At 47.3% G+C, this 57671-nt stretch carries 47 protein-coding genes and 1 riboswitch (1 of these 48 only partly in view); of the genes, 33 read left to right on the plus strand and 14 right to left on the minus strand.

Annotated features, from left to right (window positions below):
• Positions 1–74: 74 nt before the first annotated feature.
• Positions 75–950 carry a sugar phosphate isomerase/epimerase family protein gene (locus H7T88_RS21090; protein WP_221790150.1) on the plus strand — a complete coding sequence of 292 codons (876 nt, stop codon included), beginning with the start codon at positions 75–77 and terminating at the stop codon, positions 948–950.
• An 11-nt stretch (positions 951–961) separates the two neighbouring features.
• Positions 962–1834, plus strand: coding sequence for a sugar phosphate isomerase/epimerase family protein (locus tag H7T88_RS21095; RefSeq protein WP_221790151.1), 873 nt, complete (start codon positions 962–964; stop codon positions 1832–1834).
• Between the two features lie 307 nt (positions 1835–2141).
• On the opposite strand, the gene H7T88_RS21100 is transcribed toward H7T88_RS21095, so the two are convergent.
• On the minus strand, positions 2142–2975 hold the full coding sequence (locus tag H7T88_RS21100; RefSeq protein ID WP_221790152.1) for a hypothetical protein: 834 nt from the start codon (positions 2973–2975) through the stop codon (positions 2142–2144).
• A 272-nt stretch (positions 2976–3247) separates the two neighbouring features.
• Here H7T88_RS21100 and H7T88_RS21105 point away from each other — a divergent pair, with 272 nt between their 5' ends.
• The 4 genes from H7T88_RS21105 (at position 3248) to H7T88_RS21120 (ending at position 5377) form a co-directional block, all read left to right on the plus strand.
• Complete coding sequence (locus tag H7T88_RS21105; protein WP_090924231.1) at positions 3248–3475, plus strand: helix-turn-helix domain-containing protein; 228 nt, start codon at positions 3248–3250, stop codon at positions 3473–3475.
• A 127-nt stretch (positions 3476–3602) separates the two neighbouring features.
• On the plus strand, positions 3603–4163 hold the full coding sequence (locus tag H7T88_RS21110) for a hypothetical protein (protein ID WP_221790153.1): 561 nt from the start codon (positions 3603–3605) through the stop codon (positions 4161–4163).
• A gap of 177 nt (positions 4164–4340) precedes the next feature.
• Positions 4341–4769, plus strand: coding sequence for a VOC family protein (locus tag H7T88_RS21115; RefSeq protein ID WP_154891512.1), 429 nt, complete (start codon positions 4341–4343; stop codon positions 4767–4769).
• 101 nt (positions 4770–4870) lie between these two features.
• Positions 4871–5377, plus strand: coding sequence for an SMI1/KNR4 family protein (locus H7T88_RS21120; RefSeq protein ID WP_221790154.1), 507 nt, complete (start codon positions 4871–4873; stop codon positions 5375–5377).
• A 101-nt stretch (positions 5378–5478) separates the two neighbouring features.
• Here H7T88_RS21120 and H7T88_RS21125 read toward each other — a convergent pair whose 3' ends face one another.
• Entirely contained in the window at positions 5479–6390 is a 912-nt protein-coding gene (locus H7T88_RS21125; protein ID WP_221790155.1) for a hypothetical protein, read from the minus strand.
• A 242-nt stretch (positions 6391–6632) separates the two neighbouring features.
• Between H7T88_RS21125 and ytxJ the strand changes: the two genes are divergently transcribed.
• The 10 genes from ytxJ (at position 6633) to H7T88_RS21175 (ending at position 19087) form a co-directional block, all read left to right on the plus strand.
• Positions 6633–7172 (plus strand): bacillithiol system redox-active protein YtxJ, encoded by a 540-nt coding sequence (gene ytxJ, locus H7T88_RS21130; RefSeq protein ID WP_312027646.1) that lies wholly within the window; start codon positions 6633–6635, stop codon positions 7170–7172.
• 121 nt (positions 7173–7293) lie between these two features.
• On the plus strand, positions 7294–8058 hold the full coding sequence (locus tag H7T88_RS21135) for a spr1630 family ClpXP-sensitive toxin (protein WP_221790156.1): 765 nt from the start codon (positions 7294–7296) through the stop codon (positions 8056–8058).
• Between the two features lie 29 nt (positions 8059–8087).
• Positions 8088–9284, plus strand: a complete 1197-nt coding sequence (locus H7T88_RS21140; protein ID WP_221790157.1) for a spr1629 family repressor/antitoxin — start codon at positions 8088–8090, stop codon at positions 9282–9284.
• A gap of 332 nt (positions 9285–9616) precedes the next feature.
• A complete protein-coding gene (locus tag H7T88_RS29190) occupies positions 9617–9694 on the plus strand; it encodes a potassium-transporting ATPase subunit F (RefSeq protein ID WP_090924284.1) in 78 nt (25 codons plus the stop codon).
• A gap of 96 nt (positions 9695–9790) precedes the next feature.
• Positions 9791–11464 (plus strand): potassium-transporting ATPase subunit KdpA, encoded by a 1674-nt coding sequence (gene kdpA, locus H7T88_RS21150; protein WP_221790193.1) that lies wholly within the window; start codon positions 9791–9793, stop codon positions 11462–11464.
• Positions 11465–11608: 144 nt separating this feature from the next.
• Entirely contained in the window at positions 11609–13702 is a 2094-nt protein-coding gene (kdpB, locus tag H7T88_RS21155; RefSeq protein WP_221790158.1) for a potassium-transporting ATPase subunit KdpB, read from the plus strand.
• A gap of 106 nt (positions 13703–13808) precedes the next feature.
• Entirely contained in the window at positions 13809–14375 is a 567-nt protein-coding gene (kdpC, locus tag H7T88_RS21160; RefSeq protein ID WP_221790159.1) for a potassium-transporting ATPase subunit KdpC, read from the plus strand.
• 42 nt (positions 14376–14417) lie between these two features.
• Positions 14418–16751, plus strand: coding sequence for a histidine kinase (locus H7T88_RS21165; RefSeq protein WP_221790161.1), 2334 nt, complete (start codon positions 14418–14420; stop codon positions 16749–16751).
• Between the two features lie 17 nt (positions 16752–16768).
• Positions 16769–18385 carry a DUF4118 domain-containing protein gene (locus H7T88_RS21170; RefSeq protein ID WP_260511043.1) on the plus strand — a complete coding sequence of 539 codons (1617 nt, stop codon included), beginning with the start codon at positions 16769–16771 and terminating at the stop codon, positions 18383–18385.
• A complete protein-coding gene (locus tag H7T88_RS21175; protein ID WP_090924223.1) occupies positions 18386–19087 on the plus strand; it encodes a response regulator in 702 nt (233 codons plus the stop codon).
• A 137-nt stretch (positions 19088–19224) separates the two neighbouring features.
• Here the strand turns inward: H7T88_RS21175 and H7T88_RS21180 are convergent, their stop codons facing one another.
• Positions 19225–20523, minus strand: a complete 1299-nt coding sequence (locus H7T88_RS21180) for an alpha-glucosidase/alpha-galactosidase (RefSeq protein WP_221790162.1) — start codon at positions 20521–20523, stop codon at positions 19225–19227.
• A 226-nt stretch (positions 20524–20749) separates the two neighbouring features.
• On the opposite strand from H7T88_RS21180, the gene H7T88_RS21185 reads away from it, so the two are divergent.
• The 6 genes from H7T88_RS21185 to H7T88_RS21210 all read left to right on the plus strand — a co-directional run bounded on the left by H7T88_RS21185 (position 20750) and on the right by H7T88_RS21210 (position 27110).
• Entirely contained in the window at positions 20750–21586 is an 837-nt protein-coding gene (locus H7T88_RS21185; protein ID WP_221790163.1) for an AraC family transcriptional regulator, read from the plus strand.
• 99 nt (positions 21587–21685) lie between these two features.
• Positions 21686–21880: riboswitch (cobalamin riboswitch) on the plus strand.
• Positions 21881–22062: 182 nt separating this feature from the next.
• Positions 22063–23001, plus strand: a complete 939-nt coding sequence (gene nikB, locus H7T88_RS21190; RefSeq protein WP_221790165.1) for a nickel ABC transporter permease — start codon at positions 22063–22065, stop codon at positions 22999–23001.
• 6 nt (positions 23002–23007) lie between these two features.
• Complete coding sequence (gene nikC / locus H7T88_RS21195; RefSeq protein ID WP_260511044.1) at positions 23008–23838, plus strand: nickel transporter permease; 831 nt, start codon at positions 23008–23010, stop codon at positions 23836–23838.
• Positions 23839–23857: 19 nt separating this feature from the next.
• A complete protein-coding gene (locus H7T88_RS21200) occupies positions 23858–25456 on the plus strand; it encodes an ABC transporter substrate-binding protein (protein WP_221790169.1) in 1599 nt (532 codons plus the stop codon).
• Between the two features lie 2 nt (positions 25457–25458).
• Positions 25459–26274, plus strand: coding sequence for an ABC transporter ATP-binding protein (locus tag H7T88_RS21205; RefSeq protein WP_221790171.1), 816 nt, complete (start codon positions 25459–25461; stop codon positions 26272–26274).
• Entirely contained in the window at positions 26271–27110 is an 840-nt protein-coding gene (locus H7T88_RS21210) for an ABC transporter ATP-binding protein (protein WP_221790172.1), read from the plus strand. Before H7T88_RS21205 ends, H7T88_RS21210 begins: the two co-directional genes overlap by 4 nt.
• Positions 27111–27325: 215 nt before the next feature.
• Here H7T88_RS21210 and H7T88_RS21215 read toward each other — a convergent pair whose 3' ends face one another.
• The 7 genes from H7T88_RS21215 to H7T88_RS21245 all read right to left on the minus strand — a co-directional run bounded on the left by H7T88_RS21215 (position 27326) and on the right by H7T88_RS21245 (position 35853).
• Complete coding sequence (locus H7T88_RS21215; protein WP_221790173.1) at positions 27326–30301, minus strand: DUF5704 domain-containing protein; 2976 nt, start codon at positions 30299–30301, stop codon at positions 27326–27328.
• A gap of 452 nt (positions 30302–30753) precedes the next feature.
• Positions 30754–32031 (minus strand): S-layer homology domain-containing protein, encoded by a 1278-nt coding sequence (locus H7T88_RS21220; protein WP_221790174.1) that lies wholly within the window; start codon positions 32029–32031, stop codon positions 30754–30756.
• 257 nt (positions 32032–32288) lie between these two features.
• Complete coding sequence (gene csaA, locus H7T88_RS21225; protein ID WP_154959851.1) at positions 32289–32618, minus strand: chaperone CsaA; 330 nt, start codon at positions 32616–32618, stop codon at positions 32289–32291.
• 139 nt (positions 32619–32757) lie between these two features.
• A complete protein-coding gene (gene udk, locus H7T88_RS21230) occupies positions 32758–33390 on the minus strand; it encodes a uridine kinase (RefSeq protein WP_090924213.1) in 633 nt (210 codons plus the stop codon).
• A gap of 203 nt (positions 33391–33593) precedes the next feature.
• Positions 33594–34172, minus strand: a complete 579-nt coding sequence (locus H7T88_RS21235) for a VanZ family protein (protein WP_154891495.1) — start codon at positions 34170–34172, stop codon at positions 33594–33596.
• 33 nt (positions 34173–34205) lie between these two features.
• Positions 34206–35333, minus strand: coding sequence for a DUF4179 domain-containing protein (locus H7T88_RS21240; protein WP_154891494.1), 1128 nt, complete (start codon positions 35331–35333; stop codon positions 34206–34208).
• The gene (locus H7T88_RS21245; protein ID WP_154891493.1) at positions 35317–35853 is read right to left on the minus strand and encodes an RNA polymerase sigma factor; all 537 of its coding nucleotides are present in this window, start codon (positions 35851–35853) and stop codon (positions 35317–35319) included. The genes H7T88_RS21240 and H7T88_RS21245 overlap by 17 nt, the downstream gene beginning before the upstream one ends.
• Positions 35854–36214: 361 nt before the next feature.
• On the opposite strand from H7T88_RS21245, the gene H7T88_RS21250 reads away from it, so the two are divergent.
• From H7T88_RS21250 to H7T88_RS21260, 3 genes are all read left to right on the plus strand, one after another.
• The gene (locus tag H7T88_RS21250) at positions 36215–37060 is read left to right on the plus strand and encodes a PRD domain-containing protein (RefSeq protein WP_251511027.1); all 846 of its coding nucleotides are present in this window, start codon (positions 36215–36217) and stop codon (positions 37058–37060) included.
• Positions 37061–37262: 202 nt separating this feature from the next.
• Positions 37263–39194 (plus strand): beta-glucoside-specific PTS transporter subunit IIABC, encoded by a 1932-nt coding sequence (locus H7T88_RS21255; RefSeq protein ID WP_221790175.1) that lies wholly within the window; start codon positions 37263–37265, stop codon positions 39192–39194.
• A 24-nt stretch (positions 39195–39218) separates the two neighbouring features.
• Positions 39219–40685 (plus strand): glycoside hydrolase family 1 protein, encoded by a 1467-nt coding sequence (locus H7T88_RS21260; protein ID WP_260511045.1) that lies wholly within the window; start codon positions 39219–39221, stop codon positions 40683–40685.
• A 185-nt stretch (positions 40686–40870) separates the two neighbouring features.
• Here H7T88_RS21260 and H7T88_RS21265 read toward each other — a convergent pair whose 3' ends face one another.
• A complete protein-coding gene (locus H7T88_RS21265; protein ID WP_090924207.1) occupies positions 40871–41554 on the minus strand; it encodes a type 1 glutamine amidotransferase domain-containing protein in 684 nt (227 codons plus the stop codon).
• A gap of 214 nt (positions 41555–41768) precedes the next feature.
• On the opposite strand from H7T88_RS21265, the gene H7T88_RS21270 reads away from it, so the two are divergent.
• Entirely contained in the window at positions 41769–42416 is a 648-nt protein-coding gene (locus H7T88_RS21270) for a TetR/AcrR family transcriptional regulator (protein WP_221790176.1), read from the plus strand.
• 176 nt (positions 42417–42592) lie between these two features.
• The gene (locus H7T88_RS21275; RefSeq protein ID WP_260511046.1) at positions 42593–43060 is read left to right on the plus strand and encodes a hypothetical protein; all 468 of its coding nucleotides are present in this window, start codon (positions 42593–42595) and stop codon (positions 43058–43060) included.
• Between the two features lie 128 nt (positions 43061–43188).
• Here the strand turns inward: H7T88_RS21275 and H7T88_RS21280 are convergent, their stop codons facing one another.
• Together H7T88_RS21280 and H7T88_RS21285 are read right to left on the minus strand one after the other, a co-directional pair.
• A complete protein-coding gene (locus H7T88_RS21280) occupies positions 43189–46218 on the minus strand; it encodes a DEAD/DEAH box helicase (protein ID WP_221790197.1) in 3030 nt (1009 codons plus the stop codon).
• Between the two features lie 5 nt (positions 46219–46223).
• Positions 46224–47975: an SWIM zinc finger family protein gene (locus H7T88_RS21285; protein ID WP_221790177.1), complete on the minus strand. Its 1752-nt coding sequence runs from the start codon at positions 47973–47975 to the stop codon at positions 46224–46226.
• A 241-nt stretch (positions 47976–48216) separates the two neighbouring features.
• On the opposite strand from H7T88_RS21285, the gene H7T88_RS21290 reads away from it, so the two are divergent.
• Positions 48217–49041, plus strand: coding sequence for an endonuclease/exonuclease/phosphatase family protein (locus H7T88_RS21290; protein WP_221790178.1), 825 nt, complete (start codon positions 48217–48219; stop codon positions 49039–49041).
• Between the two features lie 212 nt (positions 49042–49253).
• On the opposite strand, the gene H7T88_RS21295 is transcribed toward H7T88_RS21290, so the two are convergent.
• Positions 49254–50081 carry a methyl-accepting chemotaxis protein gene (locus H7T88_RS21295; RefSeq protein WP_221790179.1) on the minus strand — a complete coding sequence of 276 codons (828 nt, stop codon included), beginning with the start codon at positions 50079–50081 and terminating at the stop codon, positions 49254–49256.
• 358 nt (positions 50082–50439) lie between these two features.
• On the opposite strand from H7T88_RS21295, the gene H7T88_RS21300 reads away from it, so the two are divergent.
• From H7T88_RS21300 to H7T88_RS21320, 5 genes are all read left to right on the plus strand, one after another.
• A complete protein-coding gene (locus H7T88_RS21300; protein WP_260511048.1) occupies positions 50440–52749 on the plus strand; it encodes a glycoside hydrolase family 88/105 protein in 2310 nt (769 codons plus the stop codon).
• Between the two features lie 223 nt (positions 52750–52972).
• Positions 52973–54304, plus strand: coding sequence for an ABC transporter substrate-binding protein (locus H7T88_RS21305; protein WP_154891485.1), 1332 nt, complete (start codon positions 52973–52975; stop codon positions 54302–54304).
• A 134-nt stretch (positions 54305–54438) separates the two neighbouring features.
• A complete protein-coding gene (locus tag H7T88_RS21310) occupies positions 54439–55389 on the plus strand; it encodes a carbohydrate ABC transporter permease (RefSeq protein ID WP_397351819.1) in 951 nt (316 codons plus the stop codon).
• The gene (locus tag H7T88_RS21315; RefSeq protein ID WP_090924199.1) at positions 55386–56234 is read left to right on the plus strand and encodes a carbohydrate ABC transporter permease; all 849 of its coding nucleotides are present in this window, start codon (positions 55386–55388) and stop codon (positions 56232–56234) included. The genes H7T88_RS21310 and H7T88_RS21315 overlap by 4 nt, the downstream gene beginning before the upstream one ends.
• Positions 56235–56300: 66 nt before the next feature.
• Positions 56301–57671 carry the 5' portion of a sensor histidine kinase gene (locus tag H7T88_RS21320; protein ID WP_221790180.1) on the plus strand. Its footprint extends 480 nt past the window's final position, so 1371 of the gene's 1851 nt are visible here — the first part of the coding sequence; it begins with the start codon at positions 56301–56303; the stop codon falls past the right edge of the window.

Raw genomic sequence — 57671 nt, forward strand, 5'->3', positions numbered from 1 at the left:
TGAATTCACGGATGCACGATGGATTGAAACGTCAAAGAGCAGCATAACTCATCTAATCTCATGGGAGGTACGACATGAAATTAACCAATAAGATCGGTGTAATCGTGGACAGTTTTGGCGTAGGTGTGCGGGAAGGGCTGTTGAAAACCAAGGATGCAGGTGCAGAAGGCGTACAGATCTACGCGGTGAAGGGGGAGATGGACCCGGCAAATCTGTCGCTAACGGCTCGTAAAGAGCTTCGTAGTTATATAGATGGTCTCGGTCTTGAGATCTCAGCATTGGTTGGTGATCTGGGCGGTCACGGATTTCAGGTCAAGGAAGACAATGCATGGAAAGTAGAAAAGTCTAAACGAATTGTTGATCTTGCTCTCGATCTGGGCACAAATATTGTGACCACACATATCGGTATTGTTCCACATGATCCTTCTTCCGAAGTATACGAAACACTGCACGCTGCATGTGAAGAACTGGGACAGTACGCCAAAAGTGTCGGAGCCTACTTTGCGATCGAGACGGGGCCGGAAACGGCTGCTGATCTGAAAAGTTTCTTGGATACCCTCTCCACGAACGGGGTGTCGGTCAATTTTGACCCGGCAAACATGGTGATGGTGACAGGAGATGATCCGGTACAGGGTGTTAAGCTACTCAAGGATTATATCGTGCATACGCATGTGAAGGATGGCTTGCGTCTGAAAGAGGTCGATCCACGGGACGTGTACGGTGCTGTGGGTTATGCTCCGATGGATCATGAGAAAATTGCCGAAATGGTAGCTTCCGGCGCCTTTTTCCGCGAAGTGCCACTGGGCGAGGGAGCTGTTGATTTTGATGCTTATTTTGCCGCGCTGCAGGAGATTGGCTATACAGGGTATCTGACCATTGAGCGCGAAGTAGGAGATCAACCGGAAGTGGATATTCGCAAAGCCGTGCAGTTCATCAAACAATATCGATAGGAGTGGAGCAGATGAAGGTAGGTCTGAGCACGTACAGTTTGTTGAATGATCTGAATTCGGGAGCCATGACGGTGCTGGATGTAATCGACTGGATTGCAGCGAACGGCGGGGAGCACATGGAGATGGTTCCCTACGGATACACGGTGGAGGATAATCATGAACTGGCGGATGCGATTCGGGGGCGCGCCGAAGCAGCTGGGATTGAACTGTCGAACTATTCTATGCCAGCCAACTTTGTGCAGGAGACGGAAGAGGCTTTTGAAGAAGAGATGGCTCGGGTCAAAAGACATGTGGATGTCGCACACCGGATGGGTGTCAGGCATCTGCGCCACGACGTTACTTCATTCAGGCTACCCAAGGAGAGCACGACCATTGCCTGGTTTGAACAGCATCTGCCTTTGATGGTTAGGGGAAGCCAGATCATTGCCGATTATGCTGCACAGTACGGGCTGATTACAACGATTGAGAATCATGGATTCAGTGTGCAGGCTAGTGATCGGGTTCAGCGAGTATTGCATGCCGTAGATCGGCCGAATTTTAAAACAACGCTGGATATTGGCAACTTCATGTGTGTAGATGAAAACCCGATTATCGGTGTGATGAAAAATCTGCCGTACGCTTCGCTCATTCATTTCAAAGACTTCTACTTCCGTCCGTATGACGAGCATCCAGGGGAAGGGGAGTGGTTTACCACAACTTATGGTAACTTCCTGCGCGGTGCGATCGTGGGTCAAGGTGATATCCCCATCCGTAAAATCGTCAAGCTGATCAAGGACTCCGGTTACGATGGCAATATCACGGTGGAGTTCGAAGGCATGGAGGAATGCAAAGCCGCTTCCAAAATCGCCATGGACAATCTGCGTCGTTTCTGGGATGAAGCATAGAGGGAATGTTTTTAATACGCCAAAAAGTCGTCCCAAAAAGCTATGGAGGCGTGTGATTAATTATGACCATGATGTTTGTGTCATTCTTAGGTTTTCTCGAAATCAAGCAACTTGGTTACTTAGGGGTGAACGTGTTTTTATATGTACGTCTACTTGCATTTTAGAGAATGAACTGTTGAAGGCAAGATGAGATTACCAGTCGTTGAACAAGTCCATTACGCATAAACTAAATGGATTAAATAAAAGAAGGCATTTATCTGAGGGATAAATGCCTTCTTTTTTGAAACTATAAAATTATATAGATAGATTAATATACCTTGGCAGCAATATAAGCGGTAGTGCTATTGTAAAAATTTTTATAAGTGCCTAGATCCCAAGAAAATGTACTTGGATTTGATATATTTGTGTTAATAGATGGTTGCTGTCCGTGTTTCTCTGACCAATTGCCTGTGCTGTTTTGTAGCATAAAATGAAAGTCTACCACGTCAATTCCTACATCCACTTTCCCATTATTATTAGCATCAATCCAGCCAACTCTATAAGCAATACGGTGTTCATCAGCTGTGACAGCTGCTGTTCTACTGGAAAGAATTTTCCAACCGGGTTTGAAATAAAGTCCGTTCGTGTTTCCATCTTTTACTACAAGAGCAGCTCCTACACTAGAATCCGTAAAAAAGTTCTTATCATAAACATTTGAGACTCCATCACCATCTCCAGGATTCCAAAAAAAAGGGGCTTTTACTGAATACCCGTAGCAATTGACCTTGGTTGAAGTGACAGCAGAATAAGGCCATGCGTTACCGTAAGCTGATGCAAATGGTTTTACAATATCGTTATGTGGAGCTAACTGAATTTTAATATTTGGTGGTGTTACATTAGAATTTGGATTTTCAGGTAACACCAGATTGGTTTGGGCTTTAAGTTCTCCTACCGTAAACTGGTTTCCTTCTTCGTCCATAACAATGGTGTTATCTCCTTGAAATTTGCCGACTTTTACTTTGTTTGTTCCAGAGGTTTGTACTTCAATGAATTTCTCGGTCGTATGCTGATCTGTTGTTTCGGGTGAAGCCATAGCTACTGCTGCAATGCTCAAATTAAGTATCAGAGTAAAGGTAAATGCTGCCCTCAGAATCTTTTTCAAGCTTGATCGTCTCCTTTAGATGGAATAAACAAATGCTAACATATAATTCCATTTAATTCCATAGCCAAATAGTCGCAGAATAATCCGAATAGTGAATACATTCTAGATGAGAATGGGTGTAATTCAACTTTGCCCCTCCTATACAGCATACGAACTAGGAGATCATTTCGTAGTGCCATAAAGAGGAATAAGTGACGATAATCACAAGTATGCTATACTGAATGTACGCAGCCTGAAAATAACTGGCTATGGATAGGAGAGATCGTGAATCTATGCAGGTATTTGAGGACTGGAACCAAAAGGTAAAGAAGACGTTCAACGCAACGAATCCCGAAGTGGTATTGACGGTAACTGAGGCGGGCAGCCTGCTAGGGCTGAGTAAAGACCAGATGAAGTTATACGTGGATAAAAACAAACTCACCAAAGTACCTATTATGAGAAGTGTGCATCGATATCTTTTGTTAAAAAGTGAAATCGATCGCATTGTGCAGGCACAATAAATGAGTAGGAAAAAGGCAAGCAGTCTTAGTTGACCGGGGTAATAACTGAATAGAACATTTATAGCCATTTTACCGGGCATTACTCGGGAGAGTGGCTTTTTTCTTGAATAGAGAGGGGGAGTCAGGCATGCTCGGCAGGTTATCATCAGGTTTATATCGGTATGTAAACTGGAAATGGATTGTCGTTGCGACCATTGTCTTTGGGTGTTTTATCGCATTCGTTCTACCTTGGCAGGCGGAAAAGTCAAAGGAGGCAACAGGCGGCGGAGAGTCACCGGATTCGTCGTTTCTATACAGCGCCGATGATTTGTATCGGGTGGCTGAGCACTATGGAGAGAGCGGGCGAAGCGCTTATATTCAGGCGAGGTTTACGTTTGATATGATCTGGCCGCTGGTCTATTTGTTCCTGCTCGTCGTTTTGATATCCATGCTGTATCGAGTACTTCCAGTCACAAGCCGCTGGAGGTGGATAAATCTGCTGCCCTTTATGGGCTGGGGGATGGATATGCTGGAAAACTTGGGGGCATCTCTGGTCATGTTCCGGTATCCCGAGCGAACATCTGTGATTGCTGAACTGACTCCTGTATTCACGTTGTTAAAATGGTGCATCATCTACGCCAGTTTTGCCGTTCTTGTACCGGGGATTGTGATCATGGTTGTGCATTACCTTCGCAAGCGTAAGGTTTAAATGGTGAACTTGAATGAAGTAGAGAATGGGAGAAGAAGATGTTGGGAAATATAGCTCAGTAACGGTCACCGTATAGAGTGGAAATTTGTGCTTGTCAAAGGACAATTCATTCCTATATACTCATGTCGCAAGTGACCTGACCCATAAACTAAACGAATCCAGGGAGATGAATAATCCATGGCAATTAACTTGAATGTATACCTTGTTACCAATGGTAACGGGCGTGAAGCTGTTGAGTTCTACAAAGAGGCATTTGGTGCGGAAGTGCTCGCGATGCAGACATTTGGGGAAGGCCCTTCCAGCCCGGATCATCCGATTCCACCAGAAGCCAAAGACTGGATTATGCATGCGTCTCTGCAAATCGGCAGTTCGGTGTTGATGTTGTCGGATACGCTGCCTGGTATGCCTCACACCATTGGAGATAATATCACGGTGACGGTCAATACGGACACGGCGGAGCAAGCGAAGGACATTTTCAGTAAACTTGAAGTGGGCGGTAAAGTGAATATGCCGATTCAGGAGACGTTCTGGAGCCCGGCTTACGGTAATGTAACCGATAAGTTTGGTGTGCAGTTCCAAATCAGTGCAACTCCTGGACAAGCGTAGTTATATTCGATAAATATATTGTGAATGCAGGGTGTCTATCTGGTAAACTGACTTTACAGACTTTTTGTGAAGTCAGTTTTTTGATGTGAGGAGTGGTGTAGATGAAGGTGTTCAAGGACTTTAAAGCATGGTCTGAGCAAAACGAAGGTCGTACAGAGATACTTACTCCTGCTGGAAGAATGGCAGCTATACATAAATTTAAACCAGGTGCTTCGGAGGAGAAGATCAGAGACCTCTCCGATTTCTTCTCTATCCCACTGCCTCCAGACTACATCAAATTTCTACGAATCTGCAATGGAGCATCCCTGTTTGAACATCCTGAGTATGGAGGAGAAAACTTCTTATACTCGGCACAGGATGTTATTTATTATAACGAGGCGTCTGACCGTAAGATTGTCGTTGCTAATATCCTTGATGATCAAATTATCATTGATTTGGATCGATGGGAATCTGGTAATATGGAGTATCTGCTTCTTGGTGAGAGTTTTGATCCTGCCGAAGCTGCAGGTCGCTTCTACAGTAACTTTGAAATTTGGCTGGAACGGTTTGTGATTTCTCAAGGAACGAAGTTCTGGTATTGGAAAACGGATCGCCGTTCTTCTGAATAAGGGCAGGTTTGCTGCCCATATAACAAGCTTTCTCGCCAAAAACCTCCAGCTGCTGCTTATTGCAGCGTGGAGGTTTTTTAGGGTTCTTTTTTTAAAATAGACTAATCTTCCTTCTGAATCTTGGATGGGTTGTTGATTTTGTATGGTACCGGATTGCGGGTCAGCTTTTTCTTGATGATCTTGGCTTCAAAAGTAAGCACATCACCGACCTCCAGTTCATGCTTTTTCATCGTTGCACTGTGACTTGACCAGGCTTCACCAACTTCAATCACTTCGGGCTCGGTGATCGTTAACGCTTCATAGATGATGACCTCATCGTCATTGTCTGAGAAATGATTCGGTACAGTCGTAAACTCCTTCACCACTGCGCTCATCTTCACTTTGCCATCCGGCAAGTCGATTTTAACGGCTTTCGCTTTTGGGGCAGCTTTGGTTTTCGGTTTGGCTCCCGAAGACGTTTCGGTACTGGCACCTGTCTGAGGGCCGGTGTATTCCTCCACCAATCCGTCAGGATCACCTTTGAGACCAGAGAATGAATCTGATTCATCCATGTCATCCTCTGAATCATACAGCTTGACAGGAGAGTCGTCCTTAACTGGTGGATCAGCAAGATCAGGAGCTTGTGCATCCGTAGATCTAGTGCTTGCAGAGGCTAACGATTCATCAACAGCAGCTGTCTCAGTACTTTGCCCTGCGGCATCCTGTTCCGTGCTTGCTTCTGCTCCAGCTCCGCTTAATCCTCTAGTACTGTAACCAGAAGCCTGCATCTCTTTCAAATAGGAAGGATGAATGCAGTGTTTTTTTCCATTATCCAATTCAATTACAGCCGTCATGTGATCCACAAAACCTAGAATGGTGCAGGGCAGATTCAGCCCATTCCCTTTATAATAAAATGTTTTGAGTTTAGTTGCTTTCGCCGAAATCAGACCCCATTCCTGACACTTGGCAATTAACTCGTCTTCGTTGTCCAGTGCATAATATTCCGGTGGTTCAATCGTAAAAGCGTATGTCATATTGAATTTCCGCCTTTCAGTTGCTCTTATGTTCATCGTTTCCAAATTACCATCAGTGTAACACAATTATGTACCCGAAAGATGCAGATTCTGAAAGCTTGTGTGCAGGGGCTGTGCTATAATTTGAACAAAATATGAGATGAAAATATGATCATTGAAGTATTCAGGAAAAGCCTGTTTAGTCGTTCGACTTATATAGCTTCGAATCGCTTGATTCATACGTAGAGAAAGGATGACTTGATGTGGAGAAAAAGGTGAATCATCAGGCACTTTGGCTCGGAGTCGGTGTGGCCCTTGGTGCAAGCTTTGGTACAGCTACGGGGCAGATTGGACTGGGCATCGCTTTTGGTGCTGCTCTCGGCGTGGTGATCGGTTCCGTGGTCAGTAAACGTACAGGCGCCGATTCACATGAGATGTTAAGTGAGCATGTGCTGGAGTTGCATAAACTGGAGGATTGGCAAGAGGTGCTCCAACGTTCGCAAGAGAATCCGGTGCTTTTGCTGAAACACAGCACAACTTGTCCCGTTAGTGCACGAGCATATAGAGAGTTCATGGCTTTTGTCGGCACCAATGCATCCGATCCGAAACAGACGATGGAATATCGTATGGTGAAAGTTATCGAGAACCGTCCGTTATCCCGTCACATCGCCGAAGAGACCGAGGTTCGCCATGAATCGCCGCAGGTACTCCTACTCGATCAGGGGAAGGTTATTGAACACACTTCACATGGACACATCACCAAAAAACGGCTGACACAGTGGGCGCAGAATCCGTTTGGATAAGTTATGTGTTTATACAGTAAGTTTGTTCACTTTAAAAATAAAAGAAAAAATCATATCTTATCTGGGGTATATCATTTAAAATAAAAGAAGCCTTTATACCTTCTGAATCGGAGTGATATATATGGAACAATATAAATTCAAGCCTCAGCATAGTCAGATGATTGTTAAAGCTATTATCGAAGGGTACCGAGAATATATTGAGCACCGTATAGATCGACGAGATAACATGGAGATTAGTTCGGCATTTGCTTGGACAAAAGGTAATTTTATAGAGAGCAAAATTGCTGAATACTGTAAGGAAGATGATGGAAAGGTATTCACACATAAAAAGTCCAAAGCAGGTCTGACTTGGGATTATCTTCAGTTCACACATAAAGACTCCAAAGTTCTGTTTTTGATAAAAAATGCAGCTTACTTTAATGAAAAATGTTTTTCTCGGGCCAAACTGCCTACGGGTGATGACCGTAAGGGGGTAATGCGCACATATTTACATGACCTGTCCAAAATTAATGTGGATTTGAACTTTCCGATAGAGCCACCCCTGAATGATGCGGATCAGTCCGAAAAGGTAGTGCAGCTTTCCTTGCCTATTCAAGTAAGCCAGGTTACTCGTGTGAAAGAAGAACTTAAACAGCTGTCATCTCTGTATAATGAGTTTCACATCCTCACCTATGCTATTGATGATGCGTATCAAATATCTGAAGTAAAGCACTATTTGCCTAATCCGCATGATAATATAGCCTATTTTATAGAAGATTTGTCTGATCTCATCTCAGGTGCGGAACTTAGCGATCATGAACGTGAAGTTCTTGCTCCTGACGTGGACGATATACTTGATCCGGCAGCTTATGATATTGAAATTTTGGAAGAAGAACGGCAGGGGTAACCCCCTTAGTCTAGTAAGGAGGAAACCGTGTGTTCATGGGTGAAAATCTGACCAATCTGCGCATCATGCATGGTTATTCGAGAAAGGAGCTTTCCGAAAAACTGGGTGTGACCGAGCAGGCGGTCTGGCAGTATGAAAATGCGTACACTTCCCCCAAAGTGCCTATCGTTAATGAATTGAAACGGATTTTCAGTGTGAAGAGCAAGTATTTTTACGAGAAGGACAAACTAACGGAGCGCAATAACCAGGGCAACATCAACGTGATGAACATTGCGTATCGATCCAAAGTGATGAATGTGATCTCCAAGACACAGACAGAGGCAAAGCATGTGGAGTATCTGGATACCTTTGTAAACTATATTACTGCTCAGATCAGCCTTCCCACCTTGAAGATTATCCAGCTCAGGGAAGAAGCGATCCAGTACATGAATAACTCGAAGGATGATCGAAAAGCCCAAATTCAATATGTTGCAAAGCTTGCGCGGGAGCGACTGAATCTGGAACGGACAACGAATGAAAACCTGATGTTTTGGATTGAAAAAAGCGGAGTGTATGTCTTTGAGAAGGCCATGGGCGAGGGGATCGATGCCTACAGTTTATGGACGAAAGAGGATCGCCCTTTCATCATTTTAGGCAACATTAAACGCTCGGCCGTGCGTAGAAATTTTGATATCGCTCATGAGCTTGGTCATTTGTTGCTCCACTACCGCCTGGAGTTCGTAAATCTGGATCGTAAAGAGCATAAGGGGATTGAAAATGAAGCCAATCTGTTTGCAGGTGCATTTTTATTGCCCGAAGAAGAATTCACACAGGATATGCAAGCCATTTCCCAACTAACCAATCCCGACCAATATCTTGATTTAAAAAATAAATGGAAGACATCCTTGCAAGTGTTAGGATACCGTGCAGCGGATCTGGGATTAATGGATGCCAAAGCACACCGTAATTTTTATGCTGCCATGCATCGAAGGGGATATTTGGAGAGAGAACCGTTTGATCAGACGATTCCTTTGCAGACACCTATGCGGGTTCGGACGATCATTGATCTTCTTGCGAATAAAGGGCTGGTAGATATTCGGTATATGGTCGAACAGGATTGGAAAGTGGAAACGTCGTTTTTTCATCATATGACCGGAATTAAGCCAGAGTTTTTCAACAAATATATGAAAAGTAGTCCAAATACCAAGATTCGTAAAATGCAGGGCAGGACTACTCGCAGTTCTTAAAAAAAAGATGACCTATTCAATGTAATCCTTAATCCTACATTGATATGTATTTACGTCAGACCCGTTCTTTCAGCTGATCGCTGAGAAGAACGGGTCTTTTTTACGCTTTTTTTACAGCCAGAGCGGCGATTCTTTACCCCCTTTTTACAGCGATTCGTATTACGATTTTACATGTAGCAAGCGAGAGGAACGGTAGAGAAGAGAGGATGAAGGACGCATGGTGAATGATGCAACGATGATGGGACTGATCGTACTGTTGTTTGCGGTGTTTTGGGGCTTTGTGAAATTTTGCGAGAAGGCCTGAAGGCAGGAAGGAAGGAAGGGCGAAAAAGATGATTTTCATCGGCGTAATTGTCATGGCTCTGATTGTCTATCTCGGGTACGTGCTGGTGAAGCCAGAGAAATTCTAACGTAACTGTTCAGATCATGTGCCTGAAGCTGAAGATAAAGAGTAGGTTAGTCGGAAACACCAAGGTTGGAATTAGGGAGGATATGCAGATATGGGTATCGGTGTAGTGCAGGTAGCGGTTACGCTGCTCATCATATTGTTACTGGTGAAGCCGGCGGGCAGTTATTTGGTGAGGGTATTTGACAGGCAACGAACGGGACTTGATCGTGTGTTTGGAGGACCGGAGCGATTATTGTATCGGCTGATGGGTGTACGGGAAGATGAAACGATGGGGTGGAAAAAATATCTGTCTGCCGTGCTCATCTCCAATGCGGTCATGTTGATCCTGATGTTTCTGGTGTTACGGCTACAAAGATTTCTGCCTCTCAATCCGGATGGGATCGATAATATGCCAGCGGCGCAGGCCTTCAACACAGCCGCGTCGTTTATGACCAATACTAACTGGCAGTCCTATACGGGCGAGAATGCTCTGTCGTATCTGTCACAACTGCTCGCGGTAACGTTCCCGATGTTCACCTCGGCGGCAACGGGATCCGCGGTGGCGATTGCCTTTATTCGCGGATTAGTAGGCCGCCGGGATGATCTGGGTAACTTTTATGTCGACCTGGTTCGGTCGATTACTCGTATTTTTTTACCGCTCAGCTTCATTGTGGCCTTGTTCCTTGTATTTCAAGGGGTGCCGCAGACGCTGGCTGGTGCGGTGAACGCAACCACGCTGGAGGGTGCACAGCAGACCATTACGCGTGGATTAGTGGCTTCGCTCGAGTCGATTAAACACATTGGAACCAACGGCGGGGGCTGGTTCGGCACCAATGCCGCGCATCCGTTTGAGAATCCAACGGCGCTGAGCAATCTGGTGCATATCGTTTGTATGATGTTGCTGCCGACAGCGCTGGTGTATGCATTTGGCTTGATGGTGAATAACCGGAAGCAGGGCTGGACGTTGTTTGCTGCAATGGGAGTTCTGTTCCTAGTGATGCTGACGACGGTATTTGTTTCCGAGTATCGCGGAGTGCCTGCGCTGGATGCGAATGGACTACAAACCAACATGGAAGGTAAGGAGGTCAGGTTTGGGATTCCCGAATCGGCTTTGTTCACGGCTGTAACTACAGCAGCAACAACGGGGTCGGTGAACAACATGCATGAGTCACTTACTCCGCTTGGGGGATTGGTTTCTCTTGCTCAGATGATGCTAAACAATGTATTTGGCGGCAAGGGTGTAGGTTTGTTGAATGGTCTGCTGTATGTGATCATTGCGGTCTTTATCTGCGGGTTAATGGTCGGCCGGACACCGGAGTTCCTGGGCAAAAAGATCGAAGGCAAAGAGATCAAGCTGGCCTGTATCGCGCTGCTGATTCATCCTTTGATTATTCTCGTGCCAACCGCACTCGCTTTAATAAATCCGGAGGCCGTGGCTTCCATTTCCAATGGCGGTACACATGGGCTAACCGAGGTGTTGTACGCTTTTGCCTCAGGAGCGGCCAATAACGGATCGGCTTTTGCCGGACTGAACGCCAACACGGATTTTTACAATATCGCTATAGGGATTGTGATGTTGCTCGGAAGATATATCTCGATGATTGCCATGCTGGCGATAGCGGGTTCACTTGCTGTGAAACGGGTTGTCCCGGTTACCACAGGAACGCTACGGACGCATACACCGCTATTTGCAGGCATTCTGGTCATGATGATTGTGGTCGTAGGCGCGCTGACATTCTTCCCTTCGTTGGCTCTTGGTCCTATTGCGGAGCATTTGGCGATGGTGCGATGAGCGGCAGGTGAATGATACGAGGTGGTGATGGCTGAAGAAGTGGCAGGCGAATAAGCCAGCGGAGCGACAGCGACACAGCCAATAAATATGGAAGCACGATAAAGGGTCGAAGTAAGCACGTATAGTATGGAGGTGGCATTCACAATGAATGCAGTGGAACGAAACAAAGAACAAATTCATCAACGCATCAACCACGTTCAGCATCATCCCGGGTCGAAACGATCTTTAAATAAAGCCATGTTGCTCCAGGCCATGCGAGATGCATTCAAAAAACTGAATCCGATGGTCATGATCAAAAATCCAGTCATGTTTATCGTGGAAGTCGGCACATTCATTACGTTGCTATTATGTATTGATCCCAATCTATTTACCGCTTCGAATGCAGGGCGAGGATACAATGTGGCTGTATTTTTGATTCTGCTCTTCACGTTGCTATTTGCCAATTTTGCCGAGGCGCTGGCGGAAGGGCGGGGCAAAGCACAGGCGGACACCCTGCGTAAGACAAAATCGGATACGATGGCCAATCTATTGCAGAAGGATGGAACTGTGAAACAGGTCGCTTCGACCGAGTTGAAAAAAGGGGACCTCGTCCGTGTGGAAGCCGGGCAACTCATTCCAACGGACGGTGAGATTACCCAAGGTTTGGCCTCTATCGATGAATCGGCTATTACAGGGGAGTCCGCCCCGGTGATCAAAGAAGCCGGCGGCGATTTCTCTTCGGTCACCGGAGGTACACGGGTGACCTCTGATTACATCATTATGCGGGTGCAGACCGATCCCGGCGAATCATTTCTGGATCGAATGATCTCACTCGTTGAAGGCGCACAGCGTCAGAAAACGCCAAACGAGATCGCCCTGACTACCCTTCTTGCCGTATTAACGCTAATCTTCCTGATCGTCATTTTGACGATGGTCCCTATGGCCAATTATCTCGGCATCCGGCTCGATCTGGCTACCTTAATTGCTCTGCTTGTGTGCCTGATTCCAACTACGATCGGCGGTCTGCTGTCTGCCATCGGAATTGCTGGCATGGATCGGGTGACACAGTTTAACGTGCTAGCGATGTCGGGGAAAGCGGTGGAAGCGGCTGGCGATATCGATACGTTGATTCTGGACAAAACAGGCACGATCACATACGGCAACCGGATGGCTTCTGAATTTATTCCGGTTCAGGGTGTAACTGTACCCGAGATGACACGGGCGGCGCTTCAAGCTTCAGTGCGAGATGAAACGCCAGAAGGTCGTTCTGTCGTCGAACTTGCAAGTAAGCAGGGGCAGAGCTGGGAGGAAAGCAACTACACCAATGCCGATCGTATCGAGTTTACTGCGGAAACACGCATGTCTGGTCTGAATCTGAGTGATGGAACGAAAATCCGCAAAGGCGCAGTAGATGCAATCAAGCGGTATGTGACCTCCGAAGGCGGACGTGTACCCGGTGATCTGGACGAAATAGCGACGCGGATTGCAAAGGCCGGGGGGACACCACTGGCGGTAGCGATCCATAACCGAATCTATGGTGTGATTTATTTGAAAGACACCGTGAAACCCGGTCTCAAGGAGAAATTTGCCGAGATGCGTGCCATGGGTATCAAAACAATCATGTGCACCGGCGACAACCCATTGACGGCAGCGACGATCGCTCTGGAGGCGGGGGTGGATGATTTTATAGCGGAAGCGAAGCCTGAGGACAAGATTGCGGCGATCAAAAAAGAACAGCAGGAGGGCAAACTTGTCGCCATGACAGGCGACGGCACCAATGATGCTCCTGCTCTGGCGCAGGCCGATGTGGGCCTGGCGATGAATTCGGGAACGATGGCGGCCAAGGAAGCGGCCAACATGATTGACCTGGACTCTGACCCGACCAAGCTGTTGTCGGTAGTCTCCATAGGCAAGCAACTGCTGATTACGCGCGGCGCGCTGACCACCTTTTCCATATCCAACGATATCGCCAAATATTTTGCCATCATCCCAGCAATGTTCATTCTCGCCATGCCACAGCTTCAGGCACTGAACATTATGAATCTCTCTTCACCGCAATCTGCAATTCTGTCCGCACTGATCTTTAATGCAATTATTATTCCGTTGCTCATTCCGATTGCGATGAAAGGCGTGAAATATCGTCCGATGTCTGCCGAACGGTTGCTGAGCCGCAATGTGTTCCTCTATGGTGTTGGCGGTGTAATTGTACCGTTTATCGGCATCAAGCTGATTGACCTGGTTTTGTCAGGTTTGATGTAAATGTCACTGCAGCTGTGAAGTACAGGTGTGATGTCACTCATGGTGAAGATGACGTGGTTGTCCCCCTTTTAATGAATACATTAAATCCATTCAGGAAGTGATTTGTATGAAGATGTTTATACCCGCATTGCGGTTGTCTGTTGTGCTCATGCTAGTCTGTGGTCTGCTCTATCCGCTCGTCACAACGGGGGTGGCCCAGTTGCTGTTTCCTTCACAGGCAAACGGCAGTCTCATCATTCAAGATGGGAAAATCATCGGTTCATCTCTGCTGGCGCAGCAAGTGAAGTCACCGGGATTGTTCCAGCCTCGCGCTTCAAATGCGAAATATGATCCGACCGCATCGGCAGGGTCTAATCGAGCGGTGGCATCTCCGGAATACATTGCAGAGATGAACCAAAAGCTGGCTACACTCCGCCAGGAAAATTCTACTCTGCCGCAACAGATCCCTGCCGATCTGGTTACGGGTTCCGGTTCAGGGCTTGACCCGGACCTGTCTCCTGAAGCGGCTATGGCCCAAATTCCGCGGATTAGTCAAGCGACAGGACTTAGTAAGCAGAAGTTGACTCAGCTCATTCAGGATCATATACAAGGCCGCCAGTTAGGTATATTTGGGGAGCCTCGTGTGAATGTGATGGAGCTAAATCTGGCACTCACTACAGCACAGAAGAAGTAGAAGTGGAGTTCATTATAGGAAGGAGAGGAGGAGAGCGACAGCATGGAGGGCAGCTTCAAGCGGAAATCGCCGGAAGAGATGTTGCGCATGATTTCGAAGCTGCAAGAGGGCACGTTTAAAATCTACATTGGCCCGGTCAGTGGTTCAGGTAAAACGTATCATATGCTCAGAGACGGCAATCATTTGCGTGAACAGGGCATAGATGTCGTCATATGTGCAGTCTCCACGATGAGAAGACCGGAAACGGTAGAACAGCTCGGTGAGCTTGAGCGTGTGCCCAGTATCCACTGGATTCGGAGCAGTGACGGAGCGGAGATGAAAGACTTGAATCTGGATGCATTGCTAGTTCGCAATCCGGAGGTTGTCCTGGTCGATGGGTTGGCACATCGAAACCGGGAGGGGGCGAGGCATGCGACCAGACTGGAGGATATCCGTTTTCTATTGCGTCACAATATCAGTGTCATAACTACCGTGAATGTGTATGAGCTGGAGGGGTATACCGAACTTGCCAGACAGCTCACAGGAATTAAGGTGGCACATACCGTGCCGGCAGACACACTGGAACTGGCGGATGAAGTGAAGCTGATCGACGTTACGCCAGAGACTATTTTGAGTCGTCTTGCGGAAGGTCACCTGCAAGGGCACGGGGGTATGGACATTTTTCGCCATGGTAATCTTGGGATTTTACGTGAGCTGGCACTGAAACTTGTTGCAGAAGGGGTTAACGAGTCTTTACGTGAACATCGCGAGGAAATGGGTCTTCCGCCCGCAACAGGCATCATGGAACGCATTCTTGTCTCCGCGCAGTACCACTGGAATGGCTCGATCTATATTCAGCGCGGTCAGCAGATTGCCCGTCGATTGAACGGGAGCTTGCATGTCGTTGTCTTCCGGCCCATGAAACAGCCACTAACGAAGGAAGCTACGGTATTTCGCCGCAGTATGATGAAACTGGTGGAGAAGATCGGCGGGCTTATGGAGGAGCTTCCGGTCATACATCACCGCTACATCCCAGCCACATTGGCACAGTATGCGATCAGACAGCAGATTACCCGGATCGTTATGGGACATTCGCGGCGTACACGCCGGCAGGAGTTATGGCAGGGCTCTCTCATTAACTCGTTGCTTCGCAAACTGCAAGGAGTAGATTTACTACTGGTTGCAGATCGGTCGGCGCAAGAGGGCGAACGGGTTGTGCCGACAAAAGTAAGTGAAACGGAACAGAAAACCTATCGCAGACTCAGTGAGCAGGAGATAGAGGAACAGATTGGGCTGATTAGGCGTGGTACATTCAAAATTTATATTGGAGCTGCTCCAGGGGTGGGCAAAACCTACATGATGCTGAGGGAAGGCAATGATCTGTTGCGCAAAGGCATCCATGTGCAAATCGGTTTGCTGGAAACCCATGGACGAGCGGACACGGTGGAACAAATCGGCTCTTTGTCCATCATCCCGCGAGCGCAGCGTGTGTATCAAAGCACATGCTTAGAGGAAATGGATACAGAAGCGATATTACGATTGCATCCCGAAGTGGTGCTTGTGGATGAGCTCGCGCATACCAACGTGCCTGGAAATGCTCGGCAAAAGCGTTACGAGGATGTGCTAAGGCTGCTGGACGCAGGCATATCCGTCATTACAACCGTGAACGTACAGCATCTTGAAAGCTTGAATGATGCCGTTGAGCATATTACCGGTGTTCGGGTGCGAGAAACGGTACCTGATCGGATCATTCAATTGGCAGACGAGGTGCAACTGATTGATGTCGCTCCCGAGGCCTTGCGGCAGCGCATGCGAGAGGGTAAAATCTATGCAACTGCCAAGGTGGAGCAGGCGCTTGCGAATTTTTTTAAAATGGGTAATCTGATCGCATTGCGTGAACTGGCTCTACGCGAACTTGCAGACGATGTGGATGAGCGGCTGGAATCGCAGCGAGCGGCGCGAACACTACGGGGCCCATGGCGCCGTGAGGAGTCGGTTTTTGTGTGTGTCAGCAGTGACCGTCACGCCGAACGGTTAATTCGTAGAGGTTTTCGCATGGCTTATCGGCTGAAGGCATCCTGGCATGTCCATCATGTACACATCGGCACAGGCATGGCAATGACTCCTGAAGTGAAGGAGCACCTGGCAGGATTGGAGCAACTCACTGTGCGGCTAGGAGGGCATTTTCATATCCATCAAAGTGCAAAGTTGCGGGAAGTACCAGGTATTTTGGATGCAAAGGCTACGGAAGCGAAGGCGACACAACTGGTAGTTGGGCAGGCGAAACGGGTATGGTGGCTGAATGGTCATCGTGGCTCGGGATCGGTGGTGAACCAGCTTGTTCGTCTGTCGAGACATCGTGATGTATTGATCGTAGCGGATGATGATTATAAATAAAGCGGGTGGAATTGAATTTGTCTGAACATCAGGAAGAGGGCAAAGATCAGGAAAGCTTACAGGGAATCTCTCGCCAGAAAAGGGTTCCTGCCTATATATGGGTAACATTTGCCATCATCCTGTTAACCGTACTGCTTCATACCATTGGGATGAGTGATGACTTGGTCAACGTTGCACTGGTGTACCTGTTTCCCATACTGATTAGTGCTGTATATTGGGGAATGGGGCCGGCAGTATATGCAGCGACCCTTAGTGTTGTCATGTTTGATTTCTTTTTTGTTCCACCTTATCTCAGTTTTACGATAGAGGATTTGCGATATCTGATTTCGTTTGGGGTGTATTTGGCTGTCGCCGTCATGACGGCAAGTCTCGCCGGACGTTTACGGCAACAGCTGGATCGGGTTAAATCTCGTGAAGCCACAACGAATGCCCTGTATGATCTTAGTCGACAGATCACTGCAATTACTAATCTGGATACCTTGTTGGATAACATGACGAGCCAGATATCCCTTATGCTCGGAAGTTCAGCCGCCATATATCTGCCGGATCAGCAGGGTGAACTGAAGCTTTGGACGAAACAGAGACCTGCGTCTGAGATCGGGACAGAGAAGAATGCCTGGGGAAGCCGTTCTTCGGAGCTGGCTATCGCGGATTGGGTCTATAAACAGGGGCAGATCGCAGGCAAAGGTACACCAAAGCTTGGTGAGTCGGCGGGGCTGTATGTTCCGCTGCAAACAGAGAATCACATTCACGGTGTACTTGCTGTATACATGACTACTAGTGAGCCGGAGAAGCAACAGGAACAGGGCCAGCTGCTGGAAGCCTGCGGCAGTCTTGCGGCAGGTGCAATCGCCCGGGTGAAGCTGGCTGAGGAAGCGCGCCTTGCTCAAGTTACCGCTGAATCAGAGCGCATCCGAACTGCGCTGCTGGATTCGGTATCCCATGAGCTACGTACGCCGTTAACTGCCATTATCGGTTCAGCCACAGGGCTGATAGAGAATGACAGTCTTTTTACACCCGAGGATCGCCTGGAATTGACTGGTAACATCCGTGACGGCGCGTTGCGTATGAATCGTCTCGTAACCAACTTGCTTGGCATGGTGCGGCTGGAGAGCGGTATGCTACAACTTAATCGCAAATGGTGTGATGTAGGGGATATGATTAGCGTTGTTTTGGCAAAAGTCAGAGAATTCAGTCCTCATCGTGAAGTTACGGTACAACTGCCAGAAGAACCGGTTTTTTTTGACGGAGATGAGGTGCTGCTTGAGCAGGTACTTGTGAATATCGTCAGCAATGCATTCAAATATTCACCCGACGAGAGCATGGTGATCATAAGGGTGAAGAATGAACCGAGACAGCGTTGTGTGACCTTCATCGTAGATGATCAGGGTGTTGGAATTGAGGAACCGGAGCGAACTCGCGTGTTCGATAAATTTTATCGCTCACCCTCCACGCAGCATATTACGGGAACCGGACTGGGCCTCGCAATCTGCAAAGGGATTGTGGAAGTTCACGGAGGGACGATCCAAGCTGAGGGGAATCCGGATGGAGGAACAAGAATACGTATAGAGTTGCCTGTGGGAAGGGATGAAGTGCGATTTTCCTATACAGGGCAAGGAGAGGTTGGAGATTAGATGAATGCCGCATTAGGGGCTCGCATTCTGGTGATTGATGATGAACCGCAGATTCGCAAACTGCTAAAAGTGACTCTTCAGGCTCACCAATATGATCATTATGAGTGTGCTGATGGAGAGGAGGGTATTACGCAGGCAAGTGTGGTGCATCCCGATTTGATCATTCTGGATCTGGGTTTGCCAGGCATATCTGGCATGGACGTGCTTCACCGAATAAGGGAATGGTCACAGGTGCCAATTATTGTGCTGACAGCAAAAGATCAGGAGGCTGATAAGATTGCCGCACTGGATGCAGGTGCAGATGATTATGTGACGAAGCCGTTTGGCATGGGCGAACTGGTTGCCCGAATTCGGGTAGCGCTTCGGCATGTCGCCAAAACAACGGATGAACCCATTTTGCGATTTGGCTCACTGGTTATCGATCTGGCTCTCAGGCAGGTTGAGCTGGACGGAGAGCAGGTCAAATTAACGCCAACTGAATATGAGATGCTAAAGGTGCTTGCCTCGAATGCAGGCAAAATTATTACCCAGCGCCAGCTTTTACAGCAAGTATGGGGTGCACATCATCATGAGTCAGACAGCCATTATTTGCGAGTTTATGTGGGTCATTTGCGTAAAAAGCTAAAGGAAGATCCCACCCGGCCCTCCTATATTCAGACGGAACCAGGGATTGGATATCGTTTTCTACTGCCTGCGGAGTAATGGAGTAATCTGAAAATAAGTGAAAAAAAGCACCGTCCCCTTCGATTTCGAAAGGCACGGTGCTTTGTATATCTTAGTTATGCATCTGGTTATACATTCTGTTTACATATCTTCATTTGTATGTCTAAACGTTTAGATTATGAGAATTTAGGCAGCCAGTCGCCATGAGCTTCAATCAAATCGTCGCACATCGCCACGATGTCGTCCATGGACAGCTCAGCAGCCGTATGCGGATCAAGCATAGCCGCGTGATAGATATGCTCTTTTTTGCCAGTCATAGCGGCTTCAATGGTAAGCAATTGGGTGTTGATATTGGTACGGTTCAGCGCTGCCAGCTGTGGCGGCAGATCACCAATATATGTTGGGCTGATACCCGAACCATCGACCAGACAAGGCACCTCGACACAAGCTTCGCGTGGCAGGTTGGTGATGAGCCCGTTGTTTATAACGTTACCGCCAATTTTGTACGGGCGATCCGTCTCCATCGCTTCCATGATATGCGAAGCATATTCATGACTGCGGGTATGTTGAATATTTTCACTCGCAAACAGCTTCTCCCGCATTTCCTTCCATTCTGCAATCTGGTTCACACAGCGACGTGGATATTCGTCGAGTGGAATGTTGTAACGTTCGATCAATTCCGGGTAGTTGCGTTTAATAAAATACGGATGATATTCTGCACTATGCTCAGAAGACTCGGTAACATAATAACCGAAGCGATGCATCAGTTCATAACGTACCATGTCATCATGTGTCTCCTGCTGTTTCTGTCTGGCAAGACGTTTGATCTCAGGATATAGATCGACACCATCCTTTGTTACTTCCAGGAGCCATGCCATGTGGTTAATCCCGGCGATTTTGGCAACGACACCCGTCTGGTCAATCCCCAGCGTATCGAACAGATGAGGTACGCAGACTTGTACACTGTGACACAGACCGATCGTTTTAATTCCGCCATGCACGTTCATGACATTGGTGAGTACAGCCATCGGGTTCGTATAGTTGAGGAACCAGGCATCCGGGCACACTTCCTGCATATCCTTGGCGAAGTCCAGCATCACCGGAATGGTACGCAAGTTACGGAAGATTCCGCCAATGCCGAGCGTATCGGCAATCGTTTGACGCAGGCCGTATTTCTTCGGAATCTCAAAATCGGTAATCGTACACGGGTCATATCCGCCCACCTGAATGGCATTGATGACATATTTAGCTCCGCGGAGCGCTTCCTTGCGGTCATGGTATGTTTTAACGGAACAGCGGCTTCCCAGCGACTGAGCCAGGCTTTTTAACAAACGCTCCGAGTCACTTAGACGTTCAGCATCAATATCAAACAAGGCCAGTTCAAAGTCTTGCAAGGCCTCCGTCATCATCACATCACCCAATACATTTTTGACAAAAACGGTGCTGCCTGCACCGAGAAACGTAATTTTGTTCATTTCAACTTCATCCTTCCCGAAAAATGTTGTACCCCAACTATAGGCCGAACAGGCCCATATCACTATGGCTCAAACCCTCTCAAATATGGCATAATCCCATTTTTGTTTTCGTTTTCAGCAAGATTTCCTCTCTTCTACCTGTTATAATTTATTGTGTGTACTGGTAAGGGAATATGTGAGCTCACATTAAGATATCTTTAACCTCATCGTCGAAAGGAGGGGAAACATGAGTCGAAAAGTGGAAATGAATGTGGTCTCTGCCGGCTGGACGCAGATGGAACTGGTCTTGTTATTTTATGGTTGGGAGGCATGTGATCCTGCCCACTATTGGGGGCCGGGGGTGCGTGATTCCTATATTGTGCATTACGTACATGAGGGTCATGGTACGGTATATATGGGAGATCGGGAATATCCTCTGGGCGAGGGCCAAGGATTTCTCATATTACCCGACACGGTCATTCATTATGAAGCCGATGCTGAGGAGCCTTGGACATATTCATGGTTTGGCTTCAGAGGTGTACAGGCGAAGGCTTTTATGCAACGTGCGCAGTTAAGCGAGGAGCACCCGGTATTTACTGCTCATGATAAGAATATGATGGCAGCGCTGTATGACGAGATGCTTCAGGCCGGAACGAGCTCTGTTGCAGGAGGGGATGTGCTACATCAAAGTCTGTTATACCGACTTATGGCGGCATTAATCGCATCCTCACCGATCAAAGAAGAAGAAAATCCGCTCCTTTCGACGAAAGAGACTTATATTCGGCAGGCTGTGCAGTTTATGGAGAACCGGTATAGCCAGCGTACTTCTATTCTGGATATCGCACAGGCGGTCGGGCTGGATCGAACGTATTTATCGGGGTTGTTCAAAGAGCGATATGGCAAGTCGCTGCAAGCCTTTTTCTTAGAGTATCGCATGAATCGTGCAGCGGAGTTGCTTCGTAACCCGATGCTGTCTGTGAGTGAAGTAGCCCACTCCGTTGGATACACCGACCCGCTACTTTTTTCCAAAATGTTCAAACGTGTGACGGGGGTGTCACCCAAGGGCTCGCGAGTGCGAGATTAGCCGCAATCATGATTTTAAATTTTGAAAGAAAAGTTTTGAACATTATTCCGTATGCCGCTATACTGATACAGAAGTGTAACAGATACCAACTTTTAGTGAATTGAATACGTGGAACTTGGTGCTCTACCCGCTGGGGTAGAAGCTTAAAAGGGAAGTCCGGTGTGATGCCGGCGCGGTCCCGCCACTGTAACAGAGGAGTCAGGCAGCATATCCACTGGTCTTACGAAGACCGGGAAGGAGCTGCTATGGCAATGATACTGGAGCCAGGAGACCTGCCAGGTTGGACAAACACAGCAGTACCCTACGGGAGATAGGAAGGTGTTTAAAGAGCATGATTTTTTCTGAAAATCTGTTTATTTAAGGCGTCCTTATCCCGTGAAACGGAAAGGGCGCTTTTTTGGCTTGAATTGGCTTGTATTGAATGGAATGAAAATGAAGGCGTACACGCGCATTAAACCGGGAAGGGCGTTTTATTATTGGGCAGATATATCGTTAAACGGTTATTACAACTGGTCGCCGTTCTGTTTGGAATCACCTTCCTGACATTTCTATTAACGTATCTGTCTCCTGGAGATCCCGCCAGACTGATGCTGATGTCTACCGGAGTCACACCTTCGGATGAACTGGTCAGACAGGTGAGGTCAGAGCTTGGGCTGGACAAGCCATTTCTGGTTCGGTATGGCACATGGCTGGGACAAGTAGTCACTGGAGACTTTGGTACGTCGTATAAATATGACCGTCCGGTGCTGGATGTGTTAATGGCCCGCCTTCCAGCAACGCTCAAGTTAACCGGGAGCGCAATGCTTCTGGTGATTTTGATTTCCTTTCCGCTCGGAGTTCTTTCGGCTGTACGCCGGAATCAATGGCTGGATTATGTGATTCGCCTGTTTTCGTTTGCCGGTCTATCCATGCCGAGCTTCTGGCTGGGGATGTTGCTGATGCTGGTATTTGGTGTGCAGCTGAAGCTGCTGCCGGTCATGGGTAGTTCCGGCTGGAACAGCCTGATCCTGCCTGCTGCGACACTCGCGATTCCATTGATCGCCCAATACAGCCGGCAGATTCGTGCAGTCATGCTGGAGGAGACAAGCCAGAATTACGTAGTGGGTGCAAGAGCAAGAGGTGTGAAGGAATCAATGATTATTTGGCGACATATTTTGCCCAATTCACTGTTGCCAATTGTGACCTTGCTAGGCATGACAACAGGAGCACTACTTGGCGGAGCAGCAATTGTGGAGAGTTTATTCGTATGGCCGGGAGTAGGACAGATGGCGGTGGATGCCATTTTCACCCGCGATTACCCCCTGATACAGGGTTATGTAATCTGGATGGCAGTCATCTATGTCACCCTGAATCTGATCGTGGATCTCTGGACACATCTTCGCGATCCGCGCATTCAACTGGATGTGGATGTGTAGATGGTGATGAAGATTCGAGCATATCTGACACAACGTCGTCTATTTATTTTCTTGCTATCCCTGACCACAGGCTGGATCGTTCTGGCTCTGATTGCGCCGCTTCTGGCGCCTCACGATCCACTTGCTACGAATTTTGCCAAAGTGTTGCAGCCATCCAGCCCCGAATATCCACTCGGTACGGATCAGCTTGGGCGATGTGTCCTGTCCCGACTTTTATATGGAGCACGCACCTCTCTGCTGCTTACATTTATGATGATCGGTATTGTTTTCGGCTTAGGTGTAGCGGTTGGTGTCGTCGCAGGTTTTCTGCGAGGGCTGGTGGATACGCTGCTGATGCGGCTGTGCGATACGTTGATGGCATTTCCGGGTTTGATTTTTGCTATTGCCGTAGTAGGCATGTTAGGGCCTGGGTTATTTAACACGGTGGTCGCACTGTCAGTTGTCTGGTGGGCAAAGTATGCACGGATGGCCCGAAGCCTGGTCATTTCTCTTCAGCAAAAAGAGTTCGTCACTGCCGCCGCGTTCAGCGGTGCGCGTAAAATCCAGATCATTAGCAGAACGATTCTGCCGAATATGTTGCCCCCTTTGATCGTCATGGCGATGATGGACGTGGGCGGCATGATGTTGTCGATTTCGGGTCTGTCCTTTCTCGGACTTGGTGCACAGCCGCCTGATCCCGAGTGGGGAGCGATGTTGAATGAAGGCAGAAGATATCTGCAGACAGCGCCTTGGCTGTTAATCTATCCGGGGCTCGCGATATTTAGCACGGTTATCATTTTTAATTTGCTGGGGGACAGTCTGCGAGATGTGCTTGATCCCAAGAAAAATACAGTGTAACTGAGGGGAATGGGGAAGTATGGGTAAGTTTCAAAAAACATGGCTACTGGCTATCATATCAATGATGACTATTCTGTTGCTCGCGGCCTGTGGTAACGACAAAAATTCAACACCTTCATCATCCGATGCTACGGGGAAAAAGGCAGGGGTGGATGCGAGTGGTGCGGCTGGTGAGGACAAGAAATCACATCTGAATGTGGCCTTGTTCTGGCTGGGGAGTAGCCTTGATCCTGCGGAGGAATGGAACGGCTGGACGCTGACGCGCGCGGCTATTGGGGAGACGTTGATTCAGTTTGATGAGCAGATGAAGATCGTCCCCAAACTTGCCGATAAGTGGGATCGGATCGATGATACAACCTGGCATTTTCATATTCGCGACGGAGTAACGTTCCATAATGGCAATCCCGTGACTGCGGATGCGGTTAAAAAATCAATCGAACGCTCCATCTCGCTGAATGAGAGAGGTCAATCCACACTGCCAATTGCGTCAATGACTGCCAAGGGGCAGGATCTGACGATCAAAACAACACAGCCAGATGCCTCACTGCTAGGCAATATTGCAGAGCCACTGTTTATTATCGTGGATACGAGTGCAGATACATCAAAATTCAAGAGTGAGCCCATCGCTACCGGGCCGTTCATGGTTACAGGATATACGCCCGACCAGGAGATTCAGGTGAAAAAGTACGATAAGTACTGGGGTGGCGCGGCTGATCTGGATACGATGACACTAAAATACATCAAGGATGACAATACACGGGCGCTGGCACTGCAATCAGGGGAAATCGATGTAGCGAGTAATGTGGGACGCAGCCAGAAGCCTCTTTTTCAGGATAAAACACAATATACGATTGATGAAATTCCGAGCCTCCGTACGCAGTTTGTGTGGTTTAACACGACCCATTCACTGCTAAGCGATGTAAAGGTTCGCCGTGCCATATCTTACGGAATTGACCGCGAAATGTACGCGAATACGCTGGTGGGTGGACAAGCAGCCAAAGGTCCGTTTACCTCTGCATTGCCTTTTGGGTACGACAAAATTACCGGATATGATTACGAGCCCGCGAAGGCAAAACAATTGCTGGATGAGGCTGGATATCAGGATGCTGATGGAGATGGCATTCGTGAAAAGGAAGGGAAGAAGCTGTCGTTACAACTCATTCTTAACTCAGCTTATGAATCCGATTCCGTTGTGGCTGCTGCGATGCAGTCCCAGCTTAAAGAAATTGGGGTTGAGCTGGAGCTCACCTCATATGAGGATCTCACTGACCATCAGAAGAGTGGGAATTATGATCTGGCTCTGACGAGCATCAATACAGGCATAACGGGTGATCCGCAGTATATTCTCGACTTCTATTTCAAAACAGGTGCGGAGTGGAATGTCGGCGGATACAGCAATCCGAAGCTGGATGAGCTTATTGAGCGTCTTCACTCGGAGTTTGATGTGGAGAAGCGTTATGCACTTGCGGCAGAAGCGCAACAGATGATTCTGAACGATGCTGCTTATATGTTCTTGACATATACACCGATTAATATCGTCAGTAAAAGTAATGTAAAGGGTGCAACAATGTACCCGATCGACTTCTATCTGCTAGATCGCAACATTAAGGTCGAGTAGTGATGACGTCCTTGCGTGGGGGAACGACATCTTTGCTTGTTGAGATGAAGAATCTGTCTGTAAGTTACAAGGAAGGCGTGCCTTCCTTGCGAGATGTATCCTTTTCGATGAAGCCAGGAGAGATCATTGGCATTGTGGGGGAAAGCGGAAGCGGGAAGTCGACCCTGATCCGGGCTTTGCTGGGACTACTGCCTGTAGGCGGACGATACACCGGAGGAGAGATTATTTTTCGGGAACGGGTGTTGCTACGTGACTCGCAACAAGATTGGCAGGGGATGCGTGGCAAACGAATCGCGATGGTATTTCAGGACAGCGGTTCATATCTGAATCCGATTCGTAGTATTGGAAGTCAGTACGTGGAGGCGATTCGTGCCCACCTGCCTATGTCCCGTAAAGAGGCTTGGAAATTGGCCATTCACACTCTGGCCCGTATGGGGCTGGATGATCCAGAGCGAGTCATGCATGCCTATGCTTCCCAGCTTAGCGGGGGGATGAAGCAACGAACCTCGATCGCAATGGCGGCTGCGTTGGAGCCGGAACTGCTGCTGGCGGATGAGCCGACGAGTGCGCTGGATGTTACGACTCAAAATGAAGTAATGAATCAATTGAGCAGGCTTTGTGCGGACAAGGGAACGGGCATGATGCTCGTGACGCATAATATGGCGGTTGCGGCCCATATGGCTGAGCGGATCGGTGTGATGTTAGACGGCAGGTTGGTGGAACTGGGAGATACACTGCGTGTCATATCGAATCCTGACCACGAGTATACCCGGAAGCTGTTGGAAGCTGTACCTGAACTGGAGGGGAACCATACATGATCAATGCCGGATCACCCATTCTGAAACTGAGTAACGTATGTAAAACGTACGAGATGAAAGGGCGGCAGGCTGTTCAGGCTTTACAGAATGTAGATCTTGCGTTATATCCCGGGGAGTGTCTGGGCATTGTCGGGCAGAGTGGAAGCGGCAAAAGCTCTCTTGCCAAGTGTGTAACTCATCTGGAACAGGTGACTTCAGGAGAGATTTGGTACCATGGGCAGGAGATTACCCGTTTGAAAGGCGAAAGTCTGCGCCAGATGCGTAAGCAGATTCAGATGGTCTTTCAGGAGCCTGCGGCGATTTTTAACCCACGCATGAAGGTGGGCATGTTTATCGGTGAGCCTCTGTTGAATTATAAAATGATGAAACGGCAGGCGGCTGCTCAGGAAACACGCAGATTGCTGGAGCGCGTTGGATTGTCTGCTATGGATGCGGATAAGTATCCACATGAATTAAGCGGCGGGCAACAACAGCGAGCTGTCATTGCTCGTGCGATTGGTTTACGGCCTGAGATCATTTTGTTTGACGAAGCTACCTCTGCTTTGGATGTTTCCATTCAGCAACAGGTTTTGGATCTGCTTATGGAACTACGTAGGGAGACGGGAGTTTCCTCCATATTCATATCACATGATCTTGCTGTGGTGCAGCAAGTGAGTGACCGTATTGCAGTCATGCATCAAGGAAGAGTAGTGGAGGTTGTGGACAGTGCCAAGCTGACCAGTTCGGCGAATCATCCGTATACCCGAAGTCTGATGTCCTCCGCTCTGTCGCTGAGAGAGCTGAAGGATGATATGCAGATGCGTGAGCGTGTGGTGGTACTAGCGGGAAGTAGATAGATCAGGTTAATTACGAATAAAGAGTAGATGAGAAAAGGGTTATCTGGAGTTGAATTCTGCTGATAAATGAATTCATTCGAGATAACCCTTTTGCCTTTTTTGATAGTTGTCATCTATACGGAATGAGAATGATCTTGCTGTTTCTGCCCTGGGTTAAACTTTATCCTGATATTCATTCTCCAGATATCTTTATCCGTCATCCGTAACTCTATTTCTTAATGAGGCACCTGGGACTGAAAGTCATTTCGACTGGACTGGTCTGCATGATAAAAGACAATATCGCCATCCTTCAAAGGCCACCTGCTGCTGTTAGTAGCGCTGTTATTGAATGCAGGTGGGTGGTTGAAACCCTCCAACTGCCACTGATTCATAAGTGGAGCATGGATATATTGCAGATGCGGTGCCTGAGTATTGCCGTTACGTAGACTCTCGATATTAAAGTTGACGACGATGTACCCATTTTTCAAAAAGATATCAGATTGTTCATCCAGCTTATTCTGTCTGGCAAGGGATTCAAGGTTCGTGCCTTTGGGAACAGCGTACACATCTGCCGGCAGACTGTATTCCCCGTACCACCGCTGGATTGCAGCATTGGCCCTGTCAACGTTAACGCTGGTAGGGATATTTGTTTTAGGCCCAATCAGTGTACGAAGCGGCGCCGTCAGAATCATCCAGTCATAACGGCCTGTCCAGGTTTTTTGGTGTGAAGTCTGGTTGGCGACTTTGACCATATGTTCTGCTAATGTGAGACGATTGCGTTCGTCTGGTGAAAATTCATACGTATATTGGTAACGTGCCGCGTCACTCAATTCTGTGCCAGGTACATTACGCAGTCGTGAGTTCAACACAACAAATCGTTTCTCCATATCCTGCGCTGAACCAATTCGAATAAGACGTTCCTGCCCCCGATGGTAGTATAGATCAACATCCTGACGGGAAGAGTTATCCTTGTTTATAAAAGAGAATGTGGGTGTTATTCGAATACCATCCTGTTTTCCAAACATATTACCCTTCGTCTTGAGATCAAACTTGAAGTGATAGCCTGTTTTCACAGCAACGTTCCGAAATCCTTCGACCGGATGACTGCCAGGCCGAATCGGCAATACAAATGGAGCAAGGTTTCCTCGGGGGTCACCATCGATGCCGCGTAATCCGCTCCAGTAGCTATGGCCTGTAGGTTCCGGGCTACCTGGTCGTTTGCGGAATACACTCTCCCAGTTATAGTCGGATACATCAGTCACATGAAAGTCATACAGCCTGCCGATTACATCTACAGGTATCTTATCGCTTGCAACATGATGAGTTAGATCGGTGTTGGCATCGGGTTGCTCTGTGAAGTTTGCTGGTGAATTCTCGGCGATGTTCCGAAATTCGATGGTATATTTCCCCTCGTCCACCCATACTGGCATATAGAATGTTGTATCCATTTGGTTCACCGGAATGTTGACCCATGTGTGGCTTGGGATGAACTGTGTTCGATCTGCTGTGTAGACGTCAAACGGGAATAACACCTGTTTGATGCGAAAATATTTGGTATAGTCCCGGTTGCCATATCCAGGATAGATGGATGCATCTAGGTGCTGTCCAGATGTAGGGATACGCACAATGAAGGGGCGCTCCAAAATCAGTGCAGCACGGGTAGGGTCAGGTGTTGTTTTCTGATTATGCGGCTGATCGTCCGACACCCATGCGTAGTTTACGACGGGGGTGTGCACCGTGACAGTGTTTATCCCATGAATCGGAAGTATCTTGTTGGCTCCGCCGTTCACGTTACCCGGTAGTAGATCATAATAGATCTGGCCAGAACTTTCCGTGTTGGCCTTGTTTCGCAGGGAACTGCTGATCCTGTGGTTGGGAGTGTACAAAACATCCCTTCCAATTGTTGTTGGTGAAGGAATGTTGTTCGGCAGTGGCCCATCCTTGGTAGTTTCGGTATCATTCATGATCACTGCATTGTTGAACTTCACCAAGTCATTTTTTACGGTGCTTTGTGGTGTGTTAGTTTCCGCCATTCCCTTTAATAGGGCTGTGTCATCTGGTACATCCGGGGGTGCATTCAAGCCACCTGTTAGTTTGGATGGAGTGTACGAGATTGATGACGTTTGTCCTGGCCTCACATGACGTTCAACAGCAGAGTCATTGCTGGATTCAAGTGCCGGTGGAACATAACCAGCAGGATTCATCGTAATGGTTTCGCCAGGCAGTGCATAATTTTTCATCGTTGCTTTGACGAGCTTGTACACTTCAAGATTGCTAATCATCCAGTAGGAATAGTCTCGTGTAATTTGGAAGTTGTATGGTTTAGGAACGGTATCATTTTTAGGTATAGGTGTGCCATCCCTACATCCGTCGTCATTACAGACCTGCGGTCCAGGTACGGTCCATTCTCTATCATAGGAGATGGTGATATTACAATCATATATCACTTTGCCGCTCATTTTGGTCCAGGCTTGCTTGAATAGATAATTGTCCGCGAAGGCGTTAGTGTAAAGAGACTCGGAAGTAGGAATTCCTTTCAATACATCGAATGTTTCATTACCCCTGTTATCTGAATTTATTGTACCTGTAGCGTTGGGATCAAGTTCACTCATATTCATCGTTGTACCTGGAGATGGTGATCCAATCGTAGGCGTACAGCCACCCCCGCCTCCGCTATCTCCACCGCCGGTATTCCCGCCTCCGTCGTCACCACCACCACCGGTTCCCTGTTCAACACCAATGGTTGTGCGGGTTGTTAATTGGAATCCGTCTTTTTCCCATAAAACCGTTATAGATGTAGTACCCCTGCTAATCGCTTGTACCAGTCCGGAGTTACTTACCGTTGCGACCGAGGGATTGGAGGACTCCCACGTGGTCGTTCCTCCGCTGCCTGTGTTTACATTGGTTTCTGCACCAAAGTTACCATCCCCTGTTTTGGTTTTAACCATCGCATTGAGCTGTTTGGTTTGATTTAACCGAATTTGTTCCCCAGGAGAGAGGTTGATTTCTTTGGTGGTTTCGGCGACAGCCCGCCAATATATATCGGTATTAAATACATAGTCTGCAGAGTATTTGGGTGGGTTATATGGCCTATATTCTATTGGTTCAATTACTCCTCCGATTTGAGTGGTGAATTTAACCTTTTTACCAGTAAAGGAATCTACACTTACTAAAATAGGCCTTCCAGGACGATAATGAGCTATATTATCCATGTAGATTGGCTTTAAAGAAAGCTCGGTGAGCTCATTGCTGGGATGTTGATTACCCAAACTGTCTTTATACAAAGAAGGTTGATAACTAGGATCTTCTAAAGAAAGGTCAACACACACCAGGGATGAAACGGGTTTGTTAGTAGATCTGTTATTAGATAATTGTTGACCATTACATTCTCCCTCGACCATCCATTTTAAACTATCCAATTGGTAAATAAACACTCCGATATTTGTTGTGCCTGTTCCCTCTACAGGAGTCAATTTCTTCTGTGATTTGGCGGGTATTGAAGGCTCAAAGTACGTGGCTTCCAATATAGGTTTAGTACCTGGACCCCCACCTGCAAAAACAAAATGAAAAGGGTAGAATAGAATGCAGACCGTTATCAAAGAGATGAGAAACCTTCTAAAGATTGAATTGCTATGTATAACCAATAATAATCATCCTTTTAGATTTAATTTGGCACTATGTAAAAAGTGGTGCCATCTTTGAGAGTAAGATGGACCTCTGGATTTAACGTTTTGTCAAAGTGTAATAAGCCCTCTCCCCAATAGATTGGATTTTTTACATTGAAAATACCTTTAGAGCTAAGCAGATTGTTCATATGTGGTACCGCGTATTCTCTAAATGCTTTGCTATTAGGTGAGGTTAATGGATTTATCGTTGGGGAATTAAAAAGACTTCCAGCTTGTAAACGACTCATAGAGTCAATGATGTTAAAATCATATTCCGTGAAAGAGTAATATGCGCCACGAAGAAGTTTATCCTTTTCGTCAACAAATACTGGGTAATAGATACTTCGTTCGGTTTCTTTTACATAGGGATTAATTACAACCCAATTCTTTAGCTTGGCTGAAGCATATTTAGTTACAGTATTCAATTCTTTATTACGAATTTTTGAGAAGTCATCCGTTACCTTGCTATAGTCATATGAGTCTGGATATCTGTTTTCAGGGAAAACTTGATACCTCGGTGCAATCACACCCAGATTGGTGCCCGTCAATCCAACCTGCCGCAGCTCATTCAGCCCTTGAAGATCGGCAGGTTTGGTTTTGGCCACGGACGCGTAACGACTGAGCAACACGGCGACTTCTGCCCGAGTTGTGGTGCGGTTTACGCCAAATGTTTTATCATTCGCAACGCTCATCAGCCCGGTTCCAAGGGCAACGGCGACAGCATTTTTTTGCGAGTCGGCCAGCTTGCCTGTAAAATATTCCTTCGCAGGAATGACGGTGTTTGTTACATCCGAGAGAGCCTGTCCATAGTCTGAATCCACTACACTCAATCCTTGTGTTAACCATTCCGCCATTTCGCCACGTTCAAGTGCAGCTTGAGCACCCAGTTTGTCCTTATAGCTGGAAGGATGGATAAATCCTTTGGCAATCGCCGTAGAGACACCATTTTTAGCCCACTCCGGTACATCTGTAAAATGATTCGGTTCAGCAGTCGGTAGCTCCGGCTGATCATTCAAACGTGCTAAAATACTAGCCATTTCAGCTTTGGTGACGGGTAAACCTGGTTTAAACGTTCCGTCTGCATATCCCTTGAAATAACCTTTCTCTACTGCGGAATAAATTGCTGAGGATGCCCAGTGGGATGCGGGTACATCTTTAAATGAGCTGACGGCTTGCGCTGCTTCGACTGTACTAGTGCCGCCTATTCCCGCCAAACTTGCATATCCCCCTACGAATAAAGCTAATGCTGTTAAGCTGGAAATCATCTGTTTTCTCATGAATCTAACCCCTCTCAATGGATATAGAATGGCCCTGATATGTACTTACTAGGATTCTATTTGCTAAATTTGTAATAATAATCAATATTCTACCATGTATATCCTCTCGAAAACACAAAAAAGGCCACGAATCCGCAGATTCATAGCCTTATGCTTTAAGGTCTCTCGAAATATGTAATTCATTTCAGTTATTGCTCAATACATAGAGAATACTTCATTTTCCAACATTTGAAAACCCCATGTACATAAAAATAAATTCAAGCAATCGGTGTTCCATTCGGTAACGGATGATCTGGGGAGAGCAGGACGACATCACCTTCGCCGGGAACACCGCCCAGTACAAGTACCTCGGACACGAAACCGGCAATCCGCCGAGGTGGGAAATTCACGACAGCAACGACCTGTTTGCCAATCATCAGCTCGGGCGTGTAACGGTGGGTGATCTGGGCACTGGAATTTTTTAAACCGAGTGGCCCGAAATCTATTCTCATCTTAATCGCAGGAACACGAGCCTTCAGGAAAGGTTCAGCCTCCACCACGGTACCTACCCGAATATCATGTTGCATGAACTCTTCAAAAGTAGCCATAGATAAACTCCTCTCAACGAAACGATGTCATATAGTATAGATGATATATCCATCCCCGAAAACAAAAAATCCAGATTACGCTGTATCGTAACCTGGATTAATCCCTGAAAAACTCCTGTTATCCTATATGCAACTTTGATTAAGATCTGTTCCAGTTTTCTCCCGTGAGATATTTCTCGGTAAGAATGGACAGCATCTGAATCCCTACTTCATTATGCCCGCCCTCAGGGATGATGATATCCGCATACTTTTTGGACGGTTCGATAAACGCATCATGCATCGGTTTTACCGTTTCGAGATATTGTTTGTACACGGATTGAATCGAGCGTCCACGCTCTTCCATGTCCCGTAGTACTCTGCGCAGAATGCGTACATCGGAGTCGGTATCTACAAATACCTTGATATCCAGCAGTGTACGAAGATGCTCATCAATCAACACATGTAACCCTTCGACAATGATGATGTGGTTCGGCGCAAGCTCAATCGTTTCGCCTGCAGCGCGGTTATCTATGGTGAAGTCATACACGGGAGCATACGCTGGCTGGCCCTTTTTCAACAGGGTAAGATGCTCAATCAACAGATCGTTATCAAAAGCAAACGGGTGATCGTAATTCGTCAGTCTGCGTTGCTCAGGTGTGAGGTCTGACTGGTCTTTGTAATAATTGTCTTGGGATATGAATGTAACTTTGGCTGATCCCAGACGTTCAATAACGGAGCGAGCTACCGTTGTTTTGCCGGAGCCGGTTCCTCCGGCGATACCAATAATGAGCATGGTTGTTCCATAAACCTCCCTAAAGTGGCAGCATGATCAATCGATAAAGAGTGCCCAAAATGTTTTATTTTTAAGCGCGATCTGCATGTCTGTCTGCGAATACACAATTCCTTCATTGTATCACAGCTCGCGAACTTTTTCATCTTAAGGAACAGACCATGTTTTGCCTTCAAAGGAGGAAGCTCATTTTCAGATGTATCATTCTAACGTTGCGTAGAGTGTGATTTATGACCTGGCATTTTCCAAGGAAGAATCAGCTTTTGGCCGATCAGGCGGGTAAGCAGACTAAGCACAATAAACCCAAGCACACTTCCTGAAGTATTGGCGATCAGATCATTAATATCGGTTGAGCGGCCGTTGCCTACCGCAATTCGAATCACGAGTTGCAATAGTTCAATAGTTAAACTTACCGTTAAGCCTGTCTTCGCCACTTTTTTTATGGAGTTGACCGAAGGTCTCCAAAGAGGAAGCAGGAATCCTAACGGCATAAACAGCAGGATGTTCAAAAGAAAGCTTGGCGCATCCGCAGTCAGCAATGGAACCCACTGAATGTTTGAATACCAGGGTGTTTGGTTGGCATACATCCCGATGTTCACATCAATGGGGAAAAATACAAAATGCATCATGCCCAGCATATATATCACAAATGTCAGCATCAACATATACTGTTTGCCTGTATATCTGACTTTGCTCACCCTGGCATGAATCACCAGAGTGAGCAGGGTCAGAATAAACAGTGGCACAAGAACTACAAAGGATGAAATGGTAAACTGAATGGACATGCGATAACCCCTCTGCAAGGAAATGAAATTGAGCTATGGCAACTGGATTTTCATTTCCATTCCTTTAATGAATTGATCGTCCTTGACCTCTTCGGCAAAATCATCTTTCACCTTAAAAGGCTTCACAATCAGGTATTTCACATCCTTGGCTGTGGTAGCATAGATGTTTTCCCAGTTCAACTGGTTTGCTTGATACACACCTTCACCGCTCAATGCAGTCAATTGTCGGCCTTGATCATCATAGACAGCAAATCGGATTTCACGTAGCTGTTTCTCTTCTTTTTTACTTAACGTTTCTTCCCCTTTTAACGCGATCGAAGCAGTTAGACGAGTCGTAATTGGGGTGACCTCGGCTTTGTTCACAGTGACCGTGTACAGATCATTTTCTATCGTGCTATTCGGCTGAACGTTATGAGTGTCCGTTATAGATTTAGTGAACGGAACGGTCAATTCGAACTCATGATCCATACCTTGCAACTTCAACTTCACTTTAGCTTCGAACTGATCCGGGATGACGCCTGTGTGATCTGCAGGAATAACCTGTTCAAAAAGCAACGTATCAGGCTCGTTCGCTCCGGCTGAAGTATAGAACAGACCGCTATCTGGACGAGAACCGTTCACATCGAAAAATACATTTTCAACGCCACTGCTCAGCTTTACGATATCTTTGCCATTGTCGTACATGCCCTGATTGAGATTAGGTGCAGTAACATGAACGAGAAACGCTGCACGTGTGCCGTCATAGACCGTTTCTAATACTTTGAATTTCACATCCTGATAAGTGAAAGAGCTGTTCACTGGTGTAGTCAAACCTTCGTTGCCTGCTGTTCTCAGACCCATATCAGCTTCAATCGAGCTGAAGAGACTGCCTATCAGTGGAATGTTGCGCAACGAGTCAGCCATTGCTGGAGAGACAAAACCGGATGCAAATACCGTTAAGCCCAGCACACCTGCTGCGACAGCAGCTCCTGCGGTACGGCGTAGTGGCTTATGAACACGTTTTGATGGATGAGCCTGAACCGACTCCATATTCATTTGGCTAGCTGATTCCGGAAGGGAATCCAGTGTGGCATCAATGCGGTTACGTACGATTTTAGACATGGCAGGACGCTCCTTGGCTTGTTCTTTTAATTTTTGATCGAGATTAAACGGGTTCGACATGTAATTTTACCTCCCGAAAGTTTTTGAATTTTTGATATAGCTCTTTCCTTGCCCGGCTCAGCCTCATCTTCACGGCGCTTTCGGACAGGCCCAGTGTATCGGCGACTTGACGCAGGCTCATATCTTCAAAGTAGTGCAGTACAATCACAATGCGTTTGGCTTCTTCCAGCTGATCGACTGCTTCTCGCATATCCACCTCATCGTATGGACTGGATTGTGCCTGATGTTCTGCGGGTACTTCTGCGTAAGAAGTGGAGAGAGAGCGGCGGGATAACAAGGTATTGCATTCATTGATGAGAATACGGAACATCCAGGTTTTGAAATACTGTGGTTCCCGAAGGGTATGCATGGATTTGTAGGCTTTCAGGATCGTCTCCTGAATCGCGTCTGCGGCATCCTCTTCTTTGCGCAGCATGGATATGGCGGTATTGTATAGGGAATTTTCGATCTCTCGGATCAGCCTGATGAAAGCTTCACGATCTCCCTGGATAGCCTGTGTGATGAGATCGGGTGAATCCATAGTTAACAGCTCCTTTCGTAACGGGTTTATATCGTGTTAGAGATACATCTCTTGGCCGGTTTTACATAGATTAGACTGCCGGGTGGGGCAGATGGTCACATTTATTTTTGAATAAAAAAGTTCTAGTTTGTTAGACGCTTAGGAGCAACAGATGCCCTTCATGCGTAGCAAAATGCCAAAGTACAGGTTACATAGGAAGCAGGCTCTGATTCTCCTGATATTAACCAATTGACTTTTCGAAGGATGTGCCTATAATAAAAGTATATTGTTAACACGGACTGTTACTGGGGAAACCAGGCATGACCGAATTCGATTGCCTTCGTGTAATCGCTTTCGGTCTTTTTTTATTTCTAACGGGGGGGTGAGAACGTTGAAGGTTATCAAAAAAGTGAATAATAACGTGGCCATTGCGATTAATGAGCATAACGAAGAGGTATTCGTGGTGGGCAAAGGTGTAGGGTTTCTCAAAACCCCATATGAGCTGACCGAGACGGATCTGGTGGAGAAAATCTTCGTGGCCCCGAAGAACATTCGGATGTATGACCTGCTGAACAGCATTCCGATTGAGGATATCTATCTCGCGGAGGAAGTGATGAAGCTGGGCAGTGAGATTTTGAACAAAACCTTTAACCCGAATCTGCTTCTCACCCTGTCCGACCATATCAGCTTTGCCCTTTCCCGAACCAGGGAAGGCATCAACATTAAAAATCCTTTGGAGTGGGAAGTGCGGACACTGTATCCGAGTGAGACCCGGGTAGGGGAAGCTGCACTGAAGCTGATTCAGGAGAAAACGAATTTGGCTCTGCCGTCAGCCGAGATCACCCTGCTTGCCCTGCATTTTGTGAATGCACAGGTAGGTTCTGGCGAGATGAGTGATACAACCAAGGTAACTACCGTGACGGGAGAGATCCTTTCCGTAATCAAATACGCACTCAAGATTGATTTTCAAGAGGACTCCATTCATTTCATGCGGTTCGCTACACATATAAGATACTTCATCATGCGGCAGATGAGCGGCAAGTCACTGAAAGATGAGAATGAGTCCCTGTATACGATGGTGAAGGAAAAGTTCCCGAAGGAACTCGCTTGTGTAGAGAAGATTGCGGATTTCCTGAAAACAAACTATGGCTGGACATGTTCCGATGATGAGAAATTGTATCTGATCCTGCACATCCAGCGATTAACCACTAACGAACCAGCAGAATAACAGCTACTCTCCAGGTTCTTCTGTCATCGAAGTGTCAGTGTAAATGATCCTTAGCTTTAACTAATAGGACAACTGAATACTCATTAATGGACTGTTACTGATTCGATCAGGCATGACCAAGCGTAGGGAATGACGATTCCCCGGCTTGGTCATTTTTCATATATATCTAATTATCCATCATGAAGCAGAGGAGAACAGGATTATGAATAATAAAGACTTGGCTAAAAACGTGCTTGAGCTCGTTGGCGGCGAGCAAAATATATCCGGACTTACACACTGTGCTACCCGTTTGCGTTTTGTATTGAAAGACGATGGTAAGGCCAATTTGAAGGAGCTGAATCAGCTGGAAGGTGTGCTTAAAGCGCAGAACTCTGGGGGGCAGGTTCAGATCATCATTGGAGCGAAAGTAGATGCTGTTTACAATGAAGTCAAAAACTTAACCTCAGATCGACTTGAAAATTCCGAGGAATCCGCAGCAAGCAGTGGATCGAAGAAAAAACGCAATCCGTTCAATGCGGTACTTGAAACGATTGCCGGTATTTTTACACCGATCCTCCCGGCTCTGGTTGGTTGCGGCATGATCAAATGTTTTGCGACGGTAATGGCAGCACTCGGATGGTTGGAAGGGTCTGGATTCATGGTCATTATCAATATGATCGGTGACTTGATCTTTTATTTCTTGCCGTTCTTCCTTGCTGTCAGCGCAGCACATAAGTTCAAAACGAATCCCTATCTTGCGGTAGCGCTTGCCGCTGGACTGATGCACCCGACGATTCTGAATGCGGCAGCTCAAATTGCCGAGACAGGTGTGAGCACAGTTGATTTTCTGGGCATGCCGATCCTGTTAATGAAGTACTCATCTTCGGTTATTCCTATTATTCTGGCTGTTTGGATTATGAGTTACTTATATCCACTCGTGAATCGAGTGATTCCTAAGTTTTTGCAAGTGTTGCTTACGCCAATGATCGTGCTGTTTATTATGGTTCCCCTTGAACTTATCGTGTTTGGCCCTGTGGGTTCACATATTGGTGACTGGCTGACGAACGGTATTAACTCACTCTTCTCTACGGCGGGTGTTCTGGCGGGAGCGATTCTCGGTTTCTTTAAACCGATTATGGTTATGTTTGGTATGCACTATGCCATCATGCCGATTCAGATTCAACAGGTGGCTACACTGGGTGCAACGGTGCTGATTCCTACAGCACTGGCAGCGAATCTGGCGCAAGCTGGCGCGGCCTTTGGTGTATTTGTCCTAACGAAGAACAAAACGATGAAATCTGCTGCGGGATCTAGTGGCATCACGGCGTTATTCGGAATTACGGAGCCAGCAATCTATGGTGTAACGTTGAAATATAAACGCCCGTTCTTCGCAGCTTGTTTGGCTGGTGGTATCGTTGGTGGATTTTACAGTCTGGTTCATACCACAGCTAATGCAATTGCACTTCCAGGTTTACTGGCGCTAGGCACGTACACAGCAGATCGTTACATCTATGTCATCATCGGATGTATTGCTGCAGTTGTGTTGGCCTTTGTATTCACCCTGATTGCGGGCATTAAGGAAGATACAGACGGAAGCCCGTCGCAGAAAACTTCTGGCACAGTAAACACCGATCAATCGAATGCAGTGGCAAGCACAGTACAATCAGAAAAGTCTATTTTGAACGACACTTCTTCTTCAAATATGCTCATCGTAAGTCCGATGACGGGTGAGATTAAACCGATCTCCGAAGTCGAGGATCAAGCTTTTGCACAAGAACTGATGGGAAAAGGGATTGCGATCGTGCCAACGGAAGGCAAGGTATATGCCCCGTTTGACGGAGTGGTTGAAGCTCTTTATCGCACGAAACATGCTATTGGCTTAAAGGCAAATAACGGCGTAGAGATTCTGATCCATATCGGGGTAGACACCGTCAGCCTGAAAGGCAAATATTTTAACGCACACATCAAACAGGGAGAGACCATCCAAGCAGGAGATTTGTTGGTGGAGTTTGATCCAGACGGCATTAGATCAGCAGGTTATAACACGATTACATCGATTGTTGTTACTAACATGCAACAATATGGAGATGTGCTCACGACAGCGAACAGCGGCCCGATCCGGGAGAGCGAAGCATTAATTAAACTTATTCCTTGAATAAAAATACAGGAGGAAATTACAATGACGAATATGAGCAAATCCCATTTTCCAAAAGACTTTTTATGGGGCGGTGCACTGTCTGCTTGTCAGGCAGAGGGAGCTTATGATGTGGACGGCAAGAGCCTGACCATTCCCGAGGTCATGAAGTTTAACGAGAAGAACGACCGCAAGGTAACCAAACAGATTCGGGTGAACTGGGAGATGATTGAGGAAGCTCGAAACGACCCGAATGCGGCGAACTATCCGAAGCGGCGGGGGATTAATTTTTATCATCGATTCCGTGAGGATATTGCGTTGTTTGCCGAGATGGGCTTCAAGGTGTTCCGTTATTCGATTGCGTGGGCGAGAGTGTTTCCGGGTGGGGATGATGCTTCTCCAAACGAGAAGGCGTTACAGTTCTACGATCAGGTCATTGATGAATGTTTGAAGCACGGCATGGAGCCGTTGATTACTATTAGCCATTTTGATACTCCGATTGTACTGATGGACAAGTTCGGTGGCTGGTACAACCGCAAGCTCGTGGATCTATATGTGAAGTATTGCGAAGTGCTGTTCAATCGCTACAAAGGAAAAGTGAAATACTGGGTTACGTTCAACGAGATTAATATGAGTGTCAAAGCATCGGCAAAAACGCTCGGTATCATTGATTATGACGCGCCTAATTATGAGGAAATGCTCTTTCAGGGTCTGCACCACCAGTTTGTGGCTGCTTCCAGAGCAACCAGACTGGCACATGAGATTGATCCGAGTAATCAGATTGGCAGCATGGTGGCCTATTTCACCACGTATCCGTACACGTGCAAGCCGGAGGACGCGTTACAGATGCAGCAGGATGATCAGATGAAAAATCAGTTTTATCTGGATGTGCTCAACAAGGGAGAATACCCGTACTACAGCAAGACGTATTTTAAAAATAAAGGCATTCAGCTACGCATTGAGGATGGCGACCTGGAAGGAATTCGGGCACATACGGCTGACTTTGTAGGCATGTCGTATTACAACTCCATGATCTCCAGCAGCGATACCGAGCAGCTTGAATTAACAGCGGGTAATGTGCACAGCGTGTACAAAAATCCGCATCTACCCGCAAACGAGTGGGGATGGCAGATTGATCCGATCGGCCTGCGTTATACGCTGAATCTGGTCTATGACCGGTATCAAAAGCCTGTGTTTATTTTGGAGAACAGCTCTGGATTTTACGACACACTGAATGAAGATGGCACGGTGAATGATCCCTATCGAATTGATTTTTTAAGCAAACATATCGAACAGATGGGACTGGCCATCGCGGATGGCGTCGAGGTACTTGGGTATACGATGTGGGGTCCTATTGATATGATCAGTTCAGGTACATCGGAGATGAGTAAGCGCTACGGATTTATCTATGTGGATCAGGACGACTACGGTAAGGGTACGCTGAAAAGGATTCGCAAAGACTCGTTCTACTGGTACCAGAATGTAATCCGTACCAATGGGGCAGAACTGTAACCGCATCGCACCTGTATCTATAGTGAAGGTGTGGTTAATTCCTAGTAGTTTCCAAAAGGCTTAAGACTAGAAACAGTAATAAAACAGCACGTACCCATCAGATCATGACGGATACGTGCTGTTTGTGTTGTGTAAATTGTTGCAACATTCATTTATATAAAAGCTCATGGGGGAGCTGAGGTATCTTACAGACCAAGCAATTCTTTGACACTTTCGGCTACGGCTTTGCTGGATTGCGGGTTTTGTCCCGTAACCACACGTCCATCTGTTGTCACATAGGAAGTGTAAGGAGAGGATTTGACGTACTCGGAAGCACGTTCCCGGAGTGCATCTTCGAGCAGGAATGGAACATATTTCGTTTGTTGTGCCAGTTCTTCTTCCTCGTTGGTGAAGCCGGACACTTTTTTATCGTTAATCAGAAGCAAGCCATTGGACAGCTTCACATTCAGCAGGGCAGTAACCCCGTGGCACACGCCGGATACTACGCCACCTTTTTCATAAATATCACGTGATAGCGCTTGAAGTTCGGCATTGTCCGGGAAATCCCACATTGTACCGTGTCCACCCGTGAAGTAGATGGCATCGTAGTCGCTTGCGCTTACTTCGCTCGGTTTCAATGTATTTTTCAATTTGTTCATGAAGGATTCGTTCTCGAAATAAGCTTTGGTGCTGGCATCCAGAGAGTCGCCCAGACTTTTCGGATCAAGTGGCACGTTGCCGCCATTCGGGCTAACCAGATCAATCTGCACATTATCGTTATGGTCGAACTCTTCAATGAAGTGAGTGGCTTCACTGAGCCACAGACCTGTAGGTTCATCTTTGGTTGCATATTTATCGACATTGGTCAAAACAACTAATATTTTTTTCATCGTGAAAACCTCCTGTACATGCTTGTGATTTAAATTGTGTAAAATATAATCGTTAACAACTTCATGCAGACAATATATCATACTCATTTGTTAAAGTAAACTAAAACGATGAAATTCGTATAGTTCGTTTATTCTATCTATTTTGTCCAGGCATGGTATACTCATTATATTGTCCAATTTGGAGCAATTGACGCAGCATGAAGGAGGTACCCCCTTGAAACGTTTGGAAAATTCACAAAAACTACTAACCAAAATCATTCCGGTTCTGCGTGCAAAGTCCATCAGTTCCCTGCGCATGGATGACATCGCGAAACATATGGATATCAGCAAGGCAACCCTATATAAATATTTCTCATCCAAAGAGGAAATTATCCAGAACGTACTGAACGTGTATATTGAGGAGATTCATGATTCCCGGGCAACAATGGACGATGATACGATCTCGTACGAGCGTAGATTTCAGATCGCCTATGAGCATGCGATGACCCATGTGTTATATCTGCCCGAGTTCTTTTGGAACGAGGTGAAGAAGCTTTACCCGGAATTATACGAAGGCATTGCTTCCGCTTTGAGGCATCATAGTGAACAGTTATGTTCATTTTTTGAAAAGGGAATAGAACAAGGTATTTTTAATCGCATTAGCCCGGTGCTATACATGATTCAAGATGAAGCTGTGATCCGCAGAATCGCTGAGCCGTCGTTTTCCATCACGCAAGATATGACCATCCGTCAGGGCTTGTTTGACTTTTACATCCTAAAGAAACATCAGTTACTTAGCCCGTCACGGATCGAGAATCTGGATGATCAGCCAGTAAAAGCATACATTAACGAACTGATTCAACAGCTATCACGGACAATGTAAAGAGCGGACTGGAGAGGGTTATTGGATGGCTAGCTCTGGATATAACAACGGGAAGTATATATTTTATTTCAAATTTAAAATAAATAGATTTAAAGTCCTAGGTCTTCTGATATAATCATGTCGAAAGATGTCAATTATGACCAGATGTCTTCTACATATTTTGGGAGGTCTACCCTATGAAAAAGTCAACAAAGCTTCTCTCTTCAACAGCTATTGCTGCAATTGCAGCAGTATCGGTTGTCACTTCTGCATCGGCAGCAAGTGCAACTGTGGCAAAGCCCGTTTCTTCATTGTCCGGAGTAAACATCTCCTCGATGGATATTGAAACGGCCTTGATGATGGTGCAGCAGGAGCGCACTAGATTGCTGGATGCTCAATTGCAAACACAAATTCAAGAGGTACAGAACCGCAATCAACAGATTGCTGATCTCAATGCAAAATTGCAAGTGGCTCAGCAAAACGGAGATCAAGCCGCTGTGCAAACATTGAAAGGCCAGATTGATGCCCTCAGCAATTCGCAACAAATGGATATGCTTCGTCTGCAGTCCATGTCTAACAAGCGGAATGAAGCTTTTGATCTCATGACTAATTTCATTAAAAAGATGCAAGACTCCAGATCCTCCATCATCGGTAACATGCGCTAGGACTGGGATCCCAAAACAAGGTTTAGAATGGTACTTTCATCAAGAAGCACAACGTTACAAAAGCAAAAAGAGCGAAGCCGGAATCCACATTCCAAAGCTTCGCTCTTTTTTTATTTTACTCAGCCAGCTTAACCAGACCAGTCCCGGCGACGCGTGAACAAATCCTTCAGTTCATCGGTCGATAGTTCGGTAATCCAGTTCTCGGAGCTGGTGATGATGTTGTCACTAAGTTGTTGCTTGCTCTCCAGCATCTCGTCGATGCGTTCCTCCAGTGTACCGAGGGAGATGAATTTGTGCACCTGTACGTCCTTGGTTTGTCCCATGCGATAGGCCCGGTCTGTTGCCTGGTTCTCCACTGCGGGGTTCCACCAGCGGTCAAAGTGGAAGACATGATTGGCCGCCGTCAGATTCAGCCCAACACCACCAGCCTTGATGGACAGAATGAAGACCGAAGGTTGCTTGTCCGCAGGCAGTGTACGGGACTGAAATTCCTCAATCATGCGATCCCGTGCAGTCTTCGACGTGCCACCATGCAGGTAGAGTACAGGCTCTTGCAGCTCCTGCCGTAGCACTTGCTGTAACATCTGCCCCATGCCGATATATTGTGTGAAAATCAGGCATCGCTCCCCCTCGTCACGTAGCTCGCGGACCAGCTCCATCAGCCGTTCCAGCTTGGCCGAGCGGCTGATCAGCATCGCCATGTCCTGCGGACTGTACACGTCATAGGTTGATGTTGCCGGATCATCCGCAGGCAGTTCTTCAGGCAACGTTTCCTTGGTGAGCAACAGCGGGTGGTCACACAATTGCTTCAATTGGGTTAACGCGGAGAGAATCGCACCTTTGCGCTTGATGCCCTCCAGCTCTTTCATTTTATCCATCAGGGCTTGCACCGATTGGTCATATAATGCACTCTGTTCACCTGTGAGGTGAATATATGTTTTCATCTCATTTTTGTCCGGCAGATCGAGCTGGATATTCGGATCTTTTTTCTTACGGCGAAGCATAAAAGGTTTCACCAGTTGTTGCAGATCCTGCATGCGCTGCTCATCCTTATCCTTTTCAATCGCACTGATGAAGCGGGTTTGAAATGCCCGGGCACTGCCCAGATAACCCGGATTAATGAAATCATAGATCGACCACAGTTCGGATAACCGATTCTCGATCGGCGTACCTGTAAGCGCAATGCGATGTTTCGCCGGGAAACTGCGTACAGCCACGGACTGTTTCGTCTGGGCATTCTTGATGTTCTGCGCCTCGTCCAGACAGATGGCAGACCACGTATAGGTTTCCAGCAGTTCCTGATCCAACGTCGCCGTGGCGTAGGAAGTAATGATAATATCCGACTGTTCGGCTTGCTCCCGGAATTCTTCTCCGTTTAACCGGCGTGCCCCGTAATGCAGACTGACACGGATGGAAGGAGCAAAACGGCTGATTTCCTTCTGCCAGTTCCCGAGTACGGATGTTGGACAAATCAGAAGGGCAGGTGCTTGTCCAGGTAGTCTTGGCTCATGATCTTTAATGTGCAATAAATACGTAATGAACTGAATCGTTTTCCCAAGACCCATATCATCAGCAAGACAAGCGCCTAAGCCGAATCTGCGCAGAAAACCAAGCCAAGCAAAACCTTCCTTCTGGTAGGAACGTAGCTCTGCATGAAGTCCCTCCGGAACGGGCAGGGAAGGGGCTCCGCCTTGTCCGCCTCCGAGCTGAGCGATGACCCGGTTCAGATGATCATTTAACTCCACCTCAAGCCGGATACTCTCGCTGGTCTGAGATGGCTCTGGTTCCTGTTCGCCCTCGGCCTGTTGACCTTCCTTCCATTTCTGCTTGGCATATTCACGCTGTTCATTGTGAAGCAGATGCAGGTGCAGAATATCCTGAAACGAGAGTCCTTGCTCCCGATCTACACCACCCATCGCTCTGCGAATTTGCTCCAGCAGATCGGGGTCGAGCGGAACCCATTCGCCGCGGAAACGGACGAGTCGTTCATTACGGGCGACGAGATCTGCAAATTCTTCTTCACTAAGATCACTATCCCCAATAGCGATGCGCCAGTCAAAATGAATGATGGAGTCCAATCCAAAGAACGATTGGCCCCGCTCGCTGCCTTCCTCCGGTTTTACCTTGGCTCGCAGCTTCGGTTTTTTCTTCCGGGCGGCTTCCCACCAGCCCGGCAATAGAACTTGCCATCCCGCGGCTAGCAAGCGACCGCTCTCCTGGGTCAGAAACTGCCAGGCTTGCTGATCATCCAGCGGATCGCTCAGAATATCTCGTCTGCCGCTGATGGAACTGCCAAGACGCGGCAGTTGCGCACGCAGCTGATCCAGCCAGCCAGCCGAGCGATCCAGAACAAATGGCGTCCAAGCTTCGGGCCATTCGCCCTCCAGTCGTCCGCGTGAATCGAGCATGACGGGCACGAGAATGGCAGCGTCCAGCTTGTTCTGCAATACCAAACGCAGTCGCCAGGAGAAGTCGTCCTCGTCCGGCTCCTGCAATTGCAGCATCGGGCGGAAGGGTGCGGCATCGGCTTTCCAGCCGATGGACACCAGCCACGACCGAGCATCAAGGCCGCCTGTTCGCGGAAGCACTCCGCGCTCGGGGAAGAGCTGCGGGAACTCCCGCCGCAGGTCGGTGGCTGCTTCTTCGGAGCTATACCAGCGCTGGAACACAGCGGCAGAGTAAGCTGCGCCAAGTCCTTCAGCGAAACTTTCATCCGTCTGCTGCATGGCTTGGTGAAGTGCAGCCAGATCCTGCTTTTTCAGACTATCCGAGTCCCACGTCCATTGCAGTTGTCCGGCACGATAAGCCTCAAAGCTGGGTACATGCTTGCGATGATCAATAGACGAGGACAGTATAGGGGCTAGTCGGATCAGGTACTCAGCCTGTTCATCCCACTTCCACTCAATATGAATCAGAGTCTTCATCTCTGCAAAGAATGGGAGAACCTCTTCCGCAGGCAACACCACAAGCTCAATCTCTTCAATCTGCCGGATTTCAAGCTCCGTGCCGTAAAAGGAAGGAGCATGCCATGCGAATAGACGCTGCTTCAACGACTGGCCTGACACAAAGTGATGTGTATTCAGCGCACCGTAAAATAGCGCATCGCCATAGCCGGTCAACGCCACGTGTACCTCAATCGTTTCCGTGTATGGGTGAATTAGACTCATGGTATCAGTTTACCTTTCCGAAGTTCCTCCTGCAGAGCGCGCAATCGGCTGTTACGAACAGCCAGTGCAGTAATAAACTGCTCCCACGGCTCTTCTCGCTTCATTTTTTTATATATTTTGGATAGTCGTTTCAGCAGCTTTACTGCGGCTTTATAACCATCCCTGTTCTTGTGTGCGATATAACGCTCCACCGCCTGGTGATAGAACGGCAAAAGCAACTCAGGGGCGTCCTTCTCAATGGGTTGCAATACAGCTACTCGGAATTCGAGAGGTTCAGTGCCTGTGCTCAGCTGAAAATCAATCCACCTGCGCCACTGCCCCCGAGAATGCATGGCATCCTCATAAGCAGGCCTGGAGTGGGGAAGCATGCTGACCAGCGTGTCCCACATCCGGTGCTCTGCATCCGGGACATGCTGGATTGCAGTATCCCACAATCGCATATAGTCCTGTAAAGGAGCATTGCGGCGACCCGCCAGCAGGGGCCCGAGCTGTACCAGCCATTCGGACAGACGTGTCCATTCAGCTGCATCGGTCAGTGTATGGAGAAAGTACAACAGATGTTCCGGCGGAATGCCATAGGCTGAGCTGCCATGGACAAGTTTCTGCCAAGCTGATGAATCCTGTTCCAGATGGTAGTACATCCAGCTCTGTGCCAGAACAAGCGGTAAGGGTAAAGATCCTTTTCTGACGTTCTTCTCTCCGCCGGGGACAGCTCCTTCTGGCGAAATGATCTTTGCTTCTGCTTCGTTCAGTAGATGAAGTTCTGACTCCAACATCGCCTGTTTACCTTGAAGCCAGGGCACAATCCAGTTCAGCCACAGCTTGGAGTAAACGGGTGAGAAGAACATCATATTAGCTGTCTCCGGCAACATCTCTGTCCGCAAATAAGCCGAAGTTTCTTCGAGCCTTGCCCAGACTTGTTCAAATGCCGTGCCCTTCAATCCGGACAAGTCCAGCGACTGGAGCAGAAGGGTCTCAATTCCTTTTTGGAGAGAGTCTACCGCCAGCTGGGCAGGGTAACTTAAATACACAGGAGTATGCGTAATCGAGTTGCGCGCGGGTGGTATACAGTATCGCATGAGGTAAAGCTGAACATGCAGCTCAAACAGCTGATCCATCGCCACTGACATCTTGGGTTTGATCGCGTATAGTTCATCTGCAGCTTCCTGAATGTAGCCCGTCGTTGCCGTTCCTGTCCCGAGTCGCTTAAGGGTCGCTCGAAATAGTTCATGCCATTCAACAATGTCCATTCCAGCGAGTTCGGTTGCCCGCTCCTTAATTGTGCTATACTGGGGTCCATCCGAGGAGATATTGTCTTGGACAGCCTCCTCTTGTTCCGTAACATCGCTGAAGCTATAAGCTCTCGCAGATGTCGAACCTGCCGGTTTGCTGGTTTGTTTCAAGGCAGTACTTGCATGTGCATTGACCAGTGCAGTAACGGGGCGTCCTTGCTGTTCGGCATAACTCATCAATACAGCAGCCATATGTTTGCATGGAGAGTTAACCGGGCAGGCACAATAACTGGTGGACAAGTCCTGCATACGGAGCACAACCTCGTAAGATTCTGATCCTTGTACCTGGGCGGTAATAGACTGAGCATCGTTGAAATTTATAGATACAACACGTTTCTGTTTATAATATTGGAATCCACGCATGATCGTCAGGTTGTTAAAAAGATCTGCAACTTCACGAATCAGTGCTTGCCACTGCGTGTCATCCATGATCTGATCCTTAGGTTTGTTCATCATTCCATCTCCTGGGGTATACATGGTTAACTAATGATGACGTCTTCGACGTCAAGGTCTAGAGTTTCAATGCTTCTATCATATCAGTTCTGGAGATGCTCGTGCAGACGTCATCGGAATCTACTGCACGAATACTCCATATTGTGTATGCTTATCTTATAACGTATGTATTCATTTCAGGAGCGGTACTGGCTGCGCGGCAGCCATATAAAGACTATATTCAACAACAGGAGCGAGCATAGAGATGAAAATCCTTACATTAAATGTCCATGCTTGGGCGGAAGAAAACCAACGAACCAAGATCAGTCAGCTGGCTGATTTTATCAATACACATCAATTTGATATCATATCGATGCAAGAAGTGAACCAGCCGATTCAAGAAACGGCTCTGACCCAAGAGGAATTGCAGACGTATACAGCAACCGAAGCGGATGTGACGATCAAAAAGGATAACTACGCTCATGTCCTGCTACAGCAACTAACCGAGACGTATTACTGGACCTGGATTCCAACACATATCGGGTTTCGTACATACGATGAGGGGCTGGCGATTCTAAGCCGGACACCCATTACTCGTTCATTCGGCGAATACGTGTCCCACATGCGGGATTATAACAACTATCGAACACGCAAAATCGTCGGGATTGAGACTACCCTGGAAGGTGAGTCCACATCCACATGGTTTGTGAACGGACATTATAACTGGTGGGATGATGCACAGGAACCTTTTAAGGGGCAATGGGATTTGACCGAGCGTGTGCTTGCACCTTATATGCATCAACCGTTGTATCTGATGGGGGACTTCAACAATGTCGCGGAGATTCGTGGACAAGGCTACGATTACATGATGGAACATGGCTGGAATGATCTGTATACGACAGCCGAACAAAAAGACGACGGGGCTACTGTGGTTAAAGCGATTGCCGGTTGGGCGAACAATGAACAACCGCTAAGAATTGATTATATTTTCTCGAATCGTCCTGTTCAGGCGCAGATCTCCAACGTTGTGTTAAATGGTAAAAAGGGACCTGTCGTATCCGATCATTTCGGTGTTGCGGTAGAGATATAAGGATATTCCGAGTTTATGCTTTTGCACGTACATTCTCTTTCTCGTGTACGCCTGAATGCTATATTCGATCATGTAGATAGAAAGCCTCCGCTCATATCCCGAACAGGGAATGACTGTGGAGGCTCTTGGTGTGTTATGAAAAACTCATTTCTTATGTAAATCGTGCTGCTTAAATTAAATTTTTCTAAGATTCATTGTTGATCAATAAATGTTTATTCAAGCGCCAGCATCTGCTGTACAAACTTTTTTAGATTTGCACTGGTCTCACTCAGTTGTTCAATACTTTGCATAAATTCAGTCACAAGCTTGGCTTGATCTCCAGTTGCTGTCGTAATCTGGCCAATCTCTTGCTCCATATATTTCATGGAATGCTGCACACTGCCCAGAGAGGTCTCTATATCCGACGCAGCTTGTTTCGTATGATCGGAGAGTTTACGGACTTCACTAGCTACGATGCCGAATCCGGCGCCTTGCTCACCGACACGAGCGGCCTCAATCATTGCGTTTAATCCAAGCAGATTGGTTTGCTCGGAGACTTCACGAATCACGTTAGTGACTTTTGTGACGTTAATCGAATTTTCGGATGCCTTTTGAGAATTTCGCAAAATTTCCTCCGAGGTTGTTGACAGCTGTTCCGAATGAGCTGCAATTTGCTGAATGCCACCAACAAGGGAGTTGATTGTTGTTTCGCTTTCGCTAATCAGCTTTTCCAGTGTAAGGTGATTATCAAGTGCGTAGTTGACCCCCAGTATGCCGACTACTTGTCCGTTTTCTTTTACAGGGATGAGGATGGAATCGAACGGCCTTCCCTGAAGATCACCAGGCATGCGCACAACGGTGCGGGAGTCCTTATTGCTCAGCATTTTGAAATGCTTGTAGTCATCATGTAGTTCGTCGCCGGCTTTTACACCAATATCTAGACTTTGGGCTTCGGAGAAATATAATACCTTTTCATGATCATTGATCGATATGGAGATATCGTCACGGAACATTTGACGTACAAAAGGCATCGTATTGACCAGAGATTCAAGCGTATTCAATATAAATCTGTCCTTTCCAAATTAGTATGGGTTGTTATTAAACTACCTAGTATATATCGGTTGCGTCTCGAATTTCTTTTAACCATGATTGTAACAGGTACCATATATTTCTTGGTTTTGGTAAGCGAAGCGAGGATTTGCGAATACAGTGTAAGCGTAAACAAAAATCTATAGCCACCATGAGCTGTGTCAGTTATACTAGGATTATTAATCGATACGAATGGTAAAAGAAATGCTGTCGCTTGCTCATAAAGGGGTATCCTCATTGAGGTTAAGCGCTATATCTATATCATGAAAATAAGTGAACAACGTCCTGTAAACAAGCATGGGCTTTTATAAGATTGAGAAGTACTTCAACATGAGAGGAATGTGGCATTCAATGACAACGTATTTCAGTGAACCGCAGAGCATGTATTATCGATTCGGAGAAGATCAGGAGCAGGTATTGAAGGTGCTTGCCGAGAGATATATTGGTGCCAATGCACAGGCCGATTTTGTGTACCGTGCGTTTCAGCAATCCGGCATTTTGCAAAATGATAAAGGGCTCTATGATCTGAATCTTGGTAAACGCTTTCCAGACGCGCCGAAAGATCATATCTCCTACGCCGCAGCGCTGGTATGGGGGGATGAGAACCGTAATCTCGATGTGCTGGTACGTTGCTATGGACCGGTACGTTTTTATTTTAACAACGAGTTGATCTACCGTTCTACGGTCATTGATGAGATAACGCCAGATGCCACGGTGAAGCTTGGAATCGACATCGAGCCCGGCTGGAATACCGTGTGGCTGGAGATGAAAAACACCCCTGCCGGATTCGGATGCCAGTTCGGTTCCGATGAAGGCAAAGTACGTATTTTGAATGTACTTGCTCCTTTTCAAGAGCGTTCGGGGCAAGCGGGATGGGTCTTCTCTGAACCTGTTACATCTGCACAAGCCCAGCCAAACCTGCTCGCGAGTCAAGGAGAGAGTAATCTAAAATGGTTGCCAGAGACCCAGTGGTCTGCTTCCGAACAGAATAAATCGGCTTTGGAACGAATCTATGGACTGCTTCCAGGCAGACACGCTTATGCATGGACGAATCTGAACAATCGTGATACCTCTGGACGTCCGGTTCGATTATCTGGACAATCCTCTGGTCCAATACAGATCTGGCTCGGGGACAAGTCAGTTGCAACAATAAAAAACGCAGGATCGTTTGAAGTGGAGGTTGAAGCCACATTTGGCCGAAATGATCTTCTGGTACGAAGTGAATGTCAAGCTGGTGCTGGCTCATGGGGATTTGACCTGAAAGCTTCTGTCGGTAAAGAGTCTCTTCAGTTGGAGCTTCCGCAACGAGTGCAGGGAGCATTGGAAGAATGTTGGTTCTATGCAGGTCCATTTGAATCTGGAGCCGAGCCAGAACTTGCAGATTTGATGCGTTTGGATCGTGTGTACCGGACTAATGCAGGACAACAAGGCACAGGAACGAGCGGCGTTTCGCAAGCAGGGCGGACGTACTGGCGTTTGGATCGGCCGGATACGTTCATCCGACCTTATTATGAAAATGCGATGCTGAGCAATAAATGGACCGTGGGTAGTGTAACCAACTATGGACGTTGGGATTACCCGCTGGGTGTTACCGTCTATGGCCTGCTCCAGGCAGGACGATATATGCAAAGAACAGATATTACCCGTTATGCCGCAGAACATGTACAGTCATGCACTCAGATGTATGAGTATTCTCTATGGGATCGTGAGCAGTATGGTTTTCCTTCTATTAATCAGCAGTTAATTATGTTGAAGATGTTGGATAACTGTGGTTCCTTCGGCTCAGCGATGCTGGAATCATATACGGAATGCAAGGAACCAACCTTCCTTCCCATTGCTGAACGAATCGCGGACTTTATGCTTAACCGTTTGGAGCGTCAAACGGATGGGGCGTTCTATCGAACATGTGCTGGGGAATATGCCGAGAATACGATGTGGGCAGATGACCTTTACATGAGTACACCGTTCCTTGTGCGGTATGCTCGTGTGACAGGGAAATCCGAAGCACTCGATGAAGCGGCCAAACAGTTTTCGTTGTATCGCAAATATTTGTTTATGCCTGAATACAAGATCATGTCTCATGTATATGATTTCAAATATAAACAGGCGACTCAGATTCCTTGGGGGCGTGGTAACGGGTGGACTCTTTTCTCCCTGACAGAAGTACTGGAGGCATTGCCTGAAGACCACGCGGAGCGTCCCGCTTTAATCGAGTTTTTCAACGAGCTATGCGAGGGTTATGCAGCACTGCAAAGTGAGAGCGGGCTCTGGCATCAAGTATTGAATCATTCGGAAACGTATCTGGAAGCCTCCTGTACAGCTATGTTTGCGTATGGTTTCGCACGTGGTGTGCGTTTCGGCTGGTTTAAAGATCCTTCGGCATACGTTACGGCAGCTCAGCGGGCTTGGAAGGGACTGGTGAGCAACGCCATTGACCGTCAAGGGAACGTTCACGGCGTATGTAGCGGATCAAGATATGCATTCACAGCTGAATACTACGATCAAGATTTGCGGACGGTTACCAATGACAACCATGGCATTGGGATCATGATGCTGGCTGGAACAGAGGTAGCCAAAATGGAGAAACATTTATCGGAGCGCACGGCGAAGTCTACAGCGTCTACTGTACATTCCGGATAGAACGAGGTTGTATCAGCTTCCCACCTGCTTCATTTTTTAGGTTTGTTCATCATGAAGAGATAAGCGCCACCGGGAATGTGGTTTCCGGTGGTTTTTCTTTCCTGTGAACCCCTTACTTTTTTGACAGGATAGCTTACTTTTGTTTATGTCATGTACAGAGACAGGCGATTACAATAGTTTTGTAAGCGATTTCATATAAGCAAAAAGGGGAGGAAATTCATTCATGATCATCACCAAAAAGTGGGTAACCCTGTTCTGCCTGTCCCTGTTATTATTCGCTACAGCCTGTTCTGGAGGAACCTCAAGCACACCGGCATCTTCCGGTGATTCAGGCCAAGGCGGTACTTCTGACAAAATTGAACTGCGCATGACCTGGTGGGGGTCACAGACCAGACATGATCTGACAACCAAAGTGATCAAACTGTTTGAAGAGAAACATCCAGGCATTACAATTAAAGCTGAATATTCGGGCTGGGATGGATATTTTGACAAACTTACGACTCAGGTTGCCGGTTCGAACGCTCCGGATATCATCCAGATGGACTACGCGTTTCTGACGGACTTTGCACGGCGCGGTGCTTTGCTTGACCTGACGCCATATGCAGATAAAGAGCTGCGAATCAAAGACCACGACAAGAGCATGATTACAGCCGGATCGATCGACGATAAACTATATGCCATCACCCTTGGGGTGAATGCGCCAGGTGTCATTTATGACGCAACATTATTCCAGCAACTGGGCATTGAAGAGCCGAAGGAAAGCTGGACATGGGACGACTTCTCAGCGATAGCAGCCAAGATTGCTGCAGCGAAGGGAGACGGATTCTACGGTTCGGCTGACATTTCCGGTGCTACGAATATGTTTGAGGTATTTGTACGCCAGTCCGGTAAAGGGTTGTTTGAGGATGGCACCATGACAGCAACAAGTGACCAATTGAAAGAGTGGTTTGAGATGTGGGCTGCATTGCGTGAGAACAGAGGAGCTACATCCGCTGAAGTCGCTGCTTCCACAACCAATGCACTCGAAACCAGACCGATTTCTTTGGGTACAGCGGCTATGGACTTTGCGTGGTCCAACCAACTGCTTACGTTCCAACAAGTGAACAAAAACCAGGATCATAAGCTTGGCATTCAAGTGTTGCCACATGGTGTGAACGAACAACGGATCGGTGAGTATCTGAAGCCAGGCCAGTTCCTGTCCGGTTATGCCAAATCCAAACATCCAAAAGAAGTAGCTATGTTCATTGACTTTATGGTGAATGACCCTGAAGCGACAGCGATTCTTGGATCAGAGCGCGGTGTGCCAGTCAATGCGAGTATCCGTGAGCAGATGCAGCCGAAGCTGTCAGATGCAGAGAAAGTCATTTTCCAATTCATTGATACGGTATCCAAACATTCCAGTGAAATTAGCCCGCCATACCCGCAAGGTTTTGCTGAAGTGGACACGAGTTTCAAAAGTGCAAGCGAACAGATCGCTTTTGGTCAAGGTAGTATGACAGACATCATTGCCCAGTTTATTGAGGGCGCCAAAGCAACGCTTGGATCAAGCCAGTAAAGAGAATAGAACTTGTAGCTATAGACGAGTTTTACCTGTATCTGTATTTGTAGATATGTCTACAAGATATATCTACAAATACACCTGGCGGAAACCGTTCCGATGAATTCAAATCCTGCGGGGAGGTTGCGAAAATGACGACATCACAGGTCAGTCAAGCCAGAATCGAGAAAGTAGCCGCCCGGCGCATGAAACGTCGATACGCCCATAATGGAGCCGCTCTGCTCTTTCTCGCTCCTTGGCTTGTCGGATTAGTATTTCTGACCCTGGGTCCCATGCTTGCTTCGTTATACATTTCCTTTACCGATTATAGTATTCTTGCCGCTCCAAACTGGGTCGGTCTGAATAACTACGTCACCATGTTTACGTCTGACAAGCTGTTCACCAAGTCACTTCAGGTGACATTTACTTACGTTGCTGTCTCCGTCCCACTCAAACTGATTTTTGCCTTATTTGTCGCGATGCTGCTCAACAAAGGCATTCGCGGACTTGGCATATACCGCACCGTGTATTACATCCCTACATTGCTGGGAGGCAGCGTAGCTATCGCAATGTTGTGGCGCAAAATGCTGGGCGGTGACGGATTGCTCAACAGCGTACTGGCGATGGTAGGCATTAAAGCACCTGACTGGGTGGCTAATCCGAAGTACGCACTGTATTCCATTGTTCTGTTGTCTGTATGGCAGTTCGGTTCATCCATGATCATCTTCCTGGCAGGACTCAAACAGATTCCACCGGAGTATGATGAAGCGTCTGCGGTAGACGGTGCGGGTCCGATGCGGAGATTTTTCTATATCACGTTGCCGATCCTGTCACCTGTCATCTTCTTTAACTTAGTTATGCAGCTGATTACGTCCTTTCAATCGTTCACACAGGCCTTCATTATCAGTAACGGCAGCGGGGGTCCTGTAAATTCCACATTGATGTACTCTCTCTATCTGTACAAAAAAGGGTTCTCCTTCTTTCAGATGGGTTATGCTTCTGCCATGGCGTGGGTGCTGGTAATCCTGATCGGCGTATTTACATTGCTCGTATTCCGCAGCAGCAAGTTGTGGGTACACTATGAGGATGGTGGAAAATCATGATTGGACAACGTAACTCCGTAGCATGGATTGTCACCAAACATGTACTGATTTCAGGTATTGCCCTTGTGATGCTCTATCCTGTTCTGTGGATGCTGGGCAGCTCGTTCAAGCCGGGGCACATGATTTTTACAGAAACTTGGTTCTGGCCAAAGGAATGGAATTGGCAAAATTACATGACGGGCTGGTCCGGCGCTCAGGGGAATGCCTTTTCCAAATTTCTGACCAACTCCATCGTTCTGTCGCTTGGAGCCGTGCTGGGCAATGTGATCTCCTGTTCGATGGCGGCCTATGCCTTCGCCCGGCTAAACTTCCGCTTCAAAGCAATCTGCTTCGGGCTAATGCTGATGACGATTATGCTACCGCACCACGTTACGCTAATCCCGCAGTATATTCTCTTTAATCAGTTGGAGTGGGTGAATACGTACTTGCCACTTGTTGTACCAAAATGGTTGGCAACTGACGCGTTTTTCATCTTCCTTATGGTACAGTTTTTCCGGGGATTACCGCGAGAACTGGATGAAGCAGCGACGATCGACGGTTGTGGCCCGGTAAGAATCTATACCAAAATCATTATCCCGCTCGCTTTTCCGGCACTGGTAACGACGATGATCTTTACGTTTTTGTGGACGTGGGATGATTTCTTCAGTCAATTGATCTACCTGAGCGATGTGAGCAAGTACACCGTTCCGCTGGGACTACGCCTGTTCCTGGATTCGAGCTCACAGTCCGATTGGGGTCCGATGTTTGCCATGTCTGTGTTATCCCTTGTGCCATGTTTTATCGTATTTATCGTGTGTCAGAAGTACTTCGTGGAAGGAATCGCGACCTCTGGGCTCAAAGGGTAATTCCAAGACGAAACGAGTTGATTCCGAGTGCGAAAAACAAGATGGTCTGCCTACATTCTTCAAAAGTTGCAACAAAGCAAGCTCTCCACATTGATGGTGACTTGCTTTATTGCGTTTAATTTACTGCTTGTCTCCATTATTGTATGGCTGGCTTATCAATCCTTCTCTGCGGTCACATTTACCGAAATCAGCAAAGCACGTCTTGCTCTTTTGAATGAGAGCACCAGGCGAGGCTTTGATTTTATTACTGGGGTAACGGGCACGTCCTATGGGCTCGCAAGCAACAGGGAGTTGTCCAACTTGCTGGATACATCCAATACGGGCAGGTTGGCACAAATTCATCAGCGGAGAGAGGTTTCAAAAATTCTGGATCATACCATGGTGGTGAGTGATGGGATTACCTCGATTGAGCTGTATACGGATGCTTTTAATGAAGTGACAGTTACCATGGCTGACCGTATTTTCCCTGTAGATGCTATATCGAATGATTCATGGTTTGCCGCACTGGAGAAGGCGGACGCAGCCTGGGTTCCGTTACGTGAGAATGAATCGGGACAATCCTTGGTTGGATATGCACAGCGGATCTATGATAGTCGAGGCGGGACGGTCGCTTATGTGCTCATTCGTCTAAGCAGAGCAGATATCGTACGCAGGTTTGCCGATGTTCCAATGGTGCTTGATGGCAAAGTGCTACTGGTGGATACCGCCGGCAATGTGGTGATGCAGATGGGGAAGGCTGATCCGTCAGGGGGAAGTACAGGTCAGTCCGATCAAGAAGATCAATCACGTCCCGAAGAAAAGCAGACCATAGCTCAAGGAACGGTGGACGGGACTGACTCATCATCTTCTATTATAGATAGTGCCTGGATTCAGGAGCATGCTCGCCCTGGAGAAGACGGATTCGAAGTAGTATCAGGTCAACCGGGAGGGGCACAACTGGTGCTGTACTCCAGACCTGCTATGCTTCAGTGGCGTCTTGTGCAGACCATTCCTGTATACACCTTGTTATCCCCGGTTCGCCAAGCAGGGTGGCAGATCCTTGGCATCGCTGTGCTTGGGCTTCTATGCTCGGCTGTGCTCGCGTATTTGTTTGTACGGCAGATTATCCGCCCTTTGCGACAGTTGATCAAACGAATGAGGCAACTCGAAAAAGGAGACTTCGACACTCGTGTACAGCTCTCCTTCACGGAGGAGTACGCTCATCTGGCATATGGTTTTAACCATATGGCTTCACAGCTTACGATGCTGATGGAGCAGGTCAAAGAAGAGAGTCGAGCGAAACGGGAAGCGCAAACCAGCTTGCTTGAGGCTCAGATCAAACCTCATTTCTTATACAATACGCTGGATATGATTCACTGGCGTGCGCTTGATTATGAAGCGAAGGACATCAGTCGTATGATTGTGCAACTGAGCAAGCTGCTGCGGATCGGGCTGAGT

It is taken from the genome of Paenibacillus cucumis (ex Kampfer et al. 2016) (genome assembly GCF_019748695.1).
GTDB classification, from domain to species: domain Bacteria; phylum Bacillota; class Bacilli; order Paenibacillales; family Paenibacillaceae; genus Paenibacillus; species Paenibacillus polysaccharolyticus.

What these genes read in the sequence shown, in the direction of transcription:
- H7T88_RS21315 (WP_090924199.1), top strand. Translation starts at nt 55,386, where the DNA reads ATGATTGGACAACGTAACTCCGTAGCATGGATTGTCACCAAACATGTA.
- H7T88_RS21305 (WP_154891485.1), top strand. Translation starts at nt 52,973, where the DNA reads ATGATCATCACCAAAAAGTGGGTAACCCTGTTCTGCCTGTCCCTGTTA.
- H7T88_RS21290 (WP_221790178.1), top strand. Translation starts at nt 48,217, where the DNA reads ATGAAAATCCTTACATTAAATGTCCATGCTTGGGCGGAAGAAAACCAA.
- H7T88_RS21205 (WP_221790171.1), top strand. Translation starts at nt 25,459, where the DNA reads ATGACGTCCTTGCGTGGGGGAACGACATCTTTGCTTGTTGAGATGAAG.
- H7T88_RS21235 (WP_154891495.1), bottom strand. Translation starts at nt 34,172, where the DNA reads ATGTCCATTCAGTTTACCATTTCATCCTTTGTAGTTCTTGTGCCACTG.
- H7T88_RS21135 (WP_221790156.1), top strand. Translation starts at nt 7,294, where the DNA reads ATGGAACAATATAAATTCAAGCCTCAGCATAGTCAGATGATTGTTAAA.
- udk (WP_090924213.1), bottom strand. Translation starts at nt 33,390, where the DNA reads ATGCTCATTATTGGTATCGCCGGAGGAACCGGCTCCGGCAAAACAACG.
- H7T88_RS21175 (WP_090924223.1), top strand. Translation starts at nt 18,386, where the DNA reads ATGAATGCCGCATTAGGGGCTCGCATTCTGGTGATTGATGATGAACCG.
- H7T88_RS21285 (WP_221790177.1), bottom strand. Translation starts at nt 47,975, where the DNA reads ATGATGAACAAACCTAAGGATCAGATCATGGATGACACGCAGTGGCAA.
- H7T88_RS21255 (WP_221790175.1), top strand. Translation starts at nt 37,263, where the DNA reads ATGAATAATAAAGACTTGGCTAAAAACGTGCTTGAGCTCGTTGGCGGC.
- H7T88_RS21300 (WP_260511048.1), top strand. Translation starts at nt 50,440, where the DNA reads ATGAGAGGAATGTGGCATTCAATGACAACGTATTTCAGTGAACCGCAG.
- H7T88_RS21115 (WP_154891512.1), top strand. Translation starts at nt 4,341, where the DNA reads ATGGCAATTAACTTGAATGTATACCTTGTTACCAATGGTAACGGGCGT.
- H7T88_RS21210 (WP_221790172.1), top strand. Translation starts at nt 26,271, where the DNA reads ATGATCAATGCCGGATCACCCATTCTGAAACTGAGTAACGTATGTAAA.
- kdpB (WP_221790158.1), top strand. Translation starts at nt 11,609, where the DNA reads ATGAATGCAGTGGAACGAAACAAAGAACAAATTCATCAACGCATCAAC.
- H7T88_RS21110 (WP_221790153.1), top strand. Translation starts at nt 3,603, where the DNA reads ATGCTCGGCAGGTTATCATCAGGTTTATATCGGTATGTAAACTGGAAA.
- kdpC (WP_221790159.1), top strand. Translation starts at nt 13,809, where the DNA reads ATGAAGATGTTTATACCCGCATTGCGGTTGTCTGTTGTGCTCATGCTA.
- H7T88_RS21200 (WP_221790169.1), top strand. Translation starts at nt 23,858, where the DNA reads ATGGGTAAGTTTCAAAAAACATGGCTACTGGCTATCATATCAATGATG.
- H7T88_RS21095 (WP_221790151.1), top strand. Translation starts at nt 962, where the DNA reads ATGAAGGTAGGTCTGAGCACGTACAGTTTGTTGAATGATCTGAATTCG.
- csaA (WP_154959851.1), bottom strand. Translation starts at nt 32,618, where the DNA reads ATGGCTACTTTTGAAGAGTTCATGCAACATGATATTCGGGTAGGTACC.
- H7T88_RS21220 (WP_221790174.1), bottom strand. Translation starts at nt 32,031, where the DNA reads ATGAGAAAACAGATGATTTCCAGCTTAACAGCATTAGCTTTATTCGTA.
- H7T88_RS21105 (WP_090924231.1), top strand. Translation starts at nt 3,248, where the DNA reads ATGCAGGTATTTGAGGACTGGAACCAAAAGGTAAAGAAGACGTTCAAC.
- H7T88_RS21090 (WP_221790150.1), top strand. Translation starts at nt 75, where the DNA reads ATGAAATTAACCAATAAGATCGGTGTAATCGTGGACAGTTTTGGCGTA.
- H7T88_RS21275 (WP_260511046.1), top strand. Translation starts at nt 42,593, where the DNA reads ATGAAAAAGTCAACAAAGCTTCTCTCTTCAACAGCTATTGCTGCAATT.
- H7T88_RS21245 (WP_154891493.1), bottom strand. Translation starts at nt 35,853, where the DNA reads ATGGATTCACCCGATCTCATCACACAGGCTATCCAGGGAGATCGTGAA.
- H7T88_RS21260 (WP_260511045.1), top strand. Translation starts at nt 39,219, where the DNA reads ATGACGAATATGAGCAAATCCCATTTTCCAAAAGACTTTTTATGGGGC.
- H7T88_RS21215 (WP_221790173.1), bottom strand. Translation starts at nt 30,301, where the DNA reads ATGGATAATATAGCTCATTATCGTCCTGGAAGGCCTATTTTAGTAAGT.
- H7T88_RS21165 (WP_221790161.1), top strand. Translation starts at nt 14,418, where the DNA reads ATGGAGGGCAGCTTCAAGCGGAAATCGCCGGAAGAGATGTTGCGCATG.
- H7T88_RS29190 (WP_090924284.1), top strand. Translation starts at nt 9,617, where the DNA reads ATGATTTTCATCGGCGTAATTGTCATGGCTCTGATTGTCTATCTCGGG.
- H7T88_RS21120 (WP_221790154.1), top strand. Translation starts at nt 4,871, where the DNA reads ATGAAGGTGTTCAAGGACTTTAAAGCATGGTCTGAGCAAAACGAAGGT.
- H7T88_RS21310 (WP_397351819.1), top strand. Translation starts at nt 54,439, where the DNA reads ATGACGACATCACAGGTCAGTCAAGCCAGAATCGAGAAAGTAGCCGCC.
- nikC (WP_260511044.1), top strand. Translation starts at nt 23,008, where the DNA reads ATGAAGATTCGAGCATATCTGACACAACGTCGTCTATTTATTTTCTTG.
- H7T88_RS21240 (WP_154891494.1), bottom strand. Translation starts at nt 35,333, where the DNA reads ATGTCGAACCCGTTTAATCTCGATCAAAAATTAAAAGAACAAGCCAAG.
- H7T88_RS21180 (WP_221790162.1), bottom strand. Translation starts at nt 20,523, where the DNA reads ATGAACAAAATTACGTTTCTCGGTGCAGGCAGCACCGTTTTTGTCAAA.
- H7T88_RS21185 (WP_221790163.1), top strand. Translation starts at nt 20,750, where the DNA reads ATGAGTCGAAAAGTGGAAATGAATGTGGTCTCTGCCGGCTGGACGCAG.
- H7T88_RS21265 (WP_090924207.1), bottom strand. Translation starts at nt 41,554, where the DNA reads ATGAAAAAAATATTAGTTGTTTTGACCAATGTCGATAAATATGCAACC.
- H7T88_RS21125 (WP_221790155.1), bottom strand. Translation starts at nt 6,390, where the DNA reads ATGACATACGCTTTTACGATTGAACCACCGGAATATTATGCACTGGAC.